Origin of the sequence: Frondihabitans sp. 762G35, from assembly GCF_002074055.1 — a bacterium.
Lineage (GTDB): Bacteria > Actinomycetota > Actinomycetes > Actinomycetales > Microbacteriaceae > Frondihabitans.
Map to the genome: position 1 here is coordinate 1,534,574 of NZ_CP014619.1, position 56,269 is coordinate 1,590,842.

The following is a 56,269-nucleotide window of genomic DNA, read 5'->3' on the forward strand; positions in this document are numbered from 1 at the left end:
GTCGCGATCCGGGCCAGCAGCCCGTTGACGAAGCTCGCGGAGTCGTCGGTCGACAGGCTCTGAGCCAGCTCGACGGCCTCGGAGATCGCGACGGCGTCGGGGATCTCCTCGTTGTGCGTCAGCTCCCAGATGCCGATCCGCAGGATCGCGCGGTCGATCGTGGGCATGCGCTGGAGCGACCAGCCCTGCGAGTACGTCTCGATGAGCTCGTCGATCTCCGGACGGTTCTCGATGACACCCTGCACGATGTCGCGCGCGTAGCCCCAGCTGGAGTTGCGCTCCGGGTTCGCCAGGGCCCGCTGGGTCTCCACGACGAGGGCGTCGTCGATGGAGATCTGTCGGATGTCGGCGACGTAGAGGATGTCGAGGGCGCGCTTGCGCGCCTTTGTTCGTGCGCTCACGGAGGGGGCTGGCCCTAGTCGTTGACGCGGCCGAGGTAGCTGCCGTCGCGCGTGTCGACCTTGACCCGGGTGCCGGTCTCGAGGAAGAGCGGTACCTGGATCTCGTAGCCGGTCTCGACGGTGGCCGGCTTGGTGCCGCCGGTGGAGCGGTCGCCCTGGAGACCCGGCTCGGTGTAGGTGACCTCGAGGACGACGGAGGCGGGGAGCTCGATGTAGAGCGGGTTGCCCTCGTGGAGCGCCATCTGCACGTTCTGGTTCTCGAGCATGAAGTTCTTCGCGTCGCCGACGATCGTCGCGGGGACGTTGATCTGGTCGTAGTCGCTGGTGTCCATGAACACGAAGCCGTCGGCCTCGGCGTAGAGGTACTGGTACTCCCGGCGGTCGACGTTGGCGAACTCGACCTTCGTGCCGGCGTTGAAGGTCTTGTCGACGACCTTGCCGCTCATGACGTTCTTCATCTTCGTGCGGACGAACGCGCCGCCCTTGCCGGGCTTGACGTGCTGGAACTCGATGATGTTCCAGAGCTGGCCGTCGAGGTTGAGAACGGCGCCGTTCTTGATGTCGTTGGTAGTGGCCATGCTGGAACGTCCTTTGAAGATCGATTTATAGAGGGAGCGGGTGCGCGAGGGCACGGAGCGGTCAAGGCAGCGACCACTCTACCCGACACTCGAAGCGGGTCTGCGGAACTGACGCCTCCCTGTTGACACAGATTTATTCGACGGCAATATTTACATCTTGCATGTGCGTAGAAAGCGCACGCAGACGTCAGGAGTGGTTCATGGCCGATTTTCTGGTTCGAGCATTGGCGGTCGGTGCCTGCAGCATCGTCCTAGCGGCGGCAGGAACCTTTGCGACATCGACGGGGGCAGCTGCGACCGAAGCGGTTCCACAGCCGACGAACCAGGGATCCGCGTCGGAGCAGATGCTTACAGAACTTCAGTTCGCTCAAGCGATGGAGGAGGCTCGTCGACTGGGGCTGACCGGAGCCGAACACGTGGGCGACGATGGGGTGCCCGTGAGAACCGTGTCGCTCGGGGACGGGATCTCGTTCGGTGTGTCTGCAGGCCTGTGCGTGGTCAGTGCAGGCGGCTTCTGCGTCGTCGCAGGTGCCATCCTCACTGCGGCGGGACTAGCCATCTCCGCGAACAACGGCCAAAGGTCCTCCGGTGGTCGGCAACTGCGGGTGTACCCGTTCAGCGGTCACAAGCCGCGATGCGCGTAGGAGGCGCCGTGAACCTGCTCCTTCGCCGAACGTTCGTCTGCGGTCTCTCACTCACGGGCATCGCAGCCGGTTTGGTCATTGCAAACAGTGATCTCTCCGAGTGCTGGCGACTGGTGGGGCGCGTGTGTTCGGGTGCCGCCATGTTCCTCGGAATCCTGTACCTCGGGGCGGTGATCCGCTATCAGCGCCGTCGGCCGGGCCGCAACCCCTAGCCGATGCAGGCCTCGCGTGTGACTCAGCATCTCCTTTGGCTCGACGAGACGTATGAGCGATGTCCGGCCTTGCCTACGCACCGAGCGGGAAGGGTAGGAATCGGCCTCCCGGCTCCGCGACACGAGCGCCGGGTGGCTCTTCTCGTCGCGCACCTCGTGGGTGAGGACCGAGTGCGTCGTCGCGTAACCTCGCCCCGTGGACGACTCGCCCCCCGCTCCCGCCCCGCAGCGCGGGCGACGTCTCCTCGCGGGCATCGCCCTCGCCTACGCCGTCCTCACGCTCGCGTTCTTCGCCGGACTCGTGCTCGCCCCCGTCCGGGGCGAGACCGGGAACGTGCTGTTCCCGCTCGTGTCGATCGGCGCCGTCGTCTCGCTGGCGGCGCTGCAGGAGCGGTCGCGGCTCCTGCCCCTCCCGAACGGCCGGCGGAAGGCGGTGACCGTCGTCGTGGGGCTCGCCTGGACGGTCGCCTCGGTGTGGCTCGTCGCGGTCGCGTCGGGGACCGGGTGGGACGACGTCGCGACGTCGATCCCGCTCGGAGCGCTCGCCTGGGGGCTCGGGCTCGTCTTCGGCTGGGTCGGCTATCGCTCGCGCTTCTTCCGATGGCAGCGGAGCGACGTCCCGCCGACCGTCGTCGGCTGAGACCCTCGACGGGCGAGACCCTAGACAGGTGAGATGTCCTCGCGTCAAACTGTGCGCGAGGGCTCCGCCGGAGCCACCCGACTCAAGGCGCTCACCATGCAGACACCCGATCGTCCTGCCCGAAAACCCTCCCCCGAGGCCCACCGCCAGCGCGCCGACATCCAGGGTCTGCGGACCCTCGCCGTCGTCGCCGTCATCCTGAACCACCTGCTGGCCTGGCCATCCGGCGGTTTCGTCGGCGTCGACGTCTTCTTCGTCGTGTCGGGGTTCCTCATCACGGGGCTTCTCCTCCGCGAGCACGACCGGACTGGGCGCATCTCGTTCGCGGGCTTCTATCGGCGGAGGGCGCGCAGGATCCTGCCCATCGCCACGCTCGTGCTCGTCGCGACGGTCGCGGCCTCCTTCGCGATCTTCCTCCCGGCCCGCGCTCGGACCATCTCCGTCGACGCGATCTGGTCGTTCGTCTTCGCGGGGAACTGGCACTTCGCCCTCGTCGGGACCGACTACTTCGCCTCCGACGGGACGACGTCGCCGCTGCAGCACTACTGGTCGCTCGGCGTCGAGGAGCAGTTCTACCTCGTCTGGCCCTGGATCCTGGTCCTCGTCTTCGCGGTCGCCGCCAAGCGCCGGTGGTCCGGGCGTCACGGCCGGGGCGTCCTCGCGGCGATCCTGCTCGCCCTCACCGTCGCCTCCTTCGCGTGGGGCGTCGCCCAATCCGTCTCGGACCCCGGATTCGCCTACTTCTCGACCGGCGTCCGCGCCTGGGAGCTCGGGGTCGGGGCGCTCCTGGCCCTGGGCGTCCCTCTCCTGGAGCGCATTCCCGGGGCGCTCCGCCCGGTTCTCGGGTGGCTCGGGCTCTCCGGGCTCGTGGCTGCCGTGTTCGCGACGTCCGGGTCCAGCGGTTTCCCGGCTCCGGGAGCCGCCGGCGCCGTTCTCGCGACGGCGTTCGTCGTGGCCGCGGGCACCGGGGGTCCGAGCCACGTCGTCGTCCTCGCGAACCCCGTCTCGAGCTATCTCGGCGACGTCTCGTACTCCCTCTACCTCTGGCACTTCCCCGTCATCATCCTGCTCGGCGCCGTCGTGCCGATGAGCGGGTTCACGATCGCGGCCTGCCTGCTCCTCACCCTCGGCCTGTCCGTCGCCTCCTACCATCTGATCGAGGATCCGATCCGGAAGTCGACCTGGCTCGACCGCCGGGCCCGCGAGGCGAGACGACTCGAGTCCGGGGCCAGGAGGCCGCGCCGCGTGCCCGTGATCTTCCAGGACGTCGACCGCCCCGACCTCGCCGTGATGGCCGGTGCCGTCGTCGTGGCGATCGTCGCGGTGGCCTACTTCGCTCAGACGGCGCCTCGGCCCGCCGAACCGCAGGCGCAGGCCGCCGAGTCCGTCACGACGGTCCTGCCGGGGGCGACGCCGTCGTCGTCCGACACCGGCTCCCCCGCCGAGCAGGCGCTGTCGGCGCGGATCTCGGCGGCGCTGACCGCGACGAGCTTCCCGGAGCTCGACCCGTCGGTCGACTCGCTGGGCACGTCGAACTGGGTGAAGGCGGCGGCCGCGTCCGGCTGCGCCGACATCACCCCGGCCACGGAGGAGCGCTGCCAGAGCGGCCCCGTGCTGGCGACGAAGCAGGTGGCCGTTCTCGGGGACTCGTTCGCGATCGCGTGGCTGCCCGGTCTCCGCGCGGCTCTCGCTGAGGCCGGATACCGGGTCCACACGTACACCTACGGGCAGTGCCCGGCCGCCTCCGTCACGGTCCGAAAGGAGGGAGGAGCCCCGTTCCCGGAGTGCGCGAGCCACCGGACCTGGGCGATCGGCCGGATCACGGCGCTGAAGCCTGATCTCGTGATCCTCGCCGACTCCTCGGACACGATCGACCGTCTGGCGACGAAGAAGTCCCAGGCGGATGGGAGCGCGGAGATCGCCGCGGGGCTCGGGACGACGGTGCGGGCGATCGCCCCCAGCGCCAAGCGCGTCGTCTACCTGTCCGATCCCCCGGTGGGCGTGGCGCTGCAGCAGTGCGTCACGCGGTTCGCGAAGCCGAGCGACTGCGCCCGGAGCACGACCAGCACGTGGGAGGCCATCCAGGCGGCCGATCGTCAGGCCGTGGAGGCCGCCGGAGGAACGTACCTGAGCACCGTCCGATGGTTCTGCGACACCCGGGGCCGCTGCCCGGCCTTCGTCGGGACGACACCGGTGCGGGCCGACGCCGGCCACCTCACCGTCCAGTACTCCACCGCGCTCGAACCGCTGCTGGCGGCCGCTCTGAAGCTCTGACCCGGAGGGCGTGTCGCTCCGATCGCAGGAGCGGCTAGGAGCCGATCTCCTGATACGCGGCGAACAGGAGGCTCGACTCGGGACCCTGCAGGACGGTCGGCTTCGCGAGGTCGTCGAGGACGATGAACCGCAGCATCCCGGCGCGCGTCTTCTTGTCGCGCTGCATCGTCGCGAGGAGCGTGTTCCAGCGCCCGGCCGGGTACTGGATCGGCAGTCCGAGCGACGTCAGGACGGAGCGGTGCCGGTCGACGACCTCGTCGGAGAGGCGACCGGCGAGGCGGGAGAGCTCCGCCACGAACACCATGCCGACCGAGACGGCGGCACCGTGGCGCCACTGGTAGCGCTCGGCGTGCTCGATCGCGTGGCCCAGGGTGTGGCCGTAGTTGAGGATCTCGCGGAGACCGGCCTCCTTGAAGTCGTCGCCGACGACGCGCGCCTTGAGCGCGATCGAGAGCTCCACCACGCGGCGGAACTCGGGTGTCGACGGGTCGACGACCCGGTCGACGTCGCGCTCGATGATGTCGAGGATCTCGGGCTCCGCGATGAACCCCGCCTTCACGATCTCCGCGAAGCCGGCCAGGATCTCGTTGCGCGCCAGCCCGTCGAGGAGGTCGAGGTCGACCAGGACGCCTGTCGGCGCGTAGAACGACCCGACGAGGTTCTTGCCCTCCGCCGTGTTGATCCCCGTCTTGCCGCCGATGCTCGCGTCGACCATGCCGAGGACCGTCGTCGGGACCTGGACGAGCTGCACGCCCCGCAGCCAGGTGGCGGCGACGAAGCCGGCGAGGTCGGTCGTCGCTCCCCCGCCGAGCCCGACGACGGCGTCCGTCCGGGCGAAATCCGCCTGGCCGAGGATCTGCCAGCAGAAGGCGGCCACCTCGACCCGCTTGGCGTCTTCCGCGTCGGGGACCTCGGCGATCATCGCCTCGAAGCCGGCCTCGACGAGGGCGGTGCGAAGCGCCTCCGCCCGCACGCCGAGCGGCGGGGCGTGAACGATGAGGACCTTCTTCGTCTGCGGGCCGAGCAGACCCGCGAGATCGGCGACGACGCCGCGCCCCACGCGCACCTCGTACGGCGAGTCGCCCTTCACGGGGATCACGGTCGTGTCGCTGGCAGTCATGGGGTGTCCGTTCCGACCCAGGTCACGATGTCGTCGACGACGTGCGAGAGAGGTCTGTGAGAGGTGTCGAGGGTGAGGTCGGCGAGGTCGGCGTAGAGGGGGGCGCGTTCGGTCGCGATCCTGCGCCACGCCTCGATCCCGCCGTGCTGGAGGAGGGGGCGGTCCGAGCCCGCGATGCGCGCCTCGACCGCCTCCGGCGAGACCGTGAGGCACACGACGCGGACGTCGCGCAGGAGCCGCCGGGTCGCCGGGTCGAGGACGGCTCCCCCGCCGAGGGACACCACCGTGGCGCCCCGGCGGAGCGTCTCGTCGACGGCATCGCGCTCCAGGCCCCGGAAGTGCGCCTCGCCGCGCGCCTCGAAGAGGGCCGGGATCGGGCCGTGCCTCTGGACGAGGAGCTTGTCGGTGTCGACGAACGGCACGCCGAGCCGCTTCGCGACCCGCTTGCCGACGCTGGTCTTGCCCGCGCCCATCGGTCCGATCAGGACGACCGGCGCGTCGAGCGGCCCCGGCATCAGGAGGAGGCGGTGGTGGTGAGGAACTCGGGGATGGCGTCGAGGTAGGAGGTGAGGTTGCGGCTGGTCTCGTCGATCGAGTCGCCGCCGAACTTCTCGAGCACGGCGTTGGCGAGGACCAGGGCGACCATCGCCTCCGCGACGACTCCGGAGGCGGGCACGGCGCAGACGTCGGAGCGCTGGTGGTGCGCCGTCGCCTCCTCGCCGGTCGCGACGTCGACGGTCGCCAGGGCGTGCGGGATCGTCGCGATCGGCTTCATCCCCGCGCGCACGCGGAGGACGGTGCCGGTCGACATGCCGCCCTCGGTGCCGCCCGCGCGGTCGGTGTCTCGCGAGATGCCCGCGCTGGTGCGGTGGAGTTCGTCGTGGGCCTCGGAGCCGCGGCGCGTCGTGGTGAGGAAGCCGTCTCCGACCTCGACCCCCTTGATGGCCTGGATGCCCATGAGGGCGGCGGCGAGCTGCGAGTCGAGACGACGATCCCAGTGGACGTGCGAGCCGAGACCGGGCGGGAGGTTGTAGGCGAGCACCTCGACGATGCCGCCGAGGGTGTCTCCGTCTTTCTTCGCGGCGTCGACCTCCTCGACCATGCGCGCGCTCGTCTCGCCGTCGAAGCAGCGCAGCGGATCGGCGTCGAGGGCCTCGAGGTCGTCGAGCGTGGGCAGGGGGCGACCCTCGGGGACGCGCACGGGGCCGATGGACAGGGTGTGGCTGACGACCTCGATGCCGAGCTCGGCCAGGAACGACTTGGCGACGGCTCCGAGGGCCACCCGCGCGGCCGTCTCGCGGGCGCTCGCGCGCTCGAGGATGGGCCGGGCCGAATCGAAACCGTACTTCTGCATGCCGACGAGGTCGGCGTGGCCGGGGCGCGGGCGCGTCAGCGGAGCGCTGCGGCCGCGGGAGGCGTCGCTCACCTCGACGGGCTGGGCGCTCATGACCTCCTGCCACTTCGGCCACTCGGTGTTGCCGACGCGGAGGGCGATCGGGCTGCCGATGGTGCGACCGTGGACGACGCCGCCGGAGATGTGGAGTTCGTCCTGCTCGAACTTCATGCGGGAGCCGCGGCCGTAGCCGAGCTTGCGGCGTTCCAGGTCGGCCTGGATGTCCTCGAGGAAGACGGGGACGCCCGCGGGCATCCCCTCGAGGACGGCGATCAGTTCGGGGCCATGAGACTCACCCGCGGTCAACCAACGAAGCATGTGCCCGATTCTTCCACAGTCGAGGGGCACTACTTGTTGTAGGACGGGTGAGCGCGCAGCCACGCCTGGAACTGCGAGACCGCCCGGAGGTGCTCGTCGTAGGTCGTCGAGAAGACCGTCTGGCCGGTCTCGAGGTCGACGGTGACGAAGTACAGCCAGGAACCGGACGCAGGATGCGAGGCCGCCTCGATAGCCGTGTCGCCGGGATTCGAGATCGGCCCGACCGGGAGGCCCTTGTGCACGTAGGTGTTGTACCTGTTCGAGGCGTCGGCCCGCTCGGCGTCGGTCGTGGTCACGCGACCCGTCGATCCGGTGCCGTAGGCGACCGTGGCGTCGGACTGCAGGAGCATGCCCTGGTCGATGCGGTTCTGGAACACGCGGGCCACCTTCGGGAAGTCGGCCGCGAGACCCGCCTCCTTCTGGATCAGCGAGGCGAAGATGATCGTGTGCTCGTACTGAGCGGGCGCGACGCCGGCCGACTGCAGGCGCTTGAGCATGGTGTCGACCATCTCCTGGAAGTACTCGTGCGCCGTCTTGCCGGGGTCGAGCTCGTAGGTCGCCGGGAAGAGATAGCCCTCGAGGCTGGTGGCGTTCCCGGGGAGGCCGTAGGACCGGTAGTCGGCGGCGGCCTTCTGGATGTCGGCGGTGGGGAGCTTGGTCGCCGTCGCCATCAGCGAGACGATGCCCTTGAGGGTCGTCCCCTCGGGGATCACGAGCTTGGTGACGAGGCGGGCGTCGGTCTCCTGCAGGCGGTCGATCGCCGACTGAGCGCTCATGTGCTGGTACATCGAGTAGGTGCCGGGCTGGAACGAGATCGACGGATTGGCCAGGAGGATCTTGTAGGGAGCCTCGGTCGACTTCGTGATCTCCGCCTTGGCGAGGTTCGCCGCGACGGTCGACCCGATGTCGCCCGACGCGATTGTGAACTGCACCTTCGTGCCGTTGCCGGAGCCCTCGTAATCGTCGCTCGGCTTCGCGCCGAAGAGGGCCTGGACGCCGGGGGCGACCTGGTTCCAGAGCGTCGCGGCCCCGATGGCGCCGCCGCCGAGCACGACGACCAGGATGATCGCCAGGATCCAGGTGCCCCGGTGCGTCTTCCGGCGCGGCGGCTTCGGCGGCGGTGCCGCCGCGGTGGTCGTCGACGGGAACGGATCCGCCGGCTCCCGCTGCGGCGCGAGCGCGGGCTCCTCCGCTCGGGCGGACGGGGCGTCGGAGCCGGCTGCGGGGGCCGCGTCGGGGACGGACCGGCCGCGCTCCTGCTGGCGCTCGCGCTCGCGCAGCTCCCGCCGGGAGACCGGGCCGCTCCGAGGGGCCGCGGGTCGCGATGCTCCGTCTTCCTCGGGAGTCGTGCGCGCCCGGCCGGTGGAGTCACCGGATCCGGAGAAGATGTCGTCCCAGGAGGGTTCGTCGGCCAAGTCTCATCGTCTCTCGTCGGGGGCGTCCTCGCCCGCTGCAAGGGAGCCCGGTGGACGTCCGCTCGAACGTTCGAGGTCGATGGCGTGCTGGACGATTATAACGGCCGCCACCTGGTCGATCACGGAGCGCTGCTTCTTCGCGGACCGCCCGGAGGCCCGGAGGGCGCTCTGCGCGGTGACCGTGGAGAGGCGCTCGTCGACGAGGCGCACCGGGACCGGGGCCGCCGCCGTGGCGAGGCGCGCCGCGAAGGCGCGGGCGTCGCCCGTGGAGGCCGTGTCGCCGCCCGAGAGCGAGAGCGGGAGCCCGACGACGATCTCGACGGCGTCGAGCTCCGTCGCGTGGGCGAGGATCGTGCGGAGGTCATCGCCGGTGTCTCCGGCGCGGGGCACGGTCTCGACCGGCGTGGCGATCAGGCCGTCGGGGTCGGTCCGGGCGACGCCGATCCGCACCTTGCCGACGTCGACGCCGAGGCGGACGCCGCGCCGGAATCCGCCGCGGTCGGCGTCACCGTCGATCACGGCCGATCAGCTCCGCAGGGCGTCGACGATCGCGGACAGGGCGCGGTCGATGGCGCCGAGGTCGGAGCCGCCGCCCTGCGCGAGGTCGTCCTTCCCGCCTCCGCCACCGCCGAGGATGCCCGCGGCGGTCCGGGCGAGGACGCCCGCCTTGACGCCCTGGTCGCGGGCGCCGGCGGTCGTCGCCACGATGACGGCGGGCTTGCCGGAGACGTCGGCCGCGAGGGCCACGACCGACGCCGAGGAGGCGCCGAGGCGCTCCCGCACCGTGGTCGCGAGGGTGCGCAGCTCGTCGGACGACTTGACCCGGCCGATCGACTCCGCCACGACGGTGAGATCGCCGAGGCCCGAGGCCTTCTCGACGAGCGACGGCACCCGGAGCGACAGGGCCTGCGCCTCGAACTCCGCAATGCGCTTCTCGGCCGCCTTGAGCTGCGCCGCGAGGTCGGCGATGCGCTCGGGGAGCTGCTCGCGCGGCGTCTTGAGGCTCGACGTGAGCTGCCCGACGATCGCGCGCTCGGCCGCGAAGTCGCGGAAGGCGTCGACGCCGACGAGGGACTCGACGCGGCGGTTGGTCGACCCGATGGACGACTCCCCCACGAGGTTGATCAGGCCGATCTGCGACGAGGTGGACACGTGCGTTCCGGCGCAGAGCTCGCGCGACCAGGGGCCGCCGATGTCGACCATCCGCACCTCCTCGCCGTACTTCTCGCCGAAGAGCGCCATGGCGCCCATCGAGCGGGCCTCGTCGAGGGGCAGGATCCGGGTCGTCACCTCGAGGTCGTCGCGGATCTTGGCGTTCGCGATGTCCTCGATCTCGCTGCGCGTGTCGCGCGAGAGCGGGTTCGACCAGTTGAAGTCGAGCCGCATGTAGCCGGCCCTGTTGTAGGAGCCCGCCTGGTGCGCCTCCGGGCCGAGCACCTGGCGGAGGGCCGCGTGGATGAGGTGCGTGGCGGAGTGGGCCTGCGTGGCTCCGCGCCGGTACGTCGGGTCGACGACGCTGGTGGCGGCGTCTCCCACGCCGACCTCGCCGGAACGGACCTGGACGCGGTGGCTGATGAGACCCTTGACGGGCTTCTGCACGTCGAGCACCTCGAGGTCGAAGCCGTTGCCCACGATGCTGCCGGCGTCGGCCTCCTGGCCGCCCGACTCCGCGTAGAGGGACGTCTCTTCGAGGATGACCTCGGCGATGTCGCCCGCCGACGCGCGGTCGACGGACCGCCCGTCGACGATGAGCCCCAGGATGCGCGTCTCCGTGTCGAGGAAGTCGTACCCGGTGAACACCGTCTCGCCCTGCGCGCGGAAGGCGGAGTAGACGCTGAGGTCGGCGAGGGCCGTCTTCCGCGACTTGGCGTCGGCCTTGGCGCGCGTGCGCTGCTCCGTCATCAGGCGGTCGAAGGCGGGGCGGTCGACCGTGATCCCGGCCTCCTCGGCGATCTCGAGCGTGAGGTCGATGGGGAAGCCGAACGTGTCGTGCAGGAGGAACGCGGTGTCGCCCTGGAGCTCCGACCGGTTCTCCTTCTTCGTCTCCGTGACGGCCAGGTCGAGGATGCTCGTGCCGGCCGTCAGGGTGCGCAGGAACGTCTCCTCCTCGGCGAAGGCGAGCCGGGAGATCCGCGGGAAGTCGGTCTCTACCTCGGGGTAGGCCGCCTTCATGGCGTCGCGCGACGCGGCGAAGAGCTCGGGGAACGTGGCCTCCTCGACACCGAGCAGCCGCATCGAACGCACCGACCGACGGAGCAGTCGGCGCAGGATGTAGCCGCGACCCTCGTTGGACGGGCTCACGCCGTCGCTCATGAGCATGAGGGACGAGCGAACGTGGTCGGCGATCACGCGCATCCGGACGTCGTCGTCGTGGTCGGCGCCGTAGCGTCGACCGGAGAGGGACGCCGCGCGATCGAGGACGGGGCGCACCTGGTCGATCTCGTACATGTTCTCGACGCCCTGCTTGAGGAACGCGACGCGCTCGAGACCCATGCCGGTGTCGATGTTCTTGTTGGGGAGCTCCCCGACGATGTCGAAGTCTACCTTCGAACGGACGTTCTCGACCTGGTACTGCATGAAGACGAGGTTCCAGATCTCCACGTAGCGGTCGTCGTCGGTCGCCGGGCCGCCGTCCGCGCCGTAGGCGGGACCGCGGTCGAAGAAGATCTCCGAGCAGGGGCCGGCGGGGCCGGGCTGACCGGTCGACCAGTAGTTCGTGTCCTTGTCGAGCCGCTGGATGCGCTCGTCGGGAAGCCCGGCCACGAGCTTCCAGAGGCGGATCGCCTCGTCGTCGTCCTTGTAGACGGTGACCCAGAGGTCGCCGGGCGCGAAACCGTAGCCGCCGTCGCTCTCGTCGCCGGTGAGGAGCTCCCAGGCGTAGGTGATCGCCTGCTCCTTGAAGTAGTCGCCGAACGAGAAGTTGCCGTTCATCTGGAAGAACGTGCCGTGGCGCGGCGTCTTGCCGACCTCTTCGATGTCGTTCGTGCGGATGCACTTCTGCACGCTCGTCGCGCGCGGATAGGGCGCCGGGACGAGCCCCGAGAGATAGGGGATGAACGGCACCATGCCGGCGACGGTGAACAGGAGGCTCGGGTCGTCGCTGACCAGGGAGGCCGACGGCACGACGGTGTGGCCGCGATCGCCGAAGAACTCGAGCCAGCGGTTGCGGATGTCAGCGGTCTGCATGGGGATCTCTCAGAGTGCGGAGGAACGGAGGAGGGGGTGTCGCGGGGAGGTCAGGCGTGGTCGCGGAGCTCGGCCTCGCGGCTCCGGTAGCCGTCGACGACGGCCGAGGAGAACTGCTTGAGGCGGCTGTCGAGACCGGTGAAGAACTCTCTGCCCTGAGCGGTCTGGTTCACGCGGTGAGCGAGCACGAACCCGAGGGCCGTGCCGACAGCCAGGACGAACAGGGTTTTCACGAATGGATCTCCTTCGGATGGGCTTCGTCAAGTTTAGGCCGGAACGACGAAGGGAGCAGACCCACGGTGGGGGCTGCTCCCTTCGAGAGAGGTGCGAGTGACTAGCGGGCAGCGTAGTACTCGACGACCAGCTGGACCTCGCAGGTCACGGGGACCTCGGCGCGCTTCGGGCGGCGCACGAGGCGGGCCTGGAGCTTGTCGATCTCGACCTCGAGGTACGCGGGCACCTTGGGGAGGACGTCGACGTGACCACCGGCGGCGGCGACCTGGAAGATCTCCATCGACTCCGACTTCGGCTTGACGTGGATCATCTGACCCGGCTTCACGCGGAAGGACGGACGGTCGACGAGCTTGCCGTCGACCAGGATGTGGCGGTGCACGACCATCTGACGGGCCTGGGCCGTGGTGCGGGCGAATCCGGCGCGCACGACGAGGGCGTCGAGACGCTCCTCGAGCAGCTCGACCAGGTTCTCACCGGTCAGGCCGCGCGACTTGCGGGCCTCTTCGAAGACGATCTTGAGCTGGGCCTCGCGGATGCCGTACTGGGCGCGCAGACGCTGCTTCTCGCGGAGACGGACGGCGTAGTCGCTGTCGGTCTTGCGCTTGGTGCGGCCGTGCTCGCCCGGAGCGTAGGGACGCTTCTCGAGGTAGCGGGCGGCCTTCGGGGTCAGCGCGATGCCGAGGGCACGCGACAGACGGGTCTTGCTACGAGTACGTGACTTGGTAGACACGGTTTCCTATCTTGTCGAGGTTTCATGAAAGTGACCGCCAAGCGCGCGAGCGCCGACGGACATAACAAGAGGGGTGAGTGCCGCGGTGGTCGACCGGCTACAGGTCGTCGCACCTTGATCGGGTGTGTCGTGAGCAGCCGCGCGTGGACACCCCGAAGACAGGCAATACAACACTACACGACGCGAGGGAGGGCGTCACTCGCCCCGGACGATCCGCCGGAGTCGCTCCAGCCGCGCCGACACATCGCGCTCGTTGCCGTTCGCCGTCGGGTCGTAGTAGGTGCTGCCCACGAGCGTGTCGGGCAGGTACTGCTGTTCGACGACGCCGAACTCGGAGTCGTGCGCGTACTTGTAGCCCTTGCCGTGCCCGAGGCGCTTCGCTCCCGGGTAGTGGGCGTCGCGGAGGTGCTTGGGCACGCGCCCGGCCTTGCCGGCCCGCACGTCGGCGATGGCCTGGTCGAGCGCCAGGTAGGAGCGGTTCGACTTCGGAGCGGTCGCCAGGTAGACGACGGCCTCGGCGAGCGGGATGCGCCCCTCGGGCATTCCGATCAGCTGGACGGCGTCGGCGGCGGCCATCGCGATCAGGAGCGCCTGCGGATCGGCCATCCCGATGTCTTCGGAGGCCGAGACGATGATGCGCCTCGCGATGAAGCGCGGGTCCTCCCCCGCCTCGATCATCCGCGCCAGGTAGTGGAGCGCCGCGTCGACGTCCGACCCCCTGACGGACTTGATGAAGGCCGAGATCACGTCGTAGTGCTCGTCGCCGTTGCGGTCGTAGCGCAGCAGTGCGCGGTCGACGGACTGCGCGACGAGCTCGGCCGAGATCACGGGCAGGGGCTCGTCGGCCACGTCGGGGTCGTCGCGGTCGGGGTCGTCGGGATCGGCGTCGGGATCGTCCGCTGAGTCGAGGCGGTCGCCCGGGGCTCCCGCGCCGCCCGCGTCGGCCATCGCCCACGCGGACTGCGCCGAGGCCTCCAGAGCCGTGAGGGCTCGTCTCGCATCACCCGAGGCGAGTCGCACGATCATCGCCAGGGCCTCCTCGTCGAGGGCGACGGTGTCGGAGAGGCCGCGCGGGTCGTGAACGGCGCGGAGGACGAGCTCGCCGAGGTCGTCGTCGCTCAGCTGCTCGAGGGTGAGCAGGAGCGACCGCGAGAGCAGCGGGGTGATGACGGAGAAGGAGGGGTTCTCGGTCGTGGCGGCGATGAGGATGATCCAGCCGTTCTCGACGCCGGGCAGCAGGGCGTCCTGCTGGGCCTTCGTGAACCGGTGGATCTCGTCGAGGAAGAGGACGGTGGTGGTGCCGTACAGATCGCGGTTGGAGAGCGCCTTCTCCATGACGGCGCGCACGTCGCGGACACCGGCGGTGACCGCCGAGAGCTCGACGAACTGGCGGCCCGACGAGTGGGCGACCGCCTGCGCGAGGGTCGTCTTGCCCGTGCCGGGAGGACCCCAGAGGATGACGGACACGGCGCCGGACTCGCCCGACGAGTCGGACGCGAGCTGGACCAGCGGTGACCCGGGACGGAGGAGGTGCTTCTGCCCGGCGACCTCGTCGAGGCTCGTCGGCCGCATGCGCACCGCCAGGGGCGTGGAGCTCTGGCGCACGACGCGAGTGCGAGCCGACGGCGGGGTCATGGGACTTCATGCTAGACCGGACCACCGACAGGCTGCCGCGGGTCCGGGAGCCGGTCCGTTACAGTGCTCGAAGAGGACCTATGCCCCTGGAGGAGCAGTGACACCGAGCAAGACCCCCGACCGCGAGGCGCGCGAGAGGCTCCGTCGCTACACGGCCCGTCAGAAGGTGCACTCGCACCAGGTCTCCAGGCGTCGACGCGACAACGTCGCAGCGATCGTCGCCGTGGTCCTCGTCGCAGCACTCGGCACGGGCGCGCAGATCGTCCACACGGGCGGCTCTCCGGCGGCCCCCGGAGCCTCGGCCTCCGCGAGTGCGTCGGCCACGCCGACCCCGAGCGCCTCGGCCGCCAACACCGGCGACGTGCCCCCCGAGTCCCTGGCCGAGAACCGCACCTGGACGGGATCGCTCACGCTCAATAAGACCGTCCGCCTCGGCATCTCCCTCGACGGCGAGAAGGCCCCGCAGGCGACCGCCGCGCTCGTCTCGCTCATCCAGAAGAAGTTCTACGACGGCACGCACTGCTGGCGGATGAGCGACGGCGCCTCGGCCAAGTTCTTCCAGTGCGGTGCCACGAAGGCCGACGGAACGGGCGACGCGGGCTTCCAGTTCGGCCCGCTCGAGAACGTGCCCTCCGACAACCGCTACACGACCGGCGTCATCGCCATGGCCCGCGCCACGTCGCCGTCGTCGCAGGCGACGCAGTTCTTCATCGTCTACGGCGACACCTTCCTGGACGGCTCCACCGGCGGGTACACCGTCGTCGGCCGAGTCACCTCCGGCCTCGACGGCCTGGAGAAGAACATCACCGACAAGGGCGTCACGCCGTTCAGCGGGTCGACCGACACCACGACGGGCGCCCCGAAGGTCGCGACGACGATCACCGGAGCCACGATCAAGTAGCCGGTCGAGGGCCTCGTACGGGGTCTCGACTTGTGCAATAGGCTGAACATCCATCGCGAGGGACATATCTGTGCCTCACCGACGAGACATCCAGCAAGGTGGAATTGTGGCTAGTGACGATCAGGCGCCCTGGGGCCGAGTCGACGACGACGGGACCGTGTACGTCCGCGAAGCCGACGGAGAGCGCGCGGTGGGTCAATACCCCGACGCGACTCCTGCGGAGGCTCTGGCGTACTACGAGCGGAAGTTCACCGAGCTCGCCGGGCAGGTGACCCTCCTCGAGCAGCGCGTGAAGCGCGGTGCGTCGGCCAACGACGTGTCGAAGGCGGTGACGCACCTCCGGGAGGCGCTCGCCGAGCCGAGCGCGGTCGGCGACATCGCGACGCTCCGCACCCGCGTCGCCGCGCTGGACACCACGGTGGTCGAGCTCACGCAGCAGCAGAGCGCCGAGGCCCAGCAGGCGCAGGCCGAGGCCGTGGCCTACCGGACCACGCTCGTGGTCGAGGCCGAGGTCCTCGCCTCGCAGGATCCCGCTCGCGTGCAGTGGAAGACCGTCACGACGCAGATCGACGACGTCTTCGCCCGCTGGCAGAAGCACCAGCAGGAGGGGCCGCGCATCCCCAAGGGCGAGGGCAACGAGCTCTGGAAGCGTTTCCGCGCCGCCCGCTCCACCATCGACACCAACCGCAAGGCGTTCTACGCCGAGCTCGACGCCGTCCACCGCGACGCGCGGACGCGCAAGCAGGCCCTGGTCGAGCAGGCCGAGGCGCTCGCGCCGAAGGGCGCCGACGGCATCCCGGCCTATCGGGGGCTGCTCGACGACTGGAAGCGCGCGGGTCGCGCCGGCAAGAAGTACGACGACGCCCTCTGGGCCAAGTTCAAGGCCGCGGGCGACGTCCTCTACGGGGCGAAGAGCGCCATCGTGGCGCAGGACGAAGCGGAGTACGACGACAACCTCGTCGCGAAGCTGGCCCTGCTCGACGAGGCCGACGGCATCCTGGCCATCACCGATCGCACGGCCGCGCGCGACGCTCTCATCTCGGTGCAGCAGCGCTTCGACGAGATCGGTCGCGTGCCGCGCGACCAGGTCCGTCCCGTCGAGGACCGCCTGCGCAAGGTCGAGAACCACGTCCGCAAGCTCGACGAGGACTTCTGGCAGAAGAACAACCCGGAGAAGAAGGCGCGGTCCGAGGGCCTCGCCGGTCAGCTCCAGTCGGCCATCGCGAAGCTCGAGGCGGAGCTCGAGGCCGCCGAGGCCTCGGGCGACAAGCGTGCCGTGAAAGACGCGCAGGAGGCCCTGGCCGCTCGCCGCATCTGGCTCGACGCCCTCGGTTCCTGACCGCGGCTGCTCCCACCTCTCCCGCACCGCCTCGACGCCGGGCCCCGTTCTCCACAGATCGGGTGCCCGGCGTCTGCGCGTCGGGCGCGTCCGCCACTCTGGAGTCATGGCTCCCTCCCGCGACCTCCTGACCGACTCCGACCTCCCCTACGCCGAACTCCAGGCGGCCGCCCTCGACGGCGACGTGTTCCGGGTGGATCGGGCGTTCTGCTCGATCGCGGAGTTCGACGTGCCGTGGCGGCGAGCCGCTGCCCTGCGGCCGCTCTTCGGCCGCACCTGGGTCGTCGCGCGTCGATCGGCCGCGTGGGTCTGGGGCGGTCTCGACGACGCACCCCTGACGCACGACGGCTTCGGGCCGAAGGCCGGCCGCGACCTGGCGCTGCCCACCGAGCTGCGCGCGAGCGACGTGCACCTCGGCGAGGGCGACGTCGTCTCCTTCGAGGGCGTGCGGGTGACGAGCCCGGTGCGGACGGTGGTCGACCTGGCGCGCTCCGAGGAGTGGGGCATCGGGGAGGAGGGGGTGGTGCGGGCTCTCGTCTCCGAGCACCGGGTCGGTCGGGCATCCTGCGATGCGCTGCTGGCCCGACACACGCGGCTCCCCCACGCGAGGCGCGCCCGGGAGAGACTCGACGGGGTGTTCGGCTGACGCCCGGCGGCCGACAGGGGCTACAGGGTGTGCGGGTGACGCTCGGTCGTCAGCCGCCGGAGACGCGGTAGACGTCGTAGACGGCGTCGATGCGGCGCACGGCGTTCAGCACGCGATCGAGATGCGTCGTGTCGCCCATCTCGAAGACGAAGCGGCTGAGGGCCAGGCGCTCCGACGACGTCGAGACGGTCGCCGACAGGATGTTGACGTGGTGCTCACTCAGCACGCGGGTGACGTCCGACAGGAGACCGCTGCGATCGAGAGCCTCGATCTGGATCTGCACCAGGAAGACGCTCTTCGACGACGGGGCCCAGGAGACCTCGATCATCCGCTCGGGCTCCTGCATCAGGCCCTGCACGTTGTGGCAGTTGCCCTGGTGGACGCTGACGCCCTGACCGCGCGTGATGAAGCCGACGATCTCGTCGCCGGGCACCGGCGTGCAGCACTTGGCGAGCTTCACGAGGATGTCCGGGGCGCCGCGGACGAGCACGCCCGAGTCGCTGTTGCGCAGCGGTCGCGGGCGACCCTTGGACGGGAACTCGAGCTCGGTGTCGTCGTCGTCGGTCTGCGTCTGCACGGCCGAGAGGATCTTCTCGATCACGGACTGGGTCGAGATGTGCCCCTCGCCCACCGCGGCGTACAGCGCGGTGAGATCGTCGTAGCGCATGGCGGCGGCGACCTCGGCGATGGAGTCCTGGCTCATCAGCTTCTGAAGGGGCAGGTTCTGCTTGCGCATGGCGCGCGCGATGGCGTCCTTGCCCTGCTCGACCGCCTCGTCGCGGCGCTCCTTGGTGAACCACTGGCGGATCTTGTTGCGCGCCCGGGGGCTCTTGACGAAGTTCAGCCAGTCCTGGCTAGGGCCGGAGTCGGGGTTCTTCGAGGTGAAGACCTCGACGACGTCGCCCGAGGTGAGGGTCGACTCCAGGGGAACGAGACGGCCGTTGACCTTGGCTCCCATCGTCCGGTGCCCGACCTCGGTGTGCACCGCGTAGGCGAAGTCGACCGGAGTCGCGCCGTTGGGCAGGCCGATGACCTTGCCCTGCGGCGTGAAGACGTAGACCTCCTTGGCCCCGATCTCGAAGCGCAGGCTGTCGAGGAACTCCCCCGGATCGGCCGTCTCGGCCTGCCAGTCGGAGATGTGCGCGAGCCAGGCCATGTCGGTCTCGGTGCGCGGCTCGTTCTGGGCGTCGCGCCCGCCGTTCATCCGCTGCTTGTACTTCCAGTGCGCGGCCACGCCGAACTCGGCGCGCTGGTGCATCTCGTGCGTGCGGATCTGGATCTCGACGGGACGCCCCTTGGGGCCGATGACCGTCGTGTGGAGCGACTGGTAGAGGTTGAACTTGGGCGTCGCGATGTAGTCCTTGAAGCGGCCCGGGATCGGGTTCCAGCGGGCGTGGATCGACCCGAGCACGGCGTAGCAGTCGCGCAGGCTGGTGACGAGAACGCGGATCCCGACCAGGTCGTAGATCTCGTCGAACTCGCGCCCGCGCACGATCATCTTCTGGTAGATCGAGTAGTACTGCTTCGGTCGGCCGACGACGTCACCGCGGATCTTCGACGACTTGAGGTCGCTCTTGACGGCGTTGATGACGTTCTGGACGAACTGCTCGCGCTGCGGCGTGCGCTGCTTGACGAGGCTGTCGATCTCGACGTAGAGCTTCGGATGGAGGACGGCGAACGAAAGGTCTTCGAGCTCCCACTTGATCGTCTGGATTCCGAGGCGGTGGGCGAGGGGCGCGTAGATCTCGAGCGTCTCGGTCGCCTTCCGCGTCGCGGAGGCGGACTCGACGAAGCCCCAGGTGCGCGCGTTGTGGAGGCGGTCGGCGAGCTTGATGACGAGCACGCGGATGTCCTTCGACATCGCGACCACCATCTTGCGGACCGTCTCGGCCTGGGCGCTGTCGCCGTACTTCAGCTTGTCGAGCTTCGTGACCCCGTCGACCAGCATCGCGATCTCGTCGCCGAAGTCGCTCCGGAGCATGTCGAGCGTGTAGTCGGTGTCCTCCACCGTGTCGTGCAGGAGCGCCGCCGCGATGGTCTTCGACCCGATACCGAGGTCGGCCAGGATCTGGGCCACGGCCACGGGGTGGGTGATGTAGGGCTCGCCGCTCTTGCGGAGCTGGCCCTCGTGCGCCCGTTCGGCGACGACGTAGGCACGGTCGACGATCGACAGGTCGGCCTTCGGATGGTGCATGCGCACCGTCTTGAGCAGGCGATCGACGGCGCCGGCCGGCTGGCTCCGGGAGAACAGGCGCGGGAGGAGGGTTCGCAGCGAGGCCGTGGTGTTCGGCGCCTGCGGCGGAGACCCGGGCGCAGAGGGATTGGAGGTGGTGATCTCAGTCGTCATCAGCGCCCACTCTCGCGTCGGAGTCGAATCTTCAGTTTAGTCGCGCGCCTCAGCCGACCGTGGGCTCGACGCCGGACTCGCTCGCGAGTTCGCCCTCGGCGTCACGCCAGGCGACCATGCCGCCGAGCACGTCGACGGCGTCGAGGCCGTGGCGTCGGAGGGCCGCCGTGACCTGCGCCGAGCGGCCGCCGAGGTGGCAGACGACGAGGACCTCGCGGTCGTCGGGGATCTCGTCGACGCGGGCGCCGAGCTCCGACATGGGGAGCAGGTGCGCGTCGGGAGCGTGCCCGGCGTCCCACTCGTGCTGCTCGCGGACGTCGAGGAGGTAGGCGCCGTTCTTGACGGCGTCGATGGCCTCGGAGGCGCTGACGACTTCGCGGTCGCTCACGAGGACACCGCCGCCTTGGCCTTCTTCGAGTCGGTCTTCTTGATCGACGACTCGTTGCCGCGGATCTGCGCGTAGACCGGGGCCGCGATGAAGATCGTCGAGTAGGTGCCGACGAGGATCCCGATGAAGAGCGACAGCGAGATGTCGCGGAGCGTGCCGGCACCGAGGAGGTACGAGCCGATGAAGAGGATCGCCGCGACGGGGAGCAGCGCCACGACCGAGGTGTTGATGGAGCGCACCAGGGTCTGGTTGACCGCCAGGTTGACCGACTGCGCGAAGGTCCGCGACGAGCCGTTCTTGTCTTCGGAGTTGTTCTCGCGGATCTTGTCGAAGACGACGACGGTGTCGTAGAGGGAGTAGCCGAGGATCGTGAGGAAGCCGATGACGGCCGCGGGCGACACCTGGAATCCTAGGATGCCGTAGACGCCCGCCGTGATCACGAGGTCGTGGATGAGGGAGATCATCGCGGCCGCCGCCATCTTCCAGGTGCGGAAGTAAGCCGTCATGAAGATGGCGGCCAGGATGAGGAAGATCACGAGGCCGCGAACAGCCTGGGTCGTGATGTCGGCACCCCAGGTCGCGCCGATGAAGGACGACGCGACGTTCTTCTCGGGAACGTCGTAGGCCTTGGCGAGCTCGGTGCCGAGGGAGTCGGTCTGGCGCGTGGTCAACTGCTCGGTCTGCACGCGGACGGTGTTGCCGCCCACGACGGTGACGAGCGGCTGCGCCTGCGGGTCGAACTGCTGGACCGTCTTGGTGGCGATCGACTGGTCGGGGTTCTGGAGGCCCGAGATCTGGTACTCGGAACCGCCGGTGAAGTCGATGCTGAACTGGAACCCGCCCCGCGCGAGCGGGATGAGGATCGACGCGGCGATCATCACCGCGGCGATGATGTACCACAGGCGCCGGCGTCCGACGATGTCGTACGAGCGCTTTCCCGTGTAGAGGTCGTTTCCGAAGTCGGAGAAGCTGGCCATCAGGAGTCCTTTCCGGAGCCGGTGGGCTTCTGGGCATCGGTGTCGTGGGCGTCGTTGTCGTCGGGGGCCGTGGCTCCGGCGCCCTTGTTCGCGAGGGCCTTGCGCTCGGCGATGGTCTGGCGGATCTCCGCCTCCTTGCCTCCGGCCCTCTTCTTGCGGGCGGTGACGACGGGCTCGCGGAACTGCGCGCGGCCCCGGTAGACGGCGCCGAGCGCGACCGGGTCGAGGCCCGAGAAGCGGTGGCCGCCGCCGAAGTAGCGGGTCTGCGCGATGAGGCGAAGCATCGGGTGGGTGAACAGCGTGACCACGACGACGTCGATCAGGGTCGTGATGAGGAGCGTCAGGGCGAAGCCCTTGACGTTGCCGACGGCCAGGATGAAGAGGGTGATCGCCGCGAGGAAGTTCACGGAGTCGGACGCCAGGATCGTGCGGATCGCCCGCTTCCAGCCGGCCTCGACGGCCGACTCGAGGATCCGGCCGTCGCGCAGCTCGTCTCGTATTCTCTCGAAGTAGACGATGAACGAGTCGGCGGTGATACCGATGGCGACGATCAGACCCGCGACCCCGGCGAGGGAGAGGCGGTAGCCGTCGTGCCAGGAGAGGAAGTCGATGACCAGGTAGGTGATGACGCCGGAGATGCCGAGGGACAGCACCGTCACGAACGCCAGCGCTCGGTACTGGATGACCGAGTAGATGATCACGAGGATGAGCCCGATGAGACCGGCGATGAGGCCGGACAGCAGCTGCGTCGTGCCGAGCGTCGCCGAGATGACCTCGTTGCTCTGGACGGCGAAGTTGATCGGCAGCGCCCCGAACTTGAGCTGGTCGGCGAGCGTCTTGGCGGTCGTCGAGGTGAACGACCCGGTGATCTGCGCGGAGCCGTCGGTGATGGCGCTGTTCGTCGACGGCGCGGTGATGACGCTGCCGTCGAGGACGATCGCGAACTGGTTGCGCGGCGCCTGGAGGGACACGAGGCGACTCGTGACGTCCTTGAACTGCGTCGTGCCCGTGCCGTTGAAGTTGATGTTGACGGCCCACTGGCCCGTGCTGTTGCCCTGCTGGTTGGTCGCGAGGCCGGAGGTGGCGTTGGAGATCGTCGAGCCCTGGACCTCGACCGGGCCCAGGATGAACTTCGTGACCTGGCCGTTCTCCGGCGTCGAGCAGGTGACGAGCGGCTTGTCGTCAGGAGCCGCAGAGACGTCATCGGGAGCGGCGCAGTTGTAGTTCGTGTAGAGGTCGGCGAGCTGCGGCGAGATCCAGCTGATGTCGCTGGCGTTCGTCGGCTTCGCCGTCGGATTCGCGTCGAGCGTGGGGTTCGGCTGGTACGGCGTCGGGCTGGCCGACTTGCCGACCGAGGACGAGGCGACGGTCTCGGTGTAGAGCACCGGCCGGAACGTCAGGCGGGCCGCGGCCTCGATGCGGTTGAGCGTCGCCTCGTCCGGCTTGCCGGGGATCGACACGACGATGTTGTTGCTGCCCTGGGTGTTGATCTCCGCCTCGGAGACCCCGTTCGCGTTGACGCGCTGGCGGATGATCGACACGGCCTGGTTGAGCTGGTCGGACGACACCGTCTCGCCGTTCTGGAGCTGGGCCTGCAGGGTGATCTGCGTCCCGCCCTGGAGGTCGAGGGCGAGCTGCGGCACGAAGCTGGCGTTGTTCCACCAGCCGTTCGTGGTCTTCGTGGTCGTGTGCAGGATGGTCGCCGCACCGTTCAGAGCGGTGATGGCGGCGATGATCACCAGCAACCACGTCAGCGAACGAAGGGCTTTCTTCACGGGCGTCGATCGTGCCACGGAGAAACTCAGCTTTCTCAGGCGGCGGGCGCAGCGCAGAGGCCGGACCCACCGGGTGGAGTCCGGCCGTGTGGCCGGACGGTCACAGGGTCAGTTCTTGTCGGTCTCCGCGTCGCGGCCCGTGATCTTGGTGCCGTCGACCCGCTCGCCGAAGGCGGGGTCGGTCGAGGGGATGGCGTGGTCCTCGTTGAGCGAGTACGACGTGCCGTCGGTGGACGTCGTGCTCGTCGTCGCCGTCGCGGCGTCGGTCTCGTCGGCACCGGCGACGACCGGCTCGACGACGCGGCCGAGGGTCTGGCGGTGGACCTTGATGACGGTGCCCGGAGCGATCTCGACCTGGGCGACGTTCGCCTCCTCGTCGATGGAGACGAGCGTGCCGTAGATGCCGAAGGTGAGCATGAGCTCGACGCCGGGGACCATCTTCGTCTGCAGCTCGGCCTGGTCGCGGCGGCGCTTGCGGTTGTTGCGGAAGATGAAGAACACCAGCACCACGAGGAGCACGAGCATTACGGCGGTGATGGGATCCATGGAGATTTCTACTTTCGCGTGACGAGAGGGAGTGTGTGCCGCGTGAGGTCAGACGCGGTCGCTGGGAAGCCTCCGAGGATTATAGGTCATCGTCGAAGAGGCCCCCTGTGCGGCGCTGCAGCCCGAAGTGCCGCCAGGCCTCCGGAGTGGCGATGCGGCCGCGGGGTGTGCGGGTCAGGAGGCCCACTCGGACGAGGAACGGCTCGACGACCGATTCGATCGTGTCGGACTCCTCGCCGACCGACACCGCCAGCGTGTTGAGGCCGACGGGCCCGCCGTCGAATCGCGTCAGCACCGTCTCGAGGACCGCCCGGTCGAGGCGGTCGAGACCGAGGGCGTCGACGTCGTAGAGGTCGAGCGCCTCCTGCACGGTCGTGAGGTCGGCGCGGCGGCCGTGGACGAGCGCGTAGTCGCGGACGCGGCGCAGGAGCCGGTTGGCGATGCGGGGTGTGCCCCGGCAGCGCCCGGCGATCTCCCGCAGGGCCTCGCGGTCGATCTCGACGTCGATGAGCGCCGCGGCGCGCCGCAGGACCTCGAACAGCTCGCCCTCGTCGTAGAACTCCAGGTGGGCGGTGAAGCCGAACCGGTCGCGGAGGGGGTTGGGGAGCAGGCCGGAGCGGGTGGTCGCGCCGACGAGGGTGAAGGGCGAGAGGTCGAGGGGGATGCTCGTGGCTCCTGCGCCCTTGCCGACCATGATGTCGATGCGGAAGTCCTCCATCGCGAGGTACAGCATCTCCTCGGCGGAGCGGGCCATCCGGTGGATCTCGTCGATGAAGAGCACCTCGCCCGGCACGAGCGACGACAGCACGGCCGCGAGGTCGCCGGCGTGCTGGATGGCGGGGCCGGACGACATGCGCAGCGGCCGGTTGCTCTCGTGCGCCACGATCATCGCGAGGGTCGTCTTGCCGAGCCCGGGAGGACCGGCGAGCAGGATGTGGTCGGGCGTGCGCCCCTGCATCGCCGCGGCTCGCAGCAGCAGCTCGAGCTGCCCGCGCACCTTCGTCTGCCCGACGAACTCGTCGAGCGACTTCGGTCGCAGGGCACCCTCGAAGGCGAGTTCGGCCTCGGACTCGAGCTCGGGCTTCGTGAGGTCGGGACCCGTCACTTCGACACCTGCTGGCGCTGCGGCCCGAGCCGGGTGAGGGAGGCGCGGAGGAGCGCCGGGACCGCCGCGGCGACGGAGGGGTCGGCGTCGTCGAGGACGTCGTCGATCGCCGACTGGGCGTCGCGCTCCGACCAGCCGAGGCCGATCAGGGCGACGAGCACGTCGGCGGCCGTCGTCGAGGCCGCGGTGACGCTCGGCGCCTGGATGCGGATGTCGAGCTTGCCGGTCAGCTGGACGACGATGAGCTTGGCGGTCTTGGGGCCGATGCCGGACACCCGGCGGAAGGCGGCGTCGTCCTCCGAGGCGACGGCGGAGGCGATCTGCGACGGTGTGAGGTGCCCGAGCACGCCGAGAGCCGACTTCGGGCCCACGCCCGTGACGCCGCGGAGCAGGTCGAACACCTCGAGTTCGTCGGCCGTGGAGAAGCCGAAGAGCGACAGATCGTCTTCGCGGACGATGAGGGTCGTGTGCAGGTGAGCGACGGAGCCGACCGGCAGCGAGAGGGCCAGCTGCGGGGTCACCGAGACCCGGAGCCCCACTCCCCCGACCTCCACCACGACCGTGGAAGCGGAGGCGGCGAGGACGGAACCGCGGAGACTCGAGATCATCGTCCCAGCCTAGGAGCCCGCACCGACTTCTCCGCGTCGCGCCACGCTCTCTGCGCCGGGGTCAGGCCCTGCCCGGGCGTCGCGGGTGCGGCGGTCGCGCCCCGTCGCCACGCGTGGCAGATGGCCAGGGCGAGAGCGTCCGCCGCGTCGGCCGGCTTCGGGACCTCCGCCAGACCGAGGAGACGGGCGACCATGGCACCGACCTGCTTCTTGTCGGCGGAACCGTAGCCGGTGACCGCGGCCTTCACCTCGGACGGGGTGTGCAGGGCGACGGGGATGTCGCGCTCGGCCGCCGCGCGGAGGGCGAGGCCGCTGACCTGGGCGGTGCCCATGACGGTGCGGACGTTGTTCTGCGCGAAGACACGCTCGATCGCCATCGCATCGGGACGGAACTCGTCGACCAGCGCCTCGATCCCGCGGGCTATCAGCAGGAGCCGCTGCTCGAGCGGCGCGTCGGGCGCGGAGCGGAGAGTGTGGACCGACACGAGGGTCGGCACGCGCGTGGTGTCGACGTCGACGACGCCGACACCGCAGCGCGTGAGGCCCGGGTCGATGCCGAGCACCCGGAGAGTCACGAGGCGTCTCCGGTCACGGACGGGGCCTACTCGTCGTCGTCGAGCTCGGCCTGGACGTCGGCGGGCACGTCGAGGTTGGCGTAGACGTTCTGGACGTCGTCGTCGTCGTCGAGAGCGTCGATGAGCCGGAAGACCTTGCGCGCCGTGTCGGCGTCGACCTCGACCTTGAGGCCAGGCACGAACTCCACGTCGGCGGCGTCGTAGTCGATGCCCGCCTCCTGCAGGGCCGTGCGCGTCGGGACGAGGTCGGCGGGATCCGTCTGGATCTCGAAGCCGGCACCCTGGTCGACGACCTCCTCGGCCCCGGCGTCGAGGACGGCCGTGAGCACGTCGTCCTCGCTGAGCCCGTCGGTCTTCATGACCGTGATGACGCCCTTGCGGCTGAAGTTGTAGGCCACGCTGCCCGGGTCGGCCATCGTGCCGCCGTTGCGGCTCATGATGGTGCGAACGTTGGCGGCCGCGCGGTTCTTGTTGTCGGTGAGGCACTCGATCATGAGCGCCACGCCGTTGGACGCGTAGCCCTCGTAGATGATCGTCTGGTAGTCGACGCTCTCGCCCGAGAGACCGGCGCCGCGCTTGACGGCGCGGTCGATGTTGTCGTTGGGGACCGAGGTCTTCTTGGCCTTCTGGATGGCGTCGACGAGGGTCGGGTTGCCCGACAGGTCGGCGCCGCCCATCTTCGCGGCGACCTCGATGTTCTTGATCAGCTTGGCGAACGACTTGGCACGGCGCCCGTCGATGACGGCCTTCTTGTGCTTGGTCGTTGCCCACTTGGAATGCCCGGACACGGTGCTCCTGTCGCTCTGTCGCGTGCCGTCTGGCGGCACGAAGTTCCCGATAAGTGTAGCCGCGCCCTCGCGGATCCGGCGGCGGGGCGCGGCTGGAGCCGTCCTGCCTACGCGGCGAAGGTGCGCGCGCGGTCGAGGAAGCGCTGGTGGAAGCGGTAGTCGTGCGTCATCTCGGGGTGGAACGACGTGCCGAGGAGGTTGCCCTGCTCGACGGCGACGACGCGGCCGTCGCGCAGCGTGCCGATCGCGGTGGCGCGGGGCCCGACCTCCTCGACGACCGGGGCGCGGATGAAGACGGCGTGGACGGGGTCGCCCTCGAACGCCGGGACGTCGAGGTCCTCCTCGAAGGAGTCCCGCTGCGAGCCGAAGGCGTTCCGGCGCACGGCGACGTCGAGGCCGCCGATCGTCTGCTGACCCGCCATCCCGTCCAGGATGCGGTCGGCCAGCATGATGAGGCCGGCGCAGGTCCCGTAGACGGGCAGTCCGTTCGCCACCGCCGCTTTGAGCGGCTCGGCCAGGTCGAACGTGCGCGAGAGCTTGTCCATGACCGACGACTCGCCCCCGGGGATGATCAGGCCGGAGACGGAGGCGAGCTCCGACTCGCGCCGCACGGGGACCCCCGTCGCCCCGAGCTCGGAGACGACGTGGAGGTGCTCGCGGAAATCGCCCTGGAGGGCGAGGACGCCGATCCGCAGGCCGGAGCCGCCCGAACCGCCCTCGCTACCAGCCACGCTCGGCGAGGCGGTGCGGCGCGGGGAGGTCGGCGACGTTGATGCCGACCATGGCCTCACCGAGACCGCGCGACGCGTCGGCGACGGCCTTCGGGTCGTCGAAGAACGTGGTGGCCTTGACGATCGCCTGGGCGCGCTGGACGGGGTTGCCCGACTTGAAGATGCCGGAGCCGACGAAGACGCCGTCGGCGCCGAGCTGCATCATGAGTGCGGCATCGGCGGGAGTCGCGACTCCGCCGGCCGTGAACAGGACGACGGGCAGCTTGCCGGTCTCGGCGACCTCCCGGACGACCTCGAAGGGCGCCTGGAGCTCCTTGGAGGCGACGTAGAGCTCGTCCTCCTTCAGGCCGCGGAGCTGAGCGATCTCCTTGGTGATGGTGCGGATGTGCTTCGTCGCCTCGGAGACGTCTCCGGTGCCGGCCTCACCCTTGGAGCGGATCATGGCCGCGCCCTCGTTGATCCGGCGGAGCGCCTCGCCGAGGTTCGTCGCACCGCAGACGAAGGGCACCGTGAACTTCCACTTGTCGATGTGGTTGACGTAGTCGGCCGGGCTCAGCACCTCGGACTCGTCGATGTAGTCGACGCCGAGCGACTCGAGGATCTGCGCCTCGACGAAGTGGCCGATGCGCGCCTTGGCCATGACCGGGATGTTCACGGCGGCCTGGATGCGCTCGATCATGTCGGGGTCGCTCATGCGGGCGACGCCGCCCTGCGCACGGATGTCGGCGGGGACGCGCTCGAGGGCCATGACGGCGGTGGCGCCGGCGTCCTCGGCGATTCGGGCCTGCTCGACATCGACGACGTCCATGATGACGCCGCCCTTGAGCATTTCGGCCAGGCCGCGCTTGACGCGGGAGGAACCAGTCTGGGGGGCTGCGGTGCTGTCGCTCATGGAGCCCAGCTTAGGGGTTCGGCGCTCCCGTGGACGGGCGTCGCTCGGCGCCGAGAGACGACTCCCCCGGCCAGGCGTCGGCGACCGCCGCGCGGACGTCTCCGAGCAGTCGGGTGACGGCCTTCGTCTCCGCGATGATCGGGAAGAAGTTGGAGTCGCCGGAGTAGCGCGGCACCACGTGCTGGTGGAGGTGCTCCGCGATCCCCGCTCCGCCGACGTTTCCCTGGTTCATCCCGATGTTGAAGCCCTGGGCTCGCGAGACGTCGGTCAGCACGCGCATCCCGGTCTGGGTGAGGGAGCCGATCTCGGCGACCTCCTCGGCCGTCGCCCGGTCGTACGTCGACACGTGGCGGTACGGGCAGACGAGGAGGTGGCCCGGGTTGTAGGGGAAGAGGTTAAGCAGGACGTACGCGTGCTCGCCGCGCGCCACGATCAGCGCCTCCTCGTCGCCCTTGCCGGGGGCCGCGCAGAACGGGCAGTCGTCGTCGTGGGCGCCCTGGCCCTGTCCGACGTAGACGGCGCGGTGCGGGGTCCAGAGACGCTGGAAGGCGTCCCGAGACGCGGCGAAGTCGTTCGACGACTCCGCCGCACCGTCGGTCACGCTCAGACCTGCGCCTTGGTCTCGATCGCGGTGACGATCTTCTCGATCGCCTCGGCCACGGGGATGCCGTTCTCCTGGGAGCCGTCGCGGTAGCGGAAGCTCACGGAGCCCGCGGCGCGGTCCTCCTCGCCGGCGATGAGCTGGAACGGCACCTTGGCCTTGGTGTGGGTGCGGATCTTCTTCGGCATGCGGTCGTTGCCGTGGTCGACCTTGACGCGGACGCCGCGGTCGCGGAGCTGCTTCGCCACGTCGTCGAGATAGTCGCCGTACTCGTCGGCCACGGGGATCCCCATCACCTGGACCGGCGACAGCCAGACCGGGAAGGCCCCCGCGTAGTGCTCGGTCAGCACGCCGAAGAAGCGCTCGATCGAGCCGAAGAGGGCGCGGTGGATCATCACGGGCCGCTGGTGCGTGCCGTCGGCCGCGGTGTAGTCGAGGTCGAAGCGCTCCGGCAGGTTGAAGTCGAGCTGCACGGTCGACATCTGCCAGGTGCGGCCGATCGCGTCGCGGGCCTGGACGGAGATCTTGGGGCCGTAGAACGCGGCTCCTGCAGGATCCGGGACGAGCTCGAGCCCCGTCTCGCGCGCGACCTGCGCCAGAGTCTCCGTCGCCTCCTCCCAGGTGGCGTCGTCGCCGACGTACTTCTCCGGGTCTTTCGTGGAGAGCTCGAGGTAGAAGTCGTTGAGCCCGTAATCCTTGAGGAGCGAGAGGACGAAGTTGAGCGTCGTCTTCAGCTCGTTCGCCATCTCGTCGCGGGTGGTGAAGATGTGCGCGTCGTCCTGCGTCATGCCGCGGACCCGGGTGAGGCCGTGGATGACGCCGGACTTCTCGTTGCGGTACACGCTGCCGAACTCGAAGAGCCGCAGCGGCAGGTCGCGGTAGGAGCGGCCCTGCGACCGGTACACGAGGATGTGCATCGGGCAGTTCATCGGCTTGAGGTAGTAGTCGGCCCCCTGGCGGACGATCTCGCCCTCCTCGTTGCGCGCCTCGTCGAGGTGCATCGCGGGGAACATGCCGTCTTTGTACCAGTCGAGGTGACCCGAGGTCTCGTAGAGGTTCGACTTGGTGATGTGCGGCGTGTAGACGAACTCGTAACCCTCGGCCTCGTGACGGTCGCGCGAGTAGTCCTCCATGGCCCGGCGGATGATGCCGCCCTTGGGGTGGAAGACGGCGAGACCGGAGCCCAGCTCGTCGGGGAACGAGAACAGGTCGAGCTCGGCGCCGAGCTTGCGATGGTCGCGCTTAGCGGCCTCTTCGAGGCGTGCGAGGTGCTCGCGCAGGGCGTCCTTCGTGGCCCAGGCGGTGCCGTAGATGCGCTGGAGCTGCTTGTTCTTCTCCGAGCCCCGCCAGTAGGCCGCGGCGACGCGCATGAGCTTCCAGCCGTTGCCGATGAGGCGCGTGGAGGGCAGGTGCGGGCCGCGGCAGAGGTCGCGCCAGATCACGTCGCCGGTCTTCGGGTCGACGTTGTCGTAGACCGTCAGCTCGGTGCCGCCCACCTCGACCGACTCGCCGGCGTCGCCGTCGATCAGCCCGCCGGGGTTCTCCGCCGTCGCGCCCTTGAGGCCGATCAGCTCGAGCTTGTAGGGCTCGTCGGCCATGAGGGCGCGCGCCTCGTCTTCGGAGACCACGCGGCGGACGAACCGCTGGCCCTGCTTGACGATGCGCTCCATGACCTTCTCGATGGCCTTGAGCGCCTCCGGGGTGAAGGGCTCCTCGACGTCGAAGTCGAAGTAGAAGCCGTCGTTGACCGGCGGGCCGATGCCGAGCTTCGCCTCGGGGTTGATCGACTGGACGGCCTGCGCCATGACGTGCGCGGTCGAGTGGCGCAGGATCTCGAGACCCTGCGGCGAGTCGATTGTCACCGGCTCGGCGAGGACACCGGGCTCGAACGTGGCAGCGAGGTCGAAGAGGGCACCGTCGACGCGGACGGCGACGACCGAGAGGTCGGGGAAGAGATCGAACCCGGTCGTGGCCTCGGTGACCTCTCGCGCTTCGGGCGATGATGCGGTCACGGGCTCGACTTCGTCAGACACGGTTCGGTGGTTCCTTTTGCTCGAGGAGGTTTCGGTCAGTTTAGCCGTCGCAGGATGCCCGACCGTCCGGCCCCGCGCCTCATCCTGCGAGCGGCAGCTCGACCAGCCTGTCGTCGCCCCGGCGGGGGTCGCCGCGCCCGTCCGTGTTGTTCGTCAGGAGGCGGAGCGTGCCGCCGGGGCCCTCGGCGACGTCGCGGATCCTGCCGAGATCGCCCTCGAGGAGGGCCGTGGCCGATGCGCTTGACGCGTCGCCCGAACCCGGATCGATCACCCAGAGGCGTTCACCCCCGAGGCCGGCGAGGTACAGGCGGTCACCGATCGACACGAGACCGCTGGGGCTCGCCTCGTCCGTGGACCACGTCACGACCGGGTCGGTGAAGCGGGAGTCGCTGCCCTCGCCCTCGACCTCGGGCCAGCCGTAGTTCTCGCCGGGCTCGATGAGGTTGAGTTCGTCGTAGGTGTTCTGGCCGAACTCGCTCGCCCACATCCTGCCCTCGTCGTCCCAGGCGATGCCCTGCGGGTTGCGGTGGCCGAGCGTGTAGACGAGCGAGCCCGCGGTGGGGTTGTCGTCGGGGACTCCGCCGGTCGGCGTCATCCGGAGGATCTTGCCGTTGAGGGACTCGGGATCCTGCGCGGCGTCGCGGTCGTTCGCGTCGCCCACCGTGACGTAGAGCATCCCGTCGGGGCCGAAGGCGATCCGGCCGCCGTCGTGGTTCGACGCCTTCGCGAGGCCGGTGAGGACGTCCTCCTGCTCGCCGAGGGCGTAGGAGCCGGCGTCACCCGTGAGCGGCAGGCGGACCACGCGGTTGTCGGTGGCCGTCGTCTCGTAGGCGTAGAGCCAGGTGGTCTCGCCGGGCAGGACGGCGAGGCCGAGCAGGCCGCCCTCGCCCTGGTGCACGACGCCGTCGACCGTTCCGACGGTGCGGGTCGAGCCGTCGTCGGCGACCTCGACCACGGTGCCGTCGTCGCGCTGGCTGACGAGCGTCGAGCCGGAGTCGAGGCGGACCATCGCCCACGGAGCCTCGAGGCCCGTGGCGACGTCGGTGACGTCGGCAGCCGCGGCGGTCTCGGCGGATCCGCTGCCGCTCCGGCGTTCGTCGGCGGGATCGGCGGCGGTGCAGGCGGAGGTCAGCAGCGCCAGGACGGCCACGGGGAGGGCCAGGGACCAGGCACGACGGGACGGGGTCGGACGCGAGATGTCGCTCATCGCGCCATCGTGCCCCGGCTACCTCCGGGCGTGTCCAAGGTCGGATCCGGAGGGGGCGTCAGGAGCCGAGCTGCGTCACCCACCGGTTGACCTCGTCGGTGATGACACCGTCGACCTCGTCGCGCGATGCGGTGGGAGCGAGGTCGCCGGGCTGCTTCCCGTAGGCGCCGAACTGGGCGTGGCTCGCTCCCGGGATCGCGACCATCGAGGCGCTCGCGGGCAGCGACGACCGGTACCTGCGGATGTCCGCGGGCGTCGACAGGCCGTCGCGGGTGCCGGAGAGACTCAGGACGTCGACCTTCGACGACGACAGGTCGTCGACGCAGTAGCTCCCGAGCAGGAGCAGCCCCGAGGTCCCCGGGGTCGACGCGAGCTGGCAGGCGCGCACCCCGCCGAGCGAATGCCCTCCGACCGCCCACGTCGTGATGCCGGGCGCGTGGCGCTCGAACGTCGAGAGCGGACGGGTGTCGAAGAAGGCGAGGTTGAGGGTCGGCTTCGTGATGACCACCGTGGTGCCCCCGGCCACCACGTCGCGGAACGTGGAGAGGTAGGCGTACGGATCGACCTTGGCGCCCGGGATGAAGACGAGCCCCACGCCGTTCGCGGACGCCGTGGGCGTCATGACGACGCTGTCGCCCGCATCCTGCACGCGCACGCGGTCGTCGCGCCACACCCGGAGGGCCGCGGCGCGGTCGCCGGGCATCACGATGTTGCAGTAGACGGCGAAGCCCGTGACGACCAGGAGCAGGACGGCGACGATCGCGGCGACGACGGAACGGACGCGGGGTCGCCTGCGGGGGCTGCGGCGCGGGCGCGGGGCGGTGGTGGTCATGGGGTCCATCCCACCACTGTCGGCGGTCCATCTCACGTCGGCTCCGCGCTCGGCCTCGCCCTCGCACTCGCCAGACGGAGGACCTCCTCGGTGGCGCGGTCGCACGAACCGGATGCTCCGCCGCCGATCAGGATCTCCGTCGCCAGGCGGAAGATCAGGGCCCGGACGGCGCACTGCACGAAATCGGCTTCGTCGCTGAGGGTCCGGAAGAGGGATATCGGCGCGTGGTGGAAGCTCACGGCGTCGACCGCGACGACGGCCACGGAGAAGGGCACCGGCCGCCAGTAGACGGTGGGATCGATGATCGCGGGAGGACGTCCGTCGAAGAAGAGGACGTTGCCCGTTGGATCGCCATGGACGAGGGTCGAGGGCGCGTGAACCGGTCGCCTGGCTTCGACGAGGGGCCGGAGCCGCGGGTCGTCGAGGAGGACCGGGTCGCCATCCTCCTCCCACGCGAACCGGTCCGCGCGAGCCCAGGCGTGCGTGCGGTCGTCGAGGAATGCGGGGCGGTCCATCGAGGCCAGCGCTCCGGCGAAGTCGACAGTCGCAGTGGCGACGTCGGCCCAGCGGTCGGGGTGCGGCTCTCCCGGCAGGAAGGGGTAGGCGATCCACCCCTCGACCTCAAGTCGCCCGTCGGCGGTCCTTCGGGGCAGCGCCAGGCGAAGTCGGGCCGTGTCGCGGAGGTGGCCGGGGATCGTGCCCAGCCAGTCGAGCTCGGCGGGGGCCACGTCGCATCGCTTGACGACCACGCCGCCGGCGCGCCACACGGTGGCGTGCCCGCCCCGAAGCCGTTCGAGCGGACCGTCCGCACCGAACGCGTCGAGTACTGCCGGCGAGGGGCGCATGCGTCGACGCTACTGCGTGGGCGACGGGCGGCCGGTCCGCTAGGGGGTACGTCGACCTCGAGCGTCGGCCACGTGCATCCGGACGGCGTCGACGCTCTGTTTCACGGTGAGCCGACCGGTGTCGAGGACGACGTCGGGGTCCAGCCGGGCGAGTTCGCCGGGCCACCGGCGGTAGACGTCGGCGAGGAAGTCGCGCTGCCGTGAGACGCCCCGCGCCGGATCCTGTCGGGCCCGCTCGAACGCGATCTGGAACGGCGCGGTGATCGCGACCGTCACGACCACTGCGGCCGACGGCGCGAGCGCGACCAGCCGGGCGACCTCCTCGTGACTGCCCGATCCCTCCGCGATGACGCACGTCAGATCGGATCGCAACCACCGGCCGGTCACGGACTCGAAGATCGCGTGCGCCGTCTCCCAGTCGGGCAGGGTGGGGAGCGCCATGGCCGCGATCCCGTCGAGGTCGACGAGGGCCACCCGCTCTCCGCGCTCGCGGAGGTCGTGGCTCAGGGCGGTCGCGATCGTGCTCTTGCCGGAGGCCTGTGGCCCGGCGATCACGACGAGCGCGACGGCCGGGCCCGGTTCGGAGAGCGCAGGAGCCGCCACGTCTACCTCGCCGCCGTTTCGTGCTCGAGGAGGGTCCGGGTGCCGAGCGGCTCGGTCAGCGTGACCGTGTGGGTGGCCAGGGCCGCCGATCCGCTGCACGCATCGGAGCCTGCCGGCAGGTGGATCGTCGGATCGTCGTAGACGTCGACGATCACGGAGTCGGCGGTCTCCTCGACGTAGACGTCGACCTCCAGGTTCTCCTTCTCGCAGACCCCGCGCCACCAGTCGACTTCGAGCGTGTCGGCCGGTCGATCCAGGCCGGCGGCGATCCACCGGGTGGGTGCCAGGGTGGGCGGGATCGATCCCGACTTCCGGACGACGCGGATCCCCTCGTTGCCGGGGATCTTCCCGGACGCTTGGCGCGCGGCCCAGGTGTCGACCGGAGTCAGCGTCGTGCGCGGCGTGGGCGGCGGCGGTGCGGCAGGAGCGGAGGTGCACCCGGACAGCAGCGCCACGGCGACGGCGACCGCCACCGCGGTCGCGACAAGGGGTCTCACGACGCGAGCCTCGCTTCGATCCAGCCGACCACGTCCAACACGCGGGCTCCCCACTCGGGATCGGCCGCTTTGGCTGCGTCGGTCCGGAGTTTCTCGAGCAGACCGTCGAGGTCGCGACCCGGACCGTCATCGCTCATGATGAGCGCGGCCATGCTGTCGGCCGACCATGTCGTCACACGTCCGAGTTCGAGCTTCTCCCTCATCGGATCGCGGAGCATCGAGAGGAAGCGGTCGCGATCGAGAAGCCTCTCGAGGACGGGCACCCCGTAGGAATCGAGACGGTCGACGAGGGCTGAGCCGAAGTCGTCGGCTCGGGTTCCGTCGCCGAAGTCCCAATCGCGGCCCCACCGATGATCCGTCGGAAGAGGATCGAGGCGTGCGCGCCACACGCCGTGCCATTCCGTCGGCTGGCGCGGAAGCGGACGCGCCGTCGTGGACGCGGTGAACCGTCTGACCGCTTCGGGGACGATGGCGAGGTTGACGTAAGCCGAGACGGCCTCCCGATCCCCCCAGGCGGATTTCTGGACGTTGACGACCGCCCAGTCGCCGTGAGGGTTTCTCCTGCGCCATGTCGATCCCGATCCGAGGAAACCCTGACGGCGCAGTGCCGGGCCCACCATCGTCCGCAGCGTCTCTCGAAAGGCGTCGCGGGCATCCATGTCGCGATTCTGTCGACTCACCATCGCGGGCACAAGGGCGGTCCCTCGTGCGGAAGACGCGACGGTCCGGAGGAGGCGCGACGACCCGACGTCGCGCCTCCGCGGAAACGTCGCGCCCAGCCGAGAGCAGGAGCAGCGCGCCGCCGACGGCCGCGTTTTGAGACGATTGCGCCCCGGCGGACACGATGAACCATGAGGAACACGCAGGGAGCGGGACCACCCGTGAAGGAACAGGACTGGCTCGACGCAGCGCGAGACGGCGACGTCGACGCGTTCGGCAGGATCTACGATCGCCACGTCCGGGCGGTCTTCCGCTACGCGATCAGCATCGTCCGCGACGTCGGCGATGCGGAGGACGTCACCCAGGACGTCTTCCTGCTGGCGTGGACGCGTCGTGCCGACATCCGGATCGTCGACGTGTCCGTCCTCCCGTGGCTCCTCGTGACCGCACGCAACGTCAGCATGAACCGGCTCCGGCAGCGCACCAAGGCGCCGAACTCACTCGAGATCGAACGGGAGCGGCCCGCGGCCGGGCCGACCCCGGAGGACAGCGCCGCTCGGCGTCAGCTCGCCGTGATGATCCGGTCGGCCGTCGATCAGCTCAGCGTCACGGACCAGCGCCTCTACCGGCTCTGCCTCGTCGACGGACTCTCCTACGAGGAGGCGGCCACCGGACTCGGGACGACGCACGGCGTCGTCCGCAACCGACTCACCCGGCTGAGGCGCACCCTGCGGGGTCGCCTCGCCACCGACACGGAAGGCCTCCTGTGAACATCACCCTCGAACCCACCGACGACCGCGTCGCCAGCATGCGTCGGTCCGTCCTGAGCCGGATCGCCGAGGCGGAGCCGGCCGTCGACACCGCCGCGGCGGTCCGCCCAGCGGCTCGATCCGGCCGTCGTCGCCTCGGCCTCCTCGGGGTCGGTGTCGTCGCGATCGCCGGCGTCCTCGTCGTCTCGAACCTCGCAGGAGCCGGTGGCCGGCAGCAGAGCGCCGTCGCGGAGGTCCTCCATCGCTCGGCCCTCGCCGCCGTCGCGACCTCGGATCCCGTCGTTCCCCCCGGGCGTTTCCTCCGGGTGACGACGACGGCCGTCACCTCGAAGACGTCCGGCGACGTCAGCTACCTGGCCCGGGCGCAGGACGACCTGTTCGTTCCGGCCGACCGCAGCCAGGACTGGGTGTGGGTGAGGGGGGCGAGCACGCCGTTCCGGACGTTCGGCCCAGCCTCGGCGGCCGCGGCCGCCGAAGCGTCTCCCGGTGAGGCGGAGCTCCTGCGGGCCCCTGCCGGTGGGTTCTACAGCCGACCCTCCGACTCGTCCGAGGCCGCGTTCGCGAAGCTCCCCCGCGATCCCCGGGCGCTCCTCGCGGACATTCACGAGCGGACGGTGGGCCAGGGCAACTCCGTCGACGAGGCGGCTTTCGGGTTCATCGCCGACGAACTGACGGACGGCCTGGCTCCCGCGGATCTCCGAGCGGCTCTCTACGAGGCGGCGGCTCTCATCCCGGGCGTCACCATCGAGGACGGGCACGCGACCCTCGACGGCTCCACGGGCGTGGCCATCGGCCGGACCGACCCCGAGGGCAACACCCGCGACGAGCTCATCGTCGACCCCGACACGGGTGCTCTGGTGGGTCAACGCGAAGTCCTCCTCCGCGCCGAGGTCGGCCTGCCCGCCGGCACGGTGATCGGCTGGACGAGCAAGACGACCTCCGTCGTCGCGTCGGCGCCCGCAGGAGGCACGGTGAACGGTGTCTTCGACACGAGGGGATGCACCGTCACCGGTCCCGACGAGTTCCAGTGCTGAGCGATGTCGGCGGGCGCCGCGCTCCTCCGCCGGGCTCCTAGGCCGGGACCGACGGCGCGCTGCGGCGGCCTCGGACGAGCGCCCGAGCCCCGACGAAAACGAGGCCGAGGAACGCGGTGAGGCTCGTCAGGTAGAGGACTCCCGCCCACAGGGTGTGGTCCTCTCCGCCCACCCCGTAGGAGTCGGCGACGTCCATCCCGAGGGCGAAACCGGTGCCGAAGGCCACGAACCCTCCGACCGCGATGATCGCGAGGAACCAGGTGCCCATCACGACGGGCGACGCTCGCCTCACGAGTCCGACGATCGCCACGACGGCGGCGAGGGCGAGACCGATGACGGCCTGCGCGATCACAGTGACGATGTCGGCCGTGACGTCCATGCCGTCGGCCCGGAGATGCGCGTGGATCCGCCCCAGCGTCTCGCCGGGCACGGCCGCGAGCGGGTCGAGGACGAGAGCCTCGCACGCCATGACCGCGGCGTACACGGCCACGACGACGACACCCAGCACGGCCACGGTCGTTCGCTGCTTCATGACGCCACGCTAGAGCGCGGGAGGACGGAGCCGCGCCCGCCCCCGGTCGCGCATCCGTCGCAGCGACTCATCCCCGAGGACGATCGGTTGTGATCCCGCCGACCGAGAGACGCGCGTCGAGGGCAGCACCGGAACGCTCGACGGACAGAGACGTGACGCCGACGCACAGGAGCGGTCGCGGGTGGAGATGTAACGTCGGGGAACGTAGCCCGTCCTGAAAGGACACCTCCTCCATGCGCTCTTCGTCCTCCCCCGGTTTCGATCTGCGGGATGCCGTCAACAGTCTCCGCGAGACGTTCGGCCCCCTCACCGCGACAGGCGCGGGCAGCGGCTCCCGCGGCGCCTCCGACCGGTCCCGTGACGGCCGAGAGCGCGGAGACGTCCGCAGCGCGATCCTGATCGAACTCCGCGACGAGCCCATGCACGCGTATCAGATCATCCGCGCGGTCGAGACCCGCTCCGCCGGCGCCTGGACGCCGAGCCCGGGCTCCCTCTACCCGGCCCTCCAGCTCCTCTCCGACGAGGGGCTCGTCTCATCGGCGCAGGTCGGTGAGCGCAAGGTCTACTCGCTGACCGACGCCGGGCGTCTCGTCGCCGAGCAGACGACCGACTCGACGCTGCCGACCGAGCCGACCCACGAGCGCGCGCAGGAGCCCCGCCGCGACGTCCAGACGACCGTCGACCTCGCTCGCTCCGGTGTGAGGTTCGCCCAGGCGCTGACGCAGGTCGGTCACAGCGCCACTGCCGAGCAGTCCGCACGCGCGATCGCCGTCGTCGACGAGGCGCGCCGCAAGCTCTACGCGATCCTCGCCGAGGACTGAGCCCGTGTCGCAGTCGGGCGGCGCACCCTCCGCGCCGCCGCCCAGTCGAGCCTCCCGCAGGCGCTACCGCCGGATCGTCCGCTTCGCCGCGATCTTCCTCGCCCAGGCGTGGTGGTACGAGCTGATCCTCCCCCGGCTCGGACTCCGCCGCTTCTCCGCGCGGGGTCGGCCCGCGAGGCTGAACTTCCTCGCCCGGCGTTTCCGCGTCCTCGCAGCCGACCTCGGCGGTCTGATGATCAAGGTCGGCCAGTTCCTGTCGGCGCGGCTCGACATCCTGCCGCCCGAGATCACCCGTGAGCTCGAGGGCCTGCAGGACGAGGTGGCCCCCGAACCCTTCGACCTGATCCGGGCGCAGACCACGGCCGACCTGGGCATGCCGATCGAGCGCGCTTTCGCCTCGTTCGAACCGGCTCCGATCGCCGCGGCGTCCCTCGGTCAGGCCCACCGGGCGACGCTCTCGCCCGCGCTGGCGGCCGACGTGGGCTTCGACAGGGTCATCGTCAAGGTCCAACGACCCGGCATCGACGAGATCGTCGCCGTCGACCTGGCGGCGCTCCGGCGCATCGCGCGGTGGCTGTCCCACGTGAGCCTCGTGTCGAAGCGGGCCGATGCTCCTGCGCTCGTCGAGGAGTTCGCGCTCACGAGCCTCGAGGAGATCGACTACCTGCGGGAGGCCGGGAACGCCGAGCGCTTCACCGACGACTTCGCGGACGACCCCGTCGTGACCGCGCCCGTCGTCGTCTGGGAGCGCAGCTCGCTGCGGACGCTCACGCTCTCGGACGTCACCGCGATCAAGATCACCGACGTCGAGGCGCTCGAGCTCGCGGGAATCGATCCGGTGGACGTCGCGAACGAGTTGGCGCGCGTGACCTTCCAGCAGATCTTCGTCGCCGGGTTCTTCCACGCCGACCCGCACCCGGGCAACATCTTCGTCACCCCGATCCCCCGACCGGCCACCACCGCTCCCGCCGCGGACTCCGAGCCGGGCACCGACGCCGAGCGGAACTGGCGCTTCACCTACGTCGACTTCGGGATGATGGGCGAGATCTCCCCCACGCTCCGGTCGGGGCTCCGGAGCTTCATCCTCGCCGCGGTCGGTCGCGACAGCCGTGCGCTCATCGCCTCTCTCGGGCAGCTCGGCGTCCTGCTGTCGTCGGCCGACACCGAGGAGCTGGAGCGCGCCATGTCCGAGCTCTTCGAGCGCTTCGGCGGCATGGGGATCGCCGAACTCCAGACCATCGACCCGCGCGAGCTGGAGGCGTTCGGGCGTCAGTTCGGGGAGACGATCCGGGCCCTCCCGTTCCAGCTGCCGGAGAACTTCCTGCTCCTGATCCGCACCATCTCGCTCGTCTCGGGGGTGACGAGCGCCCTCGACCGCGACTTCAACATGTGGGACGCCGTCGAGCCGTTCGCGCGCACCATCCTGAGCAACAACGGCCGCGGGGTCCTCCGCGATCTGCCGCAGCAGGCGCTGGCGTACGGCACCACGGTCGCGCGGCTCCCCGGGAAGCTCGACGACCTGGCGACCCGCATCGACCGCGGGCAGGTCGCCGTCCGCACGCCGCAGGTCGACCAGCGTCTCCGCTCGGTCGAGCGGTCGGTCAACCGGCTGGGCTCGGCCATCGTGTTCGCGGGGCTCCTCGTCGGCGGGGTCATGATGCGCTCGAGCGACGAGGTGCTCGGCTGGGTGCTGATGGCGGCGGCCGTGCTGCCGCTCCTGCACCTCGTCGTCACTCTGCGGAGGCGCTAGGGCGCTCGTCGGGGGTGTTCGCCCCGTCTTTGCTGTTCGTGTCGTCGGCTGCGGCGGCGGCATCGTCGGCCTTGGCCCAGCGGCGACGGCTCCGCAGGAGGAGCACCAGGGCGACGGCGGCGGCGATCGGCAGGATGAACGCGTCGGCGATGAACCGTGCTGACACGTCGTCGGGAAGCGCGACCTGCGTGGAGACGACCGCCGCGATCGGCGTCGCGACGATGACGAAGACGCATTCGGCGACGAAGGCGGGCCACAGGCGGCGGAGGACGCGGTTCGCGGCGGATCCGCGTCTGCTCGACGACTGGGCGACCACGAATCGAAGGCTCAGCGAGAACGCCGCGCCGAAGAACACGAGCGTCGCGGAGGCAGCGAGGACGCCCGTGACGAGGAAGCCCAGCGACACGAGCCACAAGCCGACGACCTGGATTCTCATGTACCGGACGATGTCCGGCTCCGCGAAGGTCGCGAAGGCCCGGATGCCGACGATTCCTATCGCGAGGCCCAGAGCGATCACGAGCGATGCCAGGATCGGGATCGCCCATCGGAGGGTCGTCACCTCGATGCGGACGACCACCGGTGCGAAGACGATGGCGGCGACGCCGAGCCCGATCGGCACCAGGGAGTTCGCTGCGACGGAAAGAGGACTCGTCGGCGCGAACGGGACCAGGCTCTCGTCGAGCCCCGGCTCGTCGTCGCTGAAAGGCTCCGGCCCGGCGTCGTCGGAGGGGGCGGCCATGAGAACACGCTACGCCGCCGGGCCCGCCTGGCCGCGCGCGCCTCAGTAGCGACGCACGAAGTTGACGCTGGCCGAACGGCGCCGGTAGCCGAGACCGGTGAAGAGGGCGACGCCCTCGTCGGGACCGTCGGTGGCGACGTCGAGAACGCTCCGGGCGACTCCTGCGACCCGGACGGCCTGCAGATGAGCGGTGAGGAGCGCTCGCGCCGCGCCGCGTCCGCGCGATGCGGGCAGGACGCCCACGACCCAGACGTAGGCGTCGGGATCACCCGATGACTCCGGGTCCACGAGGGTCAGGAGCAGCCCGACGACCTCGCCTCCGGCATCCAGGGCGACGAAGGAGAGGTCGTGGGCGTACGTCGTGAGAGTGGTCATCGACTCCCACTGCTCGTCGGTCATCGGCTGGCTGCTGCCGACCCCGCGGAAAGCTGCATCTCTGACGCGGTGGGCGGCGGCCGAGTGCTCCGGCCGGTACGAGACGACGCGGATCCCGTCGACGGGTGCTGAGGCCGGCACGGGCTCGGAGGCCGTGCGGGCGAGGTTCTGGAACCAGCGCTGGGGAGCGAATCCCGCGCGCTCGAGGGTGCGGCCGGTGGCGGGAGCGCGCTCGTCGGCGGCGACGATGATCCAGCCGGGAAGAGGGGACGGGCATCCTGCGAGCCGCTGGAGGGCGCGACCGTGCTGCCAGGCGAGGAGGGCACGGCCGATGCCGCGACCGCGGTGTGCGGGGACGACCCCGCCGAGCAGGATCACGCGGACCAGGGTCTCGTGGAGATCGGGCATGACCACGAGTCCCCACGCCACGACCTCGCCGGCGTCGGAGTCGGAGCCGGCATCGGTGACGGCGACGAGGGAGTCGACCGCGAGGTCGGTGTAGCTGTGGCCGAGCTCGTCGAGCAGATCCTCCCGCGTGTCCGCCCAGTCGGGGTGATCGGTCAGGGCGATGGCCCGACCGACCTCGACGAGCGCATCGACGTCGGTCGGGGTGGCGGGGCGCCAGCGGATCCCGTCCACGGTGGCAGGCGAGAGGGTCGCGGGAGCGGAGACGCGTTCGGCGAGGGGGCGATCGGACATAGCGCATCACACTACGCATCCCGCGGCTTCCCGGGCATCGCGGCCACGAACCGATCCGGAATGCGCGACTCGTCCCGGAGGTCGCCACGCAAGCGGCCGCCACGGCACCCTGAGCCCACCGATCCGGCACCCCGGACGGAGAACGACCGGGTGCCGCCACCCCTAGCGTGTTCGACGAGACGGCCGCGGTCCGTGGCCGGAAACCCGAAAGGATCCCATGTCCTCGCTCGAACAGCCCGTGACCGTTCCGATGTCGCAGCCGCTCCCGGGTGCGTCGTTCAGCCAGGCGGTGTCGCGCTTCTGGAAGAAGTACGCCACCTTCTCCGGCCGCGCCAGCCGGAGCGAGTACTGGTGGTGGTACCTCGTCGCGTTCCTCGTCAACGCGTTCCTCAACTCCCTCGGCAGGGTCGACGGTCCCGCAGGGCAGGTCTTCCAGGCCGTCGCCGGCGTGTGGAGCCTGGCGATCATCATCCCGACCCTCGCCCTCCTCTGGCGGCGCCTCCACGACACGAACCGGAGCGGCCTCTGGGCGTTCGCCCCCCTCGTCCTCGCGGTCATCGGCGTGGTGCTGGCCGTCGTCGGCCTGGTCGTCCTCCACGTCTCCACGGGGCAGAGCGCCTCGCTCGCCGCGGGCGGCGTCGCTCTCGTTCTCGCAGGAGCCGCGTTCCTGGCGTCGTTCGTCATCGTCCTGATCCTCACGCTGCTGCCCTCGAACCCCGCCGGGGCGCGGTTCGACCGCGGGCGCTGAGCGTGCCCCTTCGGCTGACGCCGACGCCGACGCCGACGCCCGGCGGCCGTCAGCGGACGAGCCGGAGGCTCCGCTCGATCGGACCGAAGCTCGACTCGGCGCCGTCGGCGACGAAGCCGTTGCGGCGGTAGAACGCGTGAGCGCGCGGGTTGTCCGCGGCGACCCAGAGGGAGGCGGGGCGGCCGTCGAGGGCCGTGTCGAGGAGCGCCTGCCCCGCGCCGCCACCGTGCGCGCGGCCGAGGACGTAGAGCATGGTCAGCTCCTCCGGGCGGACGGCGTCCGGCTCGGGGGTCGCCAGGACGGCGGCGAATCCGACCGGGCCGACCTCGTCGACGGCGACCGTCGTCCGGAAGGTCCTCTCGCGGAGGTTCGCCCGCCACCTCTCGATCCGCGGCTCGACCTCGAACCAGGGGCTCGTGTCCGGGTTCTCGACGAACCGACCGTAGGTCTCCCGCCAGGATCCCGCGTGCACCCGGGCGATGCCCTCCGCGTCCCCGAGGACGGCCGGCCGGATCAGGAACGTCGCCGGGTCGTCTGCTGCCATGCGGGCAGCGTATCCGCGGGCGGGCCGCACCGCTCGCGCCGCCACCTCCGTGCCTGGCTAGACTCACGCAGATGTTCGCCGTTCCCGAGGGCCTCTCTCGCGCGACCACGGCCCGCGAGGGTGCCGCAGGAGTCGCGTGGCTCGCGACGCTCCCCCCTCTCGTCGATCGTTTGTTGGCCTCGTGGGGCTGCGTGATCGACGGCGATCCCGTCCACGGCCAGGTCGCCGTGATCGTCCCGGTGCGCCGCGCGGGCGGTGCCGCCGCGCTGAAGGTCTCGTTCCCGAACGCCGCGGCCCTCGGCGAGGGCCCGGCTCTGAGGCGCTTCGACGGCCGGGGTGCCGTTCGCCTCCTGGGCGCCGACGAGGAGGCGTGCGCGCTGCTCCTCGAGCGGGCGGGCCCGCGGCGGCTCGACGACCTCGACGACGTCGAGGACGCGATCGAGGTGGCGGGAGACCTCGCCCGGCGACTCGCGGTGCCGGCGGACGCCGCGGCTCCTGCGCTCGCCGACACGACGGGCGGGTGGGAGGAGCAGCTCGACCGGCAGGTCGCGGCGGCGCCGGGCCTCATCCCGCCCGCGGTCGTCGAGCGCGCGCGGGAGACGATCCGCGCGCTCGCGGACGACGCGACCGGCACGTTGATCCACGGAGACCTCCACTTCGGCAACGTCCTGGCCGCCGACCGGGAGCCGTGGCTCGCCGTCGATCCCGCCGCGTGGCGCGGCACCGCGGCGTACGACGCGTTCGCCGTCGTCGCCGGGCGACGCGGTTCGTTCCGCGACGCGCAGGATGTGGCTGCCGCGTTCCGGGACCGCATCCTGCGTTTCTCCGCCGCGGCGCGTGTCGACACCGACCTGGCCGTCGCGTGCACGCAGGCGCGCGCCACGAGCTCGTACCTCCACCAGGTGCTGCACGAGGGCGACTGGTTCGACGCCGAGTTCCTCCGCGCCGCCCTGTCGCTCCCCTGACGCCCGATCCCCTCCCCCGCCCACTCCCCTCCCCCTCCCTGCCTCCCCCTCCCCCAGCCGCGAGTGGACAGTTGTCGTCACTTTCGCCCCCGGGAACGTCGACAACTGTCCACTCGCCGCCCCACGACGGGAAGACGCGCGAGGAAAGACAGTGGCGCGAGAGCGGGGCTCCGGAGAGGATGGCAGCACGAGCGGGGGTGGAGTGCATGGACGGACCTAGCGACTCGGACGCGCCGACGGCGGAACCCCGCGGCGGCCGGAGCGACGTTGCGCCGTTCGTCATGTCGCTCTTCGTGCAGGCGGTCGTCTCGTTCCTCGGCTATTTCACACTGGTCTTCTCGATGCTCGGCGTGGCGGGCTGCCAGGCTCCGGGTGACCCCGGTCGGTGCAACGACCCGGTCCTCGACGTACTGCTGCCGGCCTCCAGCGCGACGGCACTCGCGCTCCTGGGCCTGTCGGTCGTCCTGGCGGTGATCTGCGGTGCGACGGGCCGCCCCTTCTCGAGGATCCCCCTCGCCCTCGCCGGGCTCGTGGTGATCCTCAGCGTCGTGGCCATCGCGGTCGGTCAGTGGGCGCTCGGGTGAGGGAGCGACGCCCGGAGCACTTGGGAAGGTCGGAGGCTCCGCGCCACTTCGTAGTGAGGGACGACACCGATTTTCACGTGATCTTCACGACGGACGAGTGGAGACGGAGGTGAGTCCTCCTGCTCGACGCGTGACCGGCGTCTCCTCGACCGGGCCGACCTCTCAGTACTGGTACTGGACGACCGTGAGTGCTGCTCCGTCGGTGAGGCTCCATGGCCACCTGGTCGCGATCTGGGCGAACAATGTCTTGCTGGAGACCTTGAGGACGACGGACGTGTTCCAGGTGTTGCACTGCTGCGATGGGATCCACTTCTGCCCGAGGTCTTTCGTGACGGAGGCGCTCTCGACACCGGGATCAGCGTGAATGGACGCCGCCCCCCTTCGGCAAAGCCCACCAGAATTCGCGTCTTCACGGCGGGACGATCGAGACGGAGGACCACGTCGATGGGCGCCCCCGCAGGAACGAGTGGACAGTTGTCGCCGCTTTCGCCCCCGGGAACGTCGACAACTGTCCACTCGCGGTCGGTCGGTGGGCGCGGCGCCTTCCGGCGACCAAGCCATCACACTTGGGAAGGTCGGAGGCTCCCCGTAGGTTGGGGTGACGATGTTCACGATCACTCTTCCGCCCGTCCTCCACGAGGCCGCCGAGGGCCGCGACCTCGCGGCGACGGTGCCCGACGACGGGTCGGCCGCCCATGTCGCGGTCGACGCACGGCTCGTGGCGCTCGCCGACTCCGGGTTCGTCGGAGAGCTCGTCGGGGGGCTCATGGCCCGCGGCCTCGAGGTGCTCGTCGTCGACGGGGCGCCGCGGGAGCTCCGCGGTGTCTTCCGCGACGCCGCCGACGCCCGCCGCTTCGACGAGCTGTGGTTCCAGACCGACAGCGCTTCCGCGACCGGCATCGATGACTGATCCCGCGCGGCGCGACGACGCGGTCGGCTGGAAGGAGCGCCTCACCGGCCTCAGCGACTCCCCCGCCGCGACACCGTCCCGGGCGACGCGCCTCGGGCTGCAGTTCGAGTTGCGCGAGCGACTGCGGGCATCGCGCGGTCGGTGGGATCCCCCGTCGTCGCGCACCGCGGCTCCTGGTCGCCCCTCCGCGGAGGGGTTCTGGCTCGGCGTCCGCCCGGTGATGCTGAGCGACACCGGCAACTGGATCCGCGGCGTCCTCACCTGGTCGACCCTCCCGTTCCAGCAGAACCGCCTGCGGATCGACCCGGAGCAGCACCGCTGGTTCGGGCAGTTCGCCGCCGTCCACCGCTCCCTGCGCGAGGGCACCGCCCCCGGAGAGACCGGCTGGATCGCCCTCGACGACTTCGCCAGCCCGCTCCTCTGGCCGCTGCTCCGCGACGCGGAACGCCTCGGCATCGCCTTCTCGACCGGCAAGAAGGAGACCGACGTCGTCCTCGGCGAGAGAGCCTCCGTCGGCATCGACGTCACCCGCTCCGCCGCCGGCGACCTCCTCCTCGCGCCGGTGTCGACCATCGACGGGGCCGCGCAGGAGCCGGGGGCCGTCGGCTCCCTCGCCGACCACGGCCTCTACGCGTGGAGCCTCGACCCCCGGCCGAGCTTCCTCCTCGCTCCGACGGGCGAACCGCTCGCGGCCGATCAGCGGCGCCTCGTCACGCGCGGTTCGGCGATTCTCGTGCCGGCGGCGGAGGAGCCCGAGTTCCTCCGCGACTTCTACCCGGGCCTCCGTCGCGCCGTCGAGGTCGGGAGCAGCGACGGGTCGGTGGAGTTCCCCGCCCTCCGGCCACCGGAGCTCGTCGCCACGCTCACCTTCGCCCGCGGCGACCGGCTCGACGTCGCCTGGGCGTGGGAGAACCTCGGCCGACGAGAACCCCTCGCGGCCCACGATCTCCCGGACGGCATCGACGAGGTGCTGGGCGGGCCGCCCCGCGACCGGACCCTGCGGGGCATCGCCGCCGCCGAGTTCTCGGCCGAGGTCGTGCCGCGGCTCCAGCGGATCGCCGGGGTCCGCGTCGAGATCGTCGGAACCCGCCCCGCCTACCGCGAGCTGACCGACCCGCCCGAGCTCGTCGTCACCGTCGTCGAGACCGACAAGCGCGACTGGTTCGACCTCGGCGTGCTGGTCACCGTCCAGGGCACCACCGTCCCGTTCGCGAAGCTGTTCACCGCCCTGTCGAAGCGCCAGGCGAAGCTCCTGCTCGTCGACAAGACGTATCTCTCGCTCAAGCACCCCGCCTTCGACGAGCTGCGCCGCCTCATCGAGGAGGCCGAGGCGCTCGACGAATGGGAGACCGGGCTCCGCATCAACCGCCACCAGATCGACCTCTGGTCGGACCTCGAGGAGCTCGCCGACCAGACCGTCCAGGCCGAGTCGTGGCAACGGACCGTCGGAGGTCTCCGCGCGCTGCTGCGCGAGCTGGAGAGCGACACGCAGCCCGGGGAGCAGGCGCCCCTCCCGGCGGGCGTCGCGGCGTCGCTCCGCCCCTACCAGGTCGACGGGTTCCGGTGGCTGGCGTTCCTCCACGATCACTCGCTCGGCGGCATCCTCGCCGACGACATGGGACTCGGCAAGACGCTGCAGACCCTCGCCCTCGTGGCGCACGCCCGCGAGCGGGAGCCCGGCGCCGCCCCGTTCCTCGTCGTCGCACCCACCTCGGTCGTGTCGACCTGGGCGAGCGAGGCGGCACGGTTCACGCCGGGCCTCGTCGTGCGGGGAGTCACGGCGACGGAGGCCAAGAGGCAGGAGCCGCTGGCCGACCTCGCCCGGGGCGCCGACGTGATCGTCACCTCCTACGCCCTCTTCCGGCTCGACTTCGGCGACTACGGCGCGTTCCCCTGGTCGGGCCTCGTCCTCGACGAGGCCCAGTTCGTCAAGAACCGCTCGTCGAAGGCGCACCAGTGCGCCGTCGACCTCGACGCGCCGTTCAAACTCGCCATCACGGGCACGCCGCTCGAGAACGGGCTGAGCGACATCTGGTCGCTGTTCCGGATCGTCGCCCCGGGGCTCCTGCCCTCGCAGCTGCGCTTCCAGGAGGAGTACGTCAAACCGGTGTCGCTCGGCGACCGACCCGACCTGATCGAGACGCTCCGGCGGCGCATCCGGCCGCTCATGCTCCGCCGCACGAAGGAGCGCGTCGCCTCGGAGCTCCCGGCCAAGCAGGAGCAGGTGCTCCGCATCGACCTCACGCCCGACCACCGGGAGCTCTACGACGCGTTCCTGCAGCGCGAGCGGCAGAAGCTCCTCGGCCTGACCGATCTCGACCGGCAGAAGTTCATCGTGTTCCGCTCGCTGACGCTCCTGCGCCTCCTCGCGCTCGACGCCTCGCTCGTCGACCAGGAGTTCGAAGGCGTGGCCTCGGCGAAGATCGACGCGCTCCTCGATGAGCTCGACGCGGTCGTCGCGGGTGGGCACCGGGCCCTGGTGTTCAGCCAGTTCACGTCGTTCCTCGCCCGCGTCTCCGCCCGCCTCGACGAGCGCTCGATCGGCCATCTCTCCCTCGACGGCTCCACGACGAAGCGCGACGAGGTGATCGGCGCGTTCCGCCGCGGTGACGTCCCGGTCTTCCTCATCAGCCTGAAGGCGGGCGGCTTCGGCCTGACGCTGACCGAGGCCGACTACGTCTTCCTGCTCGACCCGTGGTGGAACCCCGCCGCCGAGACCCAGGCCATCGACCGCACCCATCGGCTCGGTCAGACGAAGAACGTCGTGGTGTACCGGATGATCGCGAACGACACCGTGGAGGAGAAGGTGATGGCGCTCCAGCAGTCGAAGGCGAAGCTCGCCGACTCCCTCCTCGACGACGACGAGGCGGCGTTCGGCTCGCTCCTCAGCGCCGACGACCTGCGCGGGCTGTTCGAGGGCTGAGGCGGAGGTGGCGTCGGTGAAGCCCGGCACCCGCCCGCCCGCGCCTCCGCTCCGAACACCCCGCATGACGATCACCGCGAACGCCGTCGCCGAGGGTTACGTCGAAGCTCCCCTCGACACCGCCTGGGCCGTCGGGACGCCCATGACCCCCGTCGGCTACTACCCGAAGTACGGTCCGCTCCCCGCCGTCGTCGGCGTCCGCGACCAGACCGGCCCGTGGGACGCCGTCGGCCAGACGCGTCAGCTCCTGCTCTCGGACGGCAGCAGCGTCATCGAGCACCTGAAGCAGATCGAGAAGCACGCGACGTTCGTCTACGAGCTGACCGACTTCACCAAGATCCTGGGACGCCTCGTCTCCGGAGGCCGCGCCGTCTGGGTCTACCGGGCCGAGGGCTCCGGGACGACCATCCGCTGGTCGTACTCGTTCTTCGCCCGACCCGGGATGGGCCTTCCCACGATGCTGATCGTGCGCCTCTTCTGGGCGCCCTACATGCGGCGCGTGCTGCCCGGCATCCTCGCGGAGATCGCCCGCCGGCGCTGAGACCGGGAGCCGCGGCTCCTGCCGGTCTGTCAGACTCGGGGGTATGCCCTCCCTGACCTATGACGTGACCGTGAGCCGCGACGGCTCCGCCTGGCTCCTCGAGATCGCCCCGATCGGAGGCGTCGCCGAGGCGCGGTGGCTCGGCGAGGCCGAAGACGTCGCGCGCGCCTTCGTGGCCGACTTCGAGGGCGTCGACCCCGAAGACGTCGACATCGACCTCACCGTCGAGTTCCCCGGCACCGTCGGTGAGCAGCTCGACATCGCCGAGCGCGCCCACGCCACGGCCGAACAGGCCCTCGACGACGAGTGGAACGCCCTGACCAACGCCGCCCGCGAGCTCGACCGCGCCACCGTCACGCGGCGGGACATCGGCGAGATCCTCGGCCTGCCGGTGCAGCGCGTCCGCCGCCTCCTCCGCGGCGCGCCGCGCGAACGCCGCACCTCCGAGCAGGCGGACGACTCCGAGGGCTAACCCGGAACGAGGCGCCGCGGCAGGCGCCGAACCCGGCCCAGGGGCGCGGCCCCGAGCCCGAGCCGGCCGCGCCTCAGCCGCGCAGGTCGAGCCAGGCCACCTGCTCGGTCGTCAGCTCGATGTCGAGTCCGGCGAGCGAGGTGCGAGTCTCCTCGAGCGAGCGCGGTCCGATGAGCGCGAACGTGGGGAACGACTGCGCGAGCACGTAGGCCAGAGCGACTGCCGTCGGGGCGACGCCGAGGTCGGTGGCCAGGCTGCGGGCCCGACTCAGTCGCTCGAAGTTGTCGTCGCTGTAGTAGCAGCGCACCAGCTCCGGGTCGGAGAGGTCGCGGGGGTCGGCCCGCGCGAAGAAGCCGCGCGCCTGCGACGACCAGGGCAGGAGCGCCGTGCCCGTCCTCTCCAGCCACTCGCGGTCGGCCGGATCCGTCACGTGCTCGCACCCGGCCCACGGCACGTCGAGCGCGCGGGCGAGCCCGAAATGGTCGCTCAGGGCCGCGAAGGCCTGCTTGTCGTGGCTGTGCGCGTAGGCCTGGGCCTCCTCGAAGCGCGCGATCGTCCAGTTCGAGCCGCCGAAGGCGCGGATCCTGCCGGCCTTCGCGTGCTCGTCGAGGACGTCGACGAATTCGCCGACCGGGATGCTCAGGTTGTCGCGGTGCATCAGGTACAGGTCGACGTGGTCCGTCTGCAGCCGGTCGAGGGTCTCGGTGAGCTGGCGCGTCAGCGACTCCGGATCGCAGTGCGGGGTGTGGGCGCCCTTGCCGATGACCATCACGTCGTCGCGGATGCCTCGATTGGCGATCCACTGGCCGAGGAGGCGCTCCATCAGACCGTCGCCGTAGATGTACCCGGTGTCGAACGCGTTGCCGCCGAGTTCGACGAAGTTGTCGAACATGGCGGTGGCGTGGCCGATCGTGCGCTGGTTGTCGCAGCCGAGGACGAGGCGCGAGATCCGCTTGTCGATACCGGCGATCGTTCCGTAGCGCATCGCCGCGTCGTCACGCACGCGCAGGGGCCTCCCGGAGGCGGTCGGCACGAACGCGGTGTCGCTCTCGAACGGGTAGCGGAGACCGATGGCCTCGCGCCAGGCGTCGAGGACGGCCGCGTTGCCGAGGCTGTCGGCCCAGCCGATCTCGGGGCTCTGTCCGAGGGCGAGGTTCGCGGCGGCGGCGTCGGCCTGGAGACCCCACTGGGGCGCAGGAGCCACGTGGATCGTCCGCACGTCGCGCCCGACGACGTGCACCTCGATGTCCGACCCGTCGACATCGCTGGGCACCCACGGGTCGCGGAGCACGATGCGCCCGGCCGATCCCGTGACGACGACCGCGTTGTCGTCCTGGAGGCGGACGCCGCTGCGGACGGAGGCGGTGAGGCCGGAGGCGAAGACGAGCGACGCCGTCGCCCAGTCGTCGACGCCGGTCGAGCCGAGAGTGCCCTTCGCGGTGAGCGACACGGGCTCGGCGAAGGGCTTCCCCTCGGCGATTCCCGCCACCAGGCGTGCGATCGAGACGGGGTAGCCGCCGACGTCGAGGATCCCGCCGCCGGCGAGGTCGGGTGAGGCGAGGCGGTGGTCGGGAGGCAGGTCGGCGGCGAACGCGAACGACGCGTCGACGTGCTCGAGGGTCCCGATCTCGCCGTCGCGGAGGAGCTCGGCGAACCGAGCGATCTGGGGGTGGAACCGGTACATGAAACCTTCGGCGAGGTAGACGCCCGCGCGGCGAGCCGCCTCGACGAGGACCATCACGCCCGCGTGTTCGACGGCCAGCGGCTTCTCGCAGATGACGTGCTTTCCCGCCTCGATCGCCCGGAGCGCGAGTCGGACGTGCTCCGTGTGGACGGTGGCCACGTAGACGGCGTCGACCTCGGGGTCGGCGAACAGCGCGTCGTAGTCGTCGTGCACGCGGGCCGGACGCCCCTCGGGCGAGTGCTCGGCGGCGAAGGCCTCGGCACGGTCTCGCGAGCGGCTGGCCACCGCGACGAGGCGACCCGTCTCGCTCCCGAGGAGCTGCGAGGCGAACCGCGAGGCGATGCTGCCGGGGCCGACGATGCCCCAGCGAAGCGTCGTGGTCGTGGTCGGGCGGGCGTCACGGCCCGCATGGTCGGTCTCTGTGGGGAGGGCATCGTTGCCGTGAACGTTCACGCCACGAACGCTACCAACGATGCCCGCCGCGGGCAAGGGTCAGGCCGACTGGCGGAGCAGGAGCGAGTGGGTCACGACCCGGTGCACCTCCGGGCCGCTCGGCGGGAGATCGCCCGCGTGCATGCCCAGGATGAGGTCGACGGCCGTCCGCCCCAGGGAGGCGATGTCGAGGTCGAGGCTCGAGAGCTCCGGAGTGGACACGACACCCATCGAGAGCCCGTCGATGCCGAGGATCGCGCACTGGTCGGGGACGACCACGCCGGCGTGCTGCGCGGCTCGCATGAGGCCGAACGCGTGCATGTCGTTGAAGGCGATGATCGCGTCGACGTCGGGGACGTCCCGGAGCACCTCCGCGACCGCCGTCTCGGCGGAGGTGGGCCCGTCCCCCTCGGAGAAGACCCGCGGTTCGAGGCCGCGCAGGGTCATGGCGGCTTCGTAGTCGCGGCTCCGGGCGCTCGGGTCGTCGGGATCGCCGGCGTCGACCATGACGATGCGGCGTCGCCCCTCCGAGACGAGATGGGCGACGGCCTCGTCGAGCCCCGGGCCGAAGTCGAGCTCGACGATGCCGCGCTGCCCCTCCTCCTGCGAGCCCTCGAGGGCGACGACCGGAAGATCGCCGAACACGTCGTCGAAGCGCGACGAGGGGATGCGCAGGTAGCCGATCAGTGCGTCGACCTGTTCGGTCAGGCCGCGGAGGAACGCCTCCGGGTCGTTCGGCCGGTGCGCGCCGTCGGCGACGAGGACGTTCCAGCCGGCCGCCGTCGCGCTGTCGACCACCCCGGCGGCGAGCTCGGGGAAGTACGGGTTGGTGAGATCCTCCACCACGAGCCCCAGGGTGAGCTGGTGCCCGACGACGAGGCCGCGGCCGAACCGGCTCGGACGATAGCGGAGGTCTTTCGCGGCCTGGAGCACGCGGGCCTTCGTCTCGACGGAGATACCCGTCATGTCGTTCATGGCCCGGGTGACGGTCTGTCGCGAGACCCCCGCGAGTTCGGCGACGTCGATGACGGTCGCCCTCTTCGTGCGCGACGTTCCTGGCTTCATGAGCGCACTTTAGCAGCGCGCCGTCGGCCGTCCGGCGGGGGCGGGAGCCGCGGCTACCATGGGGCTCATGGCACTGGAAACACGGTCGTCGCGCTCCGAGCCGGGGGTCTCGGCGTGATCGACCTGCCGCCGCCGACCACGCCGGCCGGCTGGTATCCCGACGGCGTTCCCGAGCAGGAGCGGTGGTGGGACGGCACCGGCTGGACGGAGCGGACCCGCGGTGCCCGGAGCGACGCCGCGACTCCCGAGCCGACGGCCACCGGCGTCCGGGTCGTCCGCGGCGCCACCGGGTACGCCGAGCTCGACGGCGACGTCCTCCTCTTCCGTTCGAAGCCCGACCGGCCCGCGCTCCAGCGGATCCCGCTCAACACGGTCGACGACGTGGTGGTCTCCCGGAGCGGCAACGCGTTCGACGTCGTGCGGCACGGCGCGCGCCCGCGACGGCGACCCGGCCTGCTGTCGGAGACGTCGCTCCAGCGGGGCGGTCGCACCTCGCCCGACGAGTGGCGGGCCTTCCTCGACGCGCTCTCCGCGGCCGTCGCGGCCGCCGTGCCGAAGTTCCCCGCCGACGCCGACTGAACCGCGGGAGCGCCGGAAGCCTCTCGCGGGCGTCCAGGATGCCGTGGCTAGGGTGGGTTCATGACGACGACGTTCACCCGCGTGACCATTCTCGGAGCCGGGGTCCTCGGATCCCAGATCGCCTTCCAGGCGGCCAACCACGGCAAGGAGGTGACTCTCTACGACGTGTCCGACGAGGCCGTCGAGGCGGCGAAGGCGCGCCTCGAGGCCATCGTGTCGCTCTTCGTGCACGAGGTGCCGTCCGCGGACCGCGACGCGGCCACCACGGCGGCGCACTCCATCTCCTTCAGCACCGACCTCGAGGCCTCGGTCCGCGACACCGACCTCGTGATCGAGGCGGTCCCCGAGCGCATCGACCTCAAGCGCGACGTCTACACCCGCATCGGCTCCGCCGCCGGTCCCCGGACGGTCTTCGCCACGAACTCGTCGACGCTGCTGCCGAGCGCCCTCGCCGAGTCGACGGGCCGGCCCGAGCGGTTCCTGGCGCTCCACTTCGCCAACCACGTCTGGGTCAACAACACGGCCGAGATCATGGGGACGCCGGAGACCTCGCCCGGGGTCTACGCCGACGTCGTGGCGTTCGCCCGCGAGATCGGGATGGTGCCGATTGAGCTGCACCGCGAGCAGTCCGGCTACGTCCTCAACTCGCTCCTCATCCCGCTGCTCAATGCGGCGGCGGGGCTCCTGCTCAAGGGCGTCGCGACCCCCGAGACGATCGACACGACCTGGCGGATCGGGACGGGTGCGCCCAAGGGCCCGTTCGAGATCTTCGACATCGTCGGCCTCCGCACCGCGTACGCCATCTCCTCCGAGGCGGGCGGCGATTCCGCGATCTTCGCGGACTACCTCAAGACCGAGTACCTCGACAAGGGCAAGCTGGGCGTCGAGTCGGGCGAGGGCTTCTACCGCTACCCGGCCGCCTGACGACGGGGCTCACCACGTCGTCGGGTAGGTGTTCTCCGGCGACGTGGAGGGCGCCACGCGGTACTTCTCGAGCACGAGCGACATGAGCTCGTGGAACGCCGGAGCCGCGGCGCTCGAGAACTTGCTGGCCTGCGGTTTCGTGAAGGTCACGGTCACGACGAACTTCGGATTCTCGGCGGGCGCGATGCCCGCCACCGAGATGATGCGCTGCGAACCGTAGCCGGCACCGTTCGGCTCGGCCACCTCGGCCGTGCCCGTCTTGGCGGCGACGTTGTAGCCGGAGACCTTCTCCATGCCGGCCAGGGTGCCGCCGTCGAGGAGGGTGCTCTGGAGCATCCGGACGGTCTCGTCGGCGGCCTTCTCCGACACGACGCGGACGGGGGCGACCGCGGGCTTCGACACGACGCTGCCGTCGGGCTTCTCGCAGCCGGTGACGAGGTGCAGTGGCACCCGCACGCCGCCGTTGGCGAGGGTCTGGTAGATGCCCGCCACCTGGAGAGCGGTCGTCGACACGCCCTGGCCGAACATCGAGTTGATGTTCGTCTGCTGGTCCCACTTCGGCGACGTCCGATCGGGCCAGGAGGCGAGTCCGGGGAAGGTGAGGGCGGGATCGGCCTGGAAGAGGCCGAACTTCTTCTGGTAGTCGAATCGCTGCTGAGCCGTGAGGCGTTCGCCCATCTCGGTGATGCCGACGTTGGACGACCGGGCGAGGATCCCGGCGAGGGTGAGGTTCTCGACGGGGTGGAACTCGGCGTCGCTGATCCGGCCGCCCCACGGGAACGTGCGGGCGTAGGGCACGACCGCCTGGGTCAGCGGGTCCGCCTTGCCGCTGTCGATGAGTGCGGCGGCGATGGCCGCCTTCATCGTCGATCCCGGCTCGTAGAGCGCCGTGAGCGCCTTGGAGCCGAAGTCCCCCGGATCCTTGGTGGCGGACACGTCGTTGGGGTCGACGCTCGGGTAGTCCGCGAGGGCGAGGATCTCGCCGGTCTTCGGGTCGCTGACGGTCGCCGTGGCCGACTCGGCCCGGAGAGCTGTCGCCTGCTCCTGCAGGACCTGCTGGGTCAGGAACTGCAGGTCGGCGTCGATCGTCGTCCGGAGCACGCCGCCGTCCTGAGCGGGCTTCTCGGTCACGGTGCTGCCCGGGAGGCGGACCCAGTCCTCGCCGCGCTCGTAGGTCTGCTTGCCGTTCGCGCCGGCGAGGCAGCGGTCGTAGGAGTACTCGAGTCCCGCCTGCGCGCCGTCGGTGCCCATGAAACCCGTGAGGTTCCCGGCGACGGCTCCGTTGGGATAGGTGCGAGCGGCCTGCTTCTCGGACGACAGCCAGGGGATACCGAGCGCGACGGCTGCGCGGTAGGCGGTCACGTCGAGGCCCTTGGCCAGGTACGCGAACTCCGATGTGGGGTCGGCCAGGATGGTCTTCTTCATGGTCGCCGCGGGCGTCCCGGCGACCTTCGACAGGGCCGCGAGAGCCTCGTCGAGGGAGATGGTGCGGATGGTCGCGC

The 56,269-nt window shown here is 70.6% G+C and carries 57 protein-coding genes and 1 pseudogene (2 of these 58 cut by a window edge); 20 read left to right on the forward strand and 38 right to left on the reverse strand.

Features of this window, described 5'->3' with window-relative positions; translation table 11 throughout:
- Together nusB and efp are read right to left on the reverse strand one after the other, a co-directional pair.
- Positions 1 to 401: the 5' portion of a transcription antitermination factor NusB gene (nusB, locus tag AS850_RS07380; RefSeq protein ID WP_119868527.1), read on the reverse strand. Its footprint begins 16 nt before the window's first position; 401 of the gene's 417 nt are visible here — the first part of the coding sequence; it begins with the start codon at positions 399 to 401; the stop codon falls past the left edge of the window.
- Between the two features lie 14 nt (positions 402 to 415).
- Positions 416 to 979 (reverse strand): elongation factor P, encoded by a 564-nt coding sequence (gene efp / locus AS850_RS07385; RefSeq protein WP_119868528.1) that lies wholly within the window; start codon positions 977 to 979, stop codon positions 416 to 418.
- 200 nt (positions 980 to 1,179) lie between these two features.
- On the opposite strand from efp, the gene AS850_RS16285 reads away from it, so the two are divergent.
- From AS850_RS16285 to AS850_RS07395, 4 genes are all read left to right on the forward strand, one after another.
- Positions 1,180 to 1,623: a hypothetical protein gene (locus AS850_RS16285; protein ID WP_123955467.1), complete on the forward strand. Its 444-nt coding sequence runs from the start codon at positions 1,180 to 1,182 to the stop codon at positions 1,621 to 1,623.
- Between the two features lie 8 nt (positions 1,624 to 1,631).
- A complete protein-coding gene (locus tag AS850_RS16290) occupies positions 1,632 to 1,835 on the forward strand; it encodes a hypothetical protein (protein WP_123955468.1) in 204 nt (67 codons plus the stop codon).
- Positions 1,836 to 2,031: 196 nt separating this feature from the next.
- Positions 2,032 to 2,475, forward strand: a complete 444-nt coding sequence (locus tag AS850_RS07390) for a hypothetical protein (protein WP_119868529.1) — start codon at positions 2,032 to 2,034, stop codon at positions 2,473 to 2,475.
- Positions 2,476 to 2,508: 33 nt separating this feature from the next.
- Positions 2,509 to 4,749, forward strand: coding sequence for an acyltransferase family protein (locus AS850_RS07395; protein ID WP_119868530.1), 2,241 nt, complete (start codon positions 2,509 to 2,511; stop codon positions 4,747 to 4,749).
- A 34-nt stretch (positions 4,750 to 4,783) separates the two neighbouring features.
- Here AS850_RS07395 and aroB read toward each other — a convergent pair whose 3' ends face one another.
- The 9 genes from aroB to AS850_RS07440 form a co-directional block, all read right to left on the reverse strand.
- The gene (gene aroB / locus AS850_RS07400; RefSeq protein ID WP_119868531.1) at positions 4,784 to 5,869 is read right to left on the reverse strand and encodes a 3-dehydroquinate synthase; all 1,086 of its coding nucleotides are present in this window, start codon (positions 5,867 to 5,869) and stop codon (positions 4,784 to 4,786) included.
- Positions 5,866 to 6,384, reverse strand: a complete 519-nt coding sequence (locus AS850_RS07405; protein ID WP_119868532.1) for a shikimate kinase — start codon at positions 6,382 to 6,384, stop codon at positions 5,866 to 5,868. Before AS850_RS07405 ends, aroB begins: the two co-directional genes overlap by 4 nt.
- Positions 6,384 to 7,580: a chorismate synthase gene (aroC, locus tag AS850_RS07410; RefSeq protein WP_119868533.1), complete on the reverse strand. Its 1,197-nt coding sequence runs from the start codon at positions 7,578 to 7,580 to the stop codon at positions 6,384 to 6,386. The genes AS850_RS07405 and aroC overlap by 1 nt, the downstream gene beginning before the upstream one ends.
- Before the next feature lie 29 nt (positions 7,581 to 7,609).
- A complete protein-coding gene (gene mltG, locus AS850_RS07415) occupies positions 7,610 to 8,995 on the reverse strand; it encodes an endolytic transglycosylase MltG (protein WP_236940871.1) in 1,386 nt (461 codons plus the stop codon).
- A gap of 3 nt (positions 8,996 to 8,998) precedes the next feature.
- Positions 8,999 to 9,514, reverse strand: a complete 516-nt coding sequence (ruvX, locus tag AS850_RS07420) for a Holliday junction resolvase RuvX (RefSeq protein WP_236940872.1) — start codon at positions 9,512 to 9,514, stop codon at positions 8,999 to 9,001.
- A gap of 6 nt (positions 9,515 to 9,520) precedes the next feature.
- Positions 9,521 to 12,181, reverse strand: a complete 2,661-nt coding sequence (gene alaS, locus AS850_RS07425) for an alanine--tRNA ligase (protein ID WP_119868534.1) — start codon at positions 12,179 to 12,181, stop codon at positions 9,521 to 9,523.
- Positions 12,182 to 12,231: 50 nt separating this feature from the next.
- Positions 12,232 to 12,414 (reverse strand): hypothetical protein, encoded by a 183-nt coding sequence (locus tag AS850_RS07430; RefSeq protein WP_119868535.1) that lies wholly within the window; start codon positions 12,412 to 12,414, stop codon positions 12,232 to 12,234.
- A gap of 101 nt (positions 12,415 to 12,515) precedes the next feature.
- Positions 12,516 to 13,145, reverse strand: a complete 630-nt coding sequence (rpsD, locus tag AS850_RS07435) for a 30S ribosomal protein S4 (protein ID WP_119868536.1) — start codon at positions 13,143 to 13,145, stop codon at positions 12,516 to 12,518.
- 195 nt (positions 13,146 to 13,340) lie between these two features.
- Complete coding sequence (locus AS850_RS07440) at positions 13,341 to 14,780, reverse strand: replication-associated recombination protein A (RefSeq protein WP_119868537.1); 1,440 nt, start codon at positions 14,778 to 14,780, stop codon at positions 13,341 to 13,343.
- Positions 14,781 to 14,877: 97 nt separating this feature from the next.
- On the opposite strand from AS850_RS07440, the gene AS850_RS07445 reads away from it, so the two are divergent.
- The 3 genes from AS850_RS07445 (at position 14,878) to AS850_RS07455 (ending at position 17,666) form a co-directional block, all read left to right on the forward strand.
- The gene (locus AS850_RS07445) at positions 14,878 to 15,681 is read left to right on the forward strand and encodes a peptidylprolyl isomerase (protein WP_236940873.1); all 804 of its coding nucleotides are present in this window, start codon (positions 14,878 to 14,880) and stop codon (positions 15,679 to 15,681) included.
- A 106-nt stretch (positions 15,682 to 15,787) separates the two neighbouring features.
- Entirely contained in the window at positions 15,788 to 17,020 is a 1,233-nt protein-coding gene (locus AS850_RS07450; RefSeq protein ID WP_119868539.1) for a DUF349 domain-containing protein, read from the forward strand.
- Between the two features lie 106 nt (positions 17,021 to 17,126).
- Positions 17,127 to 17,666 carry a hypothetical protein gene (locus AS850_RS07455; RefSeq protein WP_119868540.1) on the forward strand — a complete coding sequence of 180 codons (540 nt, stop codon included), beginning with the start codon at positions 17,127 to 17,129 and terminating at the stop codon, positions 17,664 to 17,666.
- Between the two features lie 49 nt (positions 17,667 to 17,715).
- Here the strand turns inward: AS850_RS07455 and AS850_RS07460 are convergent, their stop codons facing one another.
- From AS850_RS07460 to AS850_RS17045, 20 genes and pseudogenes are all read right to left on the reverse strand, one after another.
- On the reverse strand, positions 17,716 to 20,013 hold the full coding sequence (locus AS850_RS07460) for a RelA/SpoT family protein (protein ID WP_119868541.1): 2,298 nt from the start codon (positions 20,011 to 20,013) through the stop codon (positions 17,716 to 17,718).
- Between the two features lie 49 nt (positions 20,014 to 20,062).
- A complete protein-coding gene (locus AS850_RS07465; RefSeq protein WP_119868542.1) occupies positions 20,063 to 20,401 on the reverse strand; it encodes a rhodanese-like domain-containing protein in 339 nt (112 codons plus the stop codon).
- Positions 20,398 to 21,378 carry a protein translocase subunit SecF gene (secF, locus tag AS850_RS07470; RefSeq protein WP_119868543.1) on the reverse strand — a complete coding sequence of 327 codons (981 nt, stop codon included), beginning with the start codon at positions 21,376 to 21,378 and terminating at the stop codon, positions 20,398 to 20,400. Before secF ends, AS850_RS07465 begins: the two co-directional genes overlap by 4 nt.
- Entirely contained in the window at positions 21,378 to 23,171 is a 1,794-nt protein-coding gene (gene secD, locus AS850_RS07475) for a protein translocase subunit SecD (protein ID WP_119868544.1), read from the reverse strand. The genes secF and secD overlap by 1 nt, the downstream gene beginning before the upstream one ends.
- A 90-nt stretch (positions 23,172 to 23,261) precedes the next feature.
- Positions 23,262 to 23,699, reverse strand: a complete 438-nt coding sequence (locus tag AS850_RS07480) for a preprotein translocase subunit YajC (protein ID WP_119868545.1) — start codon at positions 23,697 to 23,699, stop codon at positions 23,262 to 23,264.
- A 79-nt stretch (positions 23,700 to 23,778) separates the two neighbouring features.
- Entirely contained in the window at positions 23,779 to 24,804 is a 1,026-nt protein-coding gene (ruvB, locus tag AS850_RS07485) for a Holliday junction branch migration DNA helicase RuvB (RefSeq protein ID WP_119868546.1), read from the reverse strand.
- The gene (gene ruvA, locus AS850_RS07490; protein WP_119868547.1) at positions 24,801 to 25,412 is read right to left on the reverse strand and encodes a Holliday junction branch migration protein RuvA; all 612 of its coding nucleotides are present in this window, start codon (positions 25,410 to 25,412) and stop codon (positions 24,801 to 24,803) included. Before ruvA ends, ruvB begins: the two co-directional genes overlap by 4 nt.
- Positions 25,409 to 25,987, reverse strand: a complete 579-nt coding sequence (gene ruvC / locus AS850_RS07495; RefSeq protein WP_119868548.1) for a crossover junction endodeoxyribonuclease RuvC — start codon at positions 25,985 to 25,987, stop codon at positions 25,409 to 25,411. The genes ruvA and ruvC overlap by 4 nt, the downstream gene beginning before the upstream one ends.
- Positions 25,988 to 26,013: 26 nt before the next feature.
- Entirely contained in the window at positions 26,014 to 26,775 is a 762-nt protein-coding gene (locus AS850_RS07500; protein WP_119868549.1) for a YebC/PmpR family DNA-binding transcriptional regulator, read from the reverse strand.
- A 107-nt stretch (positions 26,776 to 26,882) separates the two neighbouring features.
- Positions 26,883 to 27,506 carry a pyridoxal 5'-phosphate synthase glutaminase subunit PdxT gene (pdxT, locus tag AS850_RS07505; RefSeq protein WP_119868550.1) on the reverse strand — a complete coding sequence of 208 codons (624 nt, stop codon included), beginning with the start codon at positions 27,504 to 27,506 and terminating at the stop codon, positions 26,883 to 26,885.
- The gene (gene pdxS, locus AS850_RS07510; RefSeq protein ID WP_119868551.1) at positions 27,496 to 28,398 is read right to left on the reverse strand and encodes a pyridoxal 5'-phosphate synthase lyase subunit PdxS; all 903 of its coding nucleotides are present in this window, start codon (positions 28,396 to 28,398) and stop codon (positions 27,496 to 27,498) included. The genes pdxT and pdxS overlap by 11 nt, the downstream gene beginning before the upstream one ends.
- Before the next feature lie 10 nt (positions 28,399 to 28,408).
- On the reverse strand, positions 28,409 to 28,999 hold the full coding sequence (locus AS850_RS07515; protein WP_335589192.1) for an HIT family protein: 591 nt from the start codon (positions 28,997 to 28,999) through the stop codon (positions 28,409 to 28,411).
- Positions 29,000 to 29,001: 2 nt separating this feature from the next.
- Entirely contained in the window at positions 29,002 to 31,032 is a 2,031-nt protein-coding gene (gene thrS, locus AS850_RS07520) for a threonine--tRNA ligase (protein WP_119868553.1), read from the reverse strand.
- Between the two features lie 79 nt (positions 31,033 to 31,111).
- Positions 31,112 to 32,239: a PQQ-dependent sugar dehydrogenase gene (locus AS850_RS07525; RefSeq protein WP_119868554.1), complete on the reverse strand. Its 1,128-nt coding sequence runs from the start codon at positions 32,237 to 32,239 to the stop codon at positions 31,112 to 31,114.
- A gap of 58 nt (positions 32,240 to 32,297) precedes the next feature.
- Positions 32,298 to 33,071: an alpha/beta hydrolase gene (locus tag AS850_RS07530; protein WP_119870202.1), complete on the reverse strand. Its 774-nt coding sequence runs from the start codon at positions 33,069 to 33,071 to the stop codon at positions 32,298 to 32,300.
- A gap of 32 nt (positions 33,072 to 33,103) precedes the next feature.
- On the reverse strand, positions 33,104 to 33,916 hold the full coding sequence (locus tag AS850_RS07535) for a hypothetical protein (RefSeq protein WP_119868555.1): 813 nt from the start codon (positions 33,914 to 33,916) through the stop codon (positions 33,104 to 33,106).
- 39 nt (positions 33,917 to 33,955) lie between these two features.
- A complete protein-coding gene (locus tag AS850_RS07540) occupies positions 33,956 to 34,519 on the reverse strand; it encodes an adenylyl-sulfate kinase (protein WP_119868556.1) in 564 nt (187 codons plus the stop codon).
- Positions 34,520 to 34,521: 2 nt separating this feature from the next.
- Entirely contained in the window at positions 34,522 to 35,016 is a 495-nt protein-coding gene (locus tag AS850_RS07545; RefSeq protein ID WP_119868557.1) for a hypothetical protein, read from the reverse strand.
- Positions 35,013 to 35,279 (reverse strand): hypothetical protein, encoded by a 267-nt coding sequence (locus AS850_RS17040; protein ID WP_236940874.1) that lies wholly within the window; start codon positions 35,277 to 35,279, stop codon positions 35,013 to 35,015. Before AS850_RS17040 ends, AS850_RS07545 begins: the two co-directional genes overlap by 4 nt.
- A 42-nt stretch (positions 35,280 to 35,321) precedes the next feature.
- Positions 35,322 to 35,699, reverse strand: a pseudogene (locus tag AS850_RS17045) (DUF4304 domain-containing protein); the annotation flags it as partial.
- A 168-nt stretch (positions 35,700 to 35,867) separates the two neighbouring features.
- Here AS850_RS17045 and AS850_RS07555 point away from each other — a divergent pair.
- Both AS850_RS07555 and AS850_RS07560 read left to right on the forward strand, forming a co-directional pair.
- Positions 35,868 to 36,446 (forward strand): RNA polymerase sigma factor, encoded by a 579-nt coding sequence (locus AS850_RS07555; protein ID WP_119868559.1) that lies wholly within the window; start codon positions 35,868 to 35,870, stop codon positions 36,444 to 36,446.
- The gene (locus tag AS850_RS07560; RefSeq protein ID WP_119868560.1) at positions 36,443 to 37,480 is read left to right on the forward strand and encodes a CU044_5270 family protein; all 1,038 of its coding nucleotides are present in this window, start codon (positions 36,443 to 36,445) and stop codon (positions 37,478 to 37,480) included. The genes AS850_RS07555 and AS850_RS07560 overlap by 4 nt, the downstream gene beginning before the upstream one ends.
- A 37-nt stretch (positions 37,481 to 37,517) precedes the next feature.
- On the opposite strand, the gene AS850_RS07565 is transcribed toward AS850_RS07560, so the two are convergent.
- Positions 37,518 to 38,012 (reverse strand): hypothetical protein, encoded by a 495-nt coding sequence (locus tag AS850_RS07565; protein WP_123955469.1) that lies wholly within the window; start codon positions 38,010 to 38,012, stop codon positions 37,518 to 37,520.
- A gap of 233 nt (positions 38,013 to 38,245) precedes the next feature.
- Between AS850_RS07565 and AS850_RS07570 the strand changes: the two genes are divergently transcribed.
- Positions 38,246 to 38,833 (forward strand): PadR family transcriptional regulator, encoded by a 588-nt coding sequence (locus AS850_RS07570; protein WP_119868562.1) that lies wholly within the window; start codon positions 38,246 to 38,248, stop codon positions 38,831 to 38,833.
- 4 nt (positions 38,834 to 38,837) lie between these two features.
- Entirely contained in the window at positions 38,838 to 40,583 is a 1,746-nt protein-coding gene (locus tag AS850_RS07575) for an ABC1 kinase family protein (RefSeq protein WP_119868563.1), read from the forward strand.
- Here the strand turns inward: AS850_RS07575 and AS850_RS07580 are convergent.
- On the reverse strand, positions 40,564 to 41,322 hold the full coding sequence (locus tag AS850_RS07580; protein ID WP_119868564.1) for a hypothetical protein: 759 nt from the start codon (positions 41,320 to 41,322) through the stop codon (positions 40,564 to 40,566). The genes AS850_RS07575 and AS850_RS07580 overlap by 20 nt on opposite strands.
- Positions 41,323 to 41,364: 42 nt before the next feature.
- A complete protein-coding gene (locus tag AS850_RS07585; RefSeq protein ID WP_119868565.1) occupies positions 41,365 to 42,396 on the reverse strand; it encodes a GNAT family N-acetyltransferase in 1,032 nt (343 codons plus the stop codon).
- A 217-nt stretch (positions 42,397 to 42,613) separates the two neighbouring features.
- Between AS850_RS07585 and AS850_RS07590 the strand changes: the two genes are divergently transcribed.
- Positions 42,614 to 43,144, forward strand: coding sequence for a DUF805 domain-containing protein (locus AS850_RS07590; RefSeq protein WP_119868566.1), 531 nt, complete (start codon positions 42,614 to 42,616; stop codon positions 43,142 to 43,144).
- A gap of 49 nt (positions 43,145 to 43,193) precedes the next feature.
- On the opposite strand, the gene AS850_RS07595 is transcribed toward AS850_RS07590, so the two are convergent.
- Positions 43,194 to 43,688: a GNAT family N-acetyltransferase gene (locus tag AS850_RS07595; protein WP_119868567.1), complete on the reverse strand. Its 495-nt coding sequence runs from the start codon at positions 43,686 to 43,688 to the stop codon at positions 43,194 to 43,196.
- 71 nt (positions 43,689 to 43,759) lie between these two features.
- Here AS850_RS07595 and AS850_RS07600 point away from each other — a divergent pair, with 71 nt between their 5' ends.
- The 6 genes from AS850_RS07600 (at position 43,760) to AS850_RS07630 (ending at position 50,083) form a co-directional block, all read left to right on the forward strand.
- A complete protein-coding gene (locus AS850_RS07600; RefSeq protein WP_119868568.1) occupies positions 43,760 to 44,653 on the forward strand; it encodes an aminoglycoside phosphotransferase family protein in 894 nt (297 codons plus the stop codon).
- Positions 44,654 to 44,859: 206 nt separating this feature from the next.
- Positions 44,860 to 45,237, forward strand: a complete 378-nt coding sequence (locus AS850_RS07605; protein ID WP_119868569.1) for a hypothetical protein — start codon at positions 44,860 to 44,862, stop codon at positions 45,235 to 45,237.
- Between the two features lie 604 nt (positions 45,238 to 45,841).
- Entirely contained in the window at positions 45,842 to 46,147 is a 306-nt protein-coding gene (locus AS850_RS07615; protein ID WP_123955470.1) for a hypothetical protein, read from the forward strand.
- Complete coding sequence (locus AS850_RS07620; RefSeq protein WP_119868572.1) at positions 46,140 to 49,070, forward strand: DEAD/DEAH box helicase; 2,931 nt, start codon at positions 46,140 to 46,142, stop codon at positions 49,068 to 49,070. Before AS850_RS07615 ends, AS850_RS07620 begins: the two co-directional genes overlap by 8 nt.
- 64 nt (positions 49,071 to 49,134) lie before the next feature.
- Complete coding sequence (locus tag AS850_RS07625; protein ID WP_119868573.1) at positions 49,135 to 49,611, forward strand: SRPBCC family protein; 477 nt, start codon at positions 49,135 to 49,137, stop codon at positions 49,609 to 49,611.
- Positions 49,612 to 49,654: 43 nt separating this feature from the next.
- Positions 49,655 to 50,083, forward strand: coding sequence for a hypothetical protein (locus AS850_RS07630; protein ID WP_123955471.1), 429 nt, complete (start codon positions 49,655 to 49,657; stop codon positions 50,081 to 50,083).
- 73 nt (positions 50,084 to 50,156) lie between these two features.
- On the opposite strand, the gene AS850_RS07635 is transcribed toward AS850_RS07630, so the two are convergent.
- Positions 50,157 to 52,220: an aldo/keto reductase gene (locus AS850_RS07635; RefSeq protein ID WP_119868575.1), complete on the reverse strand. Its 2,064-nt coding sequence runs from the start codon at positions 52,218 to 52,220 to the stop codon at positions 50,157 to 50,159.
- A 39-nt stretch (positions 52,221 to 52,259) separates the two neighbouring features.
- Positions 52,260 to 53,264 carry a LacI family DNA-binding transcriptional regulator gene (locus AS850_RS07640; protein WP_119868576.1) on the reverse strand — a complete coding sequence of 335 codons (1,005 nt, stop codon included), beginning with the start codon at positions 53,262 to 53,264 and terminating at the stop codon, positions 52,260 to 52,262.
- 114 nt (positions 53,265 to 53,378) lie between these two features.
- Between AS850_RS07640 and AS850_RS07645 the strand changes: the two genes are divergently transcribed.
- Positions 53,379 to 53,843, forward strand: coding sequence for a DUF2510 domain-containing protein (locus tag AS850_RS07645; protein ID WP_164088412.1), 465 nt, complete (start codon positions 53,379 to 53,381; stop codon positions 53,841 to 53,843).
- Between the two features lie 60 nt (positions 53,844 to 53,903).
- The gene (locus AS850_RS07650) at positions 53,904 to 54,767 is read left to right on the forward strand and encodes a 3-hydroxyacyl-CoA dehydrogenase (RefSeq protein WP_119868577.1); all 864 of its coding nucleotides are present in this window, start codon (positions 53,904 to 53,906) and stop codon (positions 54,765 to 54,767) included.
- Between the two features lie 9 nt (positions 54,768 to 54,776).
- Here AS850_RS07650 and AS850_RS07655 read toward each other — a convergent pair whose 3' ends face one another.
- Positions 54,777 to 56,269 carry the 3' portion of a peptidoglycan D,D-transpeptidase FtsI family protein gene (locus AS850_RS07655; RefSeq protein ID WP_216819870.1) on the reverse strand. 256 nt of this gene lie beyond the right edge of the window, so only the last 1,493 of its 1,749 coding nucleotides appear in the window; the start codon falls outside the window, past its right edge — the gene reads right to left on this strand; its stop codon occupies positions 54,777 to 54,779.

Coding starts and splice junctions, on each gene's coding strand:
- aroC (WP_119868533.1), bottom strand. CDS start 7,580: ATGCTTCGTTGGTTGACCGCGGGTGAGTCTCATGGCCCCGAACTGATC.
- AS850_RS07535 (WP_119868555.1), bottom strand. CDS start 33,916: ATGCGCCCCTCGCCGGCAGTACTCGACGCGTTCGGTGCGGACGGTCCG.
- AS850_RS07595 (WP_119868567.1), bottom strand. CDS start 43,688: ATGGCAGCAGACGACCCGGCGACGTTCCTGATCCGGCCGGCCGTCCTC.
- AS850_RS07565 (WP_123955469.1), bottom strand. CDS start 38,012: ATGAAGCAGCGAACGACCGTGGCCGTGCTGGGTGTCGTCGTCGTGGCC.
- alaS (WP_119868534.1), bottom strand. CDS start 12,181: ATGCAGACCGCTGACATCCGCAACCGCTGGCTCGAGTTCTTCGGCGAT.
- AS850_RS07405 (WP_119868532.1), bottom strand. CDS start 6,384: ATGCCGGGGCCGCTCGACGCGCCGGTCGTCCTGATCGGACCGATGGGC.
- AS850_RS07605 (WP_119868569.1), top strand. CDS start 44,860: ATGGACGGACCTAGCGACTCGGACGCGCCGACGGCGGAACCCCGCGGC.
- AS850_RS07460 (WP_119868541.1), bottom strand. CDS start 20,013: ATGACGACTGAGATCACCACCTCCAATCCCTCTGCGCCCGGGTCTCCG.
- secF (WP_119868543.1), bottom strand. CDS start 21,378: ATGGCCAGCTTCTCCGACTTCGGAAACGACCTCTACACGGGAAAGCGC.
- AS850_RS07480 (WP_119868545.1), bottom strand. CDS start 23,699: ATGGATCCCATCACCGCCGTAATGCTCGTGCTCCTCGTGGTGCTGGTG.
- AS850_RS07395 (WP_119868530.1), top strand. CDS start 2,509: ATGTCCTCGCGTCAAACTGTGCGCGAGGGCTCCGCCGGAGCCACCCGA.
- AS850_RS07630 (WP_123955471.1), top strand. CDS start 49,655: ATGCCCTCCCTGACCTATGACGTGACCGTGAGCCGCGACGGCTCCGCC.
- AS850_RS07580 (WP_119868564.1), bottom strand. CDS start 41,322: ATGGCCGCCCCCTCCGACGACGCCGGGCCGGAGCCTTTCAGCGACGAC.
- AS850_RS07640 (WP_119868576.1), bottom strand. CDS start 53,264: ATGAAGCCAGGAACGTCGCGCACGAAGAGGGCGACCGTCATCGACGTC.
- AS850_RS07620 (WP_119868572.1), top strand. CDS start 46,140: ATGACTGATCCCGCGCGGCGCGACGACGCGGTCGGCTGGAAGGAGCGC.
- ruvA (WP_119868547.1), bottom strand. CDS start 25,412: ATGATCTCGAGTCTCCGCGGTTCCGTCCTCGCCGCCTCCGCTTCCACG.
- AS850_RS07530 (WP_119870202.1), bottom strand. CDS start 33,071: ATGACCACCACCGCCCCGCGCCCGCGCCGCAGCCCCCGCAGGCGACCC.
- AS850_RS07615 (WP_123955470.1), top strand. CDS start 45,842: ATGTTCACGATCACTCTTCCGCCCGTCCTCCACGAGGCCGCCGAGGGC.
- AS850_RS16285 (WP_123955467.1), top strand. CDS start 1,180: ATGGCCGATTTTCTGGTTCGAGCATTGGCGGTCGGTGCCTGCAGCATC.
- AS850_RS07600 (WP_119868568.1), top strand. CDS start 43,760: ATGTTCGCCGTTCCCGAGGGCCTCTCTCGCGCGACCACGGCCCGCGAG.
- AS850_RS07525 (WP_119868554.1), bottom strand. CDS start 32,239: ATGAGCGACATCTCGCGTCCGACCCCGTCCCGTCGTGCCTGGTCCCTG.
- AS850_RS07555 (WP_119868559.1), top strand. CDS start 35,868: ATGAGGAACACGCAGGGAGCGGGACCACCCGTGAAGGAACAGGACTGG.
- AS850_RS07625 (WP_119868573.1), top strand. CDS start 49,135: ATGACGATCACCGCGAACGCCGTCGCCGAGGGTTACGTCGAAGCTCCC.
- AS850_RS07455 (WP_119868540.1), top strand. CDS start 17,127: ATGGCTCCCTCCCGCGACCTCCTGACCGACTCCGACCTCCCCTACGCC.
- AS850_RS07585 (WP_119868565.1), bottom strand. CDS start 42,396: ATGTCCGATCGCCCCCTCGCCGAACGCGTCTCCGCTCCCGCGACCCTC.
- aroB (WP_119868531.1), bottom strand. CDS start 5,869: ATGACTGCCAGCGACACGACCGTGATCCCCGTGAAGGGCGACTCGCCG.
- AS850_RS07650 (WP_119868577.1), top strand. CDS start 53,904: ATGACGACGACGTTCACCCGCGTGACCATTCTCGGAGCCGGGGTCCTC.
- pdxS (WP_119868551.1), bottom strand. CDS start 28,398: ATGAGCGACAGCACCGCAGCCCCCCAGACTGGTTCCTCCCGCGTCAAG.
- efp (WP_119868528.1), bottom strand. CDS start 979: ATGGCCACTACCAACGACATCAAGAACGGCGCCGTTCTCAACCTCGAC.
- AS850_RS07570 (WP_119868562.1), top strand. CDS start 38,246: ATGCGCTCTTCGTCCTCCCCCGGTTTCGATCTGCGGGATGCCGTCAAC.
- AS850_RS07590 (WP_119868566.1), top strand. CDS start 42,614: ATGTCCTCGCTCGAACAGCCCGTGACCGTTCCGATGTCGCAGCCGCTC.
- AS850_RS07440 (WP_119868537.1), bottom strand. CDS start 14,780: ATGACCCCGCCGTCGGCTCGCACTCGCGTCGTGCGCCAGAGCTCCACG.